This is a genomic window from Paenibacillus sp. R14(2021) (assembly GCF_019431355.1).
In the GTDB taxonomy this organism is placed as follows: Bacteria; Bacillota; Bacilli; order Paenibacillales; family Paenibacillaceae; genus Paenibacillus_Z.
In genome coordinates this window covers 342,442-400,112 of sequence record NZ_CP080269.1, presented here as the reverse complement: position 1 = coordinate 400,112, position 57,671 = coordinate 342,442, and the positions used below count along the sequence as shown (strand labels likewise).

The following is a 57,671-nucleotide window of genomic DNA, read 5'->3' as shown; positions in this document are numbered from 1 at the left end:
TTAACTTTTATTCTTTTTGAGCTCCAGCAGCAGCTGGGTATTAAGTATTCGAATGTATGTCCCTTTCATGCCAAGCGAACGCGTTTCAATGACGCCAGCGCTCTCCAGCTTCCGCAAGGCATTCACGATTACCGAGCGAGTAATGCCCACTCTGTCCGCAATTTTGGAAGCGACGAGCAGCCCTTCTTTACCATCCAGCTCATCGAATATATGTTCGACGGCTTCCAGCTCGCTGAACGATAAGGAGCCGACCGCCACAGCCACCACAGTTCGGCTTCTAGCTTCCTGCTCGATTTCTTCCGCGCGCTCGCGCAGAATCTCCATGCCGACAATCGTGCTTCCGTACTCTGCCAGTATCAATTCGTCATCCCCGAATGAATCCGAACTCCGAAGTAGGATCAAAGTCCCGATTCTCTCTCTGCCGCCAACAATCGGTACGACCGTCATAATCCCTTGCGTCGCCATCATTGGAAAGGATTCCGCGATCCCGGAATCCGGCTTTACGTTGGTGACCGTTTCCTGCATCCCCATGAAACGTTCATTGCTCTCAAGAGAGAACCGCATGTCCCCTGTCGGAAGCGCACGCAACTGCTCATGCTGATAAGGACCTGCTGCTGCACAGCCCAGTACTTTCCCTTTGCGGCTGACGACAAACACATCGGCCCCAATCGTCGTACTGAGCACTTCAGCCATCTCTCGAAAATTGAGCGCCCCGCCTGCCGCACGCTGCAGCAGACGATTGAGCGTTCTTGTTTTTGCCAATAAAATCATTCCTGTTTGCCTCCTACTATCCTGTCCGTTCCCTTACAGTATATATTGACTTAAATCGCGATTTTTCGCAATATTGCCGAGCTTCTCGCGCACATATTCCGGTGTTATGGTCAAATGCTCGAGCGACAGCTCCGGCGCTTCGAACGACAAATCCTCCAGAAGCTTCTCCAAAATCGTATGCAATCGTCTAGCGCCAATGTTCTCCGTATTCTTATTGACCTCCGCCGCAATGGAAGCAAGCTCATGAATGGCATCATCCGAGAAGGTAATTGTAATTCCTTCCGTCTCCAGCAGGGCGGTATACTGCTTCGTTAGCGCGTTCTTTGGCTCCGTCAAAATCTTTACAAAGTCTTCAAGACTCAAGTTTGTTAATTCGACACGAATTGGGAAACGACCTTGCAGCTCCGGTATAAGATCGGACGGCTTCGCCATATGGAAAGCTCCTGCCGCGACGAACAGCACGTAGTCTGTTTTGACCGGACCGTATTTAGTCATGACCGTAGATCCTTCCACAATCGGCAAAATGTCGCGCTGAACGCCTTCCCGCGATACATCAGGACCGGACCCGCGGGAGGAGCTGGCGATCTTGTCGATCTCATCGATGAAAATAATACCTGATTGCTCCGCGCGGCTAACCGACTCCGAAATGACATCGTCCATGTCGATCAGCTTGTTGGCTTCTTCTTGCGTAAGCGCTTTGCGCGCTTCTTTGACAGGGAGTTTGCGCTTCTTCGACTTCTTCGGCATCAGCTGACCGAAGAGCTCTTGCATGTTCGCTCCCATCCCCATGCCTTCGTTGCCTTGGCCAGCAAGCATATCGAGCATATTCGGCGAATTATCTTCGACTTCGATCTCAATCAGTTCATTCTCAAGCTTGCCTGCTGCTAGCTGCTCTTTGACCTGCTTACGGCGCTCGATGACCGATGAGCTCTCTTCCGGTTCTTCGTCAGGCTCTTTCGATCCGTTGTTGCCGCCGAAAAGCATCTCAAGCGGATTCTTCGATGATTTGGCTTTGACGGAAGAAGGAACCAGCAACGCCACGATTCGTTCATTTGCCATTGCTTCCGCTTTATCCTTAACCTTCTCCGTCTTCTCCAGCTTCACCATACGAATGGCCGTTTCCACGAGATCTCTGACCATAGATTCGACATCGCGGCCCACATAACCGACTTCCGTGAACTTGGTCGCCTCTACTTTAACGAACGGAGCATTGACAAGCTTCGCCAGCCTTCTGGCGATTTCTGTTTTTCCTACTCCGGTTGGACCGATCATCAGGATGTTCTTCGGGACGATTTCATCCCGGATCGCCTCATCCAAGCGTCCGCGACGATAACGGTTGCGAAGAGCGACAGCGACAGAGCGTTTGGCTTGCTTCTGACCGACGATATATTTATCGAGTTCCGATACGATTTGCTTCGGTGTCAATGCTTCGTTTGGCATATGAAATCCCTCCATTTTGAACCTCTTACTCGTACTTTATTCGATCTCTTCCACAATAATATTTCGATTCGTAAATACGCAGATATCCGCAGCAATTTCAAGTGCAGATTTGACCATATCTCTCGCTTCCATATGCGGCGCATGCTGACGAACCGCACGAGCAGCAGCCAGAGCGAAGCTGCCGCCGGAGCCGATGGCAAGAATGCCGTCATCGGGCTCAATAATTTCGCCTCCGCCGGAAATCAACAGCAAGCCTGTTGCGTCCATGACGATCATCATCGCTTCGAGCTTTCGCAGAACACGATCAGAGCGCCAATCCTTCGCTAGCTCTACAGCAGCGCGCTGCAGATTGCCGTGGTGCTCCTCCAGCTTGCCTTCGAATTTCTCGAACAGCGAAATCGCATCGGCGACTGACCCTGCAAATCCAGCAATAACTTGACCGCGGTACAAACGGCGCACTTTCTTGGCATGATGCTTCATCACCATGCTATTACCGAAAGTGACCTGCCCGTCGCCGGCTATAGCTCCTTTGCCATTATGGCGAACGGCGCAGATCGTCGTTGCATGAAACTCCATATTCATTATAAAACCTCCTTCAGGTCTGCAATGCGCGATATGTAAACGACAGTGTTCAAATGCATGCTTTCGTCGGAATTGATTGAGTATTGCAAAAACTTTTAAAAAAGTAAACAGCGGCCGCTGTCTTGCCTCTTGCTGCCGCTGCTGTTTTTAACGGTCATCGCACGCAGTTATTCGCTGAGCGCTTCTTGCTTTCTACCAACGGTTAAATGATGCTCTTCTTGAAAGCTGGCCAGATGCGTTAAAGCCCGGTTCGCAATAGCATCATTCTTGTCCTTCTTGCTTCGCATGCGCTGCTCAAGCGGAGGGAATAACCCGAAGTTCGCATTCATCGGCTGGAAATGTTTAAAGTCAGCCGTCGTTATATACTGTGCCATGCTCCCGAGTGTTGTATCAGCCGGGAATACGAGAGGCTCCATTCCCTTAGCAAGACGGCCTGCGTTAAGCCCTGCAATCAGGCCGGAAGCTGCCGATTCCACATAGCCTTCAACGCCTGTCATTTGCCCAGCAAAAAACAAGTTGTCGCGATTAATCGCTTGGTACGTCGAGCGCAGCAGCTTCGGCGAATTAATGAACGTATTGCGGTGCATGACGCCAAACCGTACGAATTCTGCATTCTCAAGCCCTGGAATGAGCGACAAGACCCGCTTCTGTTCGCCCCACTTCAGATGGGTCTGGAAGCCTACCAGGTTGTACAGCGTGCCTGCTGCATTGTCTTGACGCAGCTGAACGACTGCATGCGGCAGCTTCCCTGTATGGGGATTAACAAGACCGACAGGCTTCATCGGTCCAAACAGTACCGTCTGCTTCCCGCGGCTTGCCATGACTTCAATCGGCATGCAGCCTTCGAAATATTGTTCTTTCTCGAACTCTTTCACTTCGGCCGTTTCAGCCGTTAGAAGCGCTTCATGGAAAATTTCGAATTCTTCTTCCGTCATCGGACAATTCAAGTACGCCGCTTCGCCTTTATCGTAACGCGAAGCCAGATATACCTTAGACATATCTATGGAGTCCTTCTCGACGATCGGCGCTGCAGCGTCGTAGAAGTAGAAGTATTCCTGACCGAGCATTTCTTGAATCTGCGCGGATAAGCGCGGTGCCGTAAGCGGACCTGTCGCGATCAGTACGATGCCGTCCTGCGGAATTTCCGTTATTTCCTCCATTCGGACATCAATCAACGGATGCTCGTGCAGAATCCGGGTTACGTCACCGGAAAACCCGTCGCGGTCAACCGCGAGAGCGCCGCCTGCCGGTACAGCATTTCGGTCTGCACAGTCCAAGATGATGGAATTCATTCTGCGCATTTCTTCCTTCAGAACACCGACTGCGTTAGCCAGTCCGTTCGCGCGAAGGCTGTTGCTGCATACCAACTCGGCGAAGTTTTTCGTATGATGCGCCGGCGTCTTCGTTGCCGGCCTCATTTCGTAAAGTGTTACGGGAACTCCCTGTGAAGCAATCTGCCAAGCAGCCTCGCTGCCGGCAAGACCTGCACCGATTACGGTGACGCGTTGTACATCTGACACTGCAATTACCATCCTTTCAATCCAGAGCTTGAATCTACAATTCTGCAGAGTCCTGCTCTTCTACCACTTCTTCGTTGTGTTCGCATTGCGTGCATACCAGCTTCGCGCCGCTGCGGTTTCGTTTCTCAACCATTAAGCTGCCGCATGACGGGCACGGCTTGCTGACCGGTTTATCCCACGACACGTAGTCACAGCCGGGATATTGATCGCAGCCATAGAAATAACGGCCTTTCTTACTGCGGCGTTCGATAATTTTGCCAACCGCACATTTCGGGCAAGCGACGCCGATGTCTTTGACGATCGGCTTCGTATTCCGGCAGTCCGGAAACCCGGAGCAAGCGAGGAACTTACCGAACCGGCCCATTTTGTAAACCAAATGCTTGCCGCATTTTTCGCAGATTTCATCCGAAATCTCATCCTGCAGCTCAACTTCCTTCATCTCATCCTCGGCGACTTCCAGACGCTTCTCGAAAGAAGTATAGAAGTTGCCTAACACGCGAACCCAATCTTCCTTGCCGTCTTCGACGTGGTCAAGATCTTCTTCCATGTGTGCCGTAAATTCGGCATCCAGAATTTCGGGAAAGAATTCTTCCATCATCTGGATGACAAGCTCGCCCAATTCTGTCGGAATAAATTTCTTCTCTTCCATGGCAACGTATCCGCGCTTCTGAATCGTTTCCAGCGTCGGTGCATACGTACTCGGTCTCCCAATGCCAACCTCCTCCATCATTCGGACGAGGCGCGCCTCCGAATAACGCGGCGGCGGCTGTGTGAAATGCTGCTTCGGCTCAATAGATTCAGGCGCTACGACATCGCCTGCAGCCAGCGGCGGAAGGAACTTCTCTTCGTCGGTTGTCCCGTCATCATTGCCCTCGACATAGAGCTTCATAAATCCTTGAAATTTTACTTTCGAACCTACGGCCCGGAAAACAGCACCGCTGCCCACATTAAAGTCGACGGTCATCGTGTCAAGCACGGCAGAAGACATTTGGCTGGCAACGAACCGTTCCCAAACGAGCTTATACAGCCTGAACTGGTCTCGGCTGAGGTACTCCTTCATCGTGTCCGGATCACGGAGTACTGACGTGGGGCGAACAGCTTCGTGCGCATCCTGTGCATTGCTGTTCTTCTTCGTATAGACTCGCGGTTGCTCCGGTGCAAACGCCGGACCGTATTTCTCCTCGATATACGCTTTCGCTTCTTCCTGCGCGATCGGCGATAACCGAGTAGAGTCGGTTCTCATATAAGTGATGAGACCAACCGTGCCTTCTTTGCCAAGATCCACGCCCTCGTACAGCTGTTGGGCGACCGACATCGTCTTCGATGCACGGAAACCGAGCTTCCTCGCAGCTTCCTGCTGCAGTGAGCTTGTAATGAATGGCGCTGCAGGATTGCGAAGACGTTCTTTCTCCTTCACTTCGCCGACCGTGAATGGCGAGGAGCCCATCGCCTTTAGCACTTCCTGCATTTCGCTTTCGTTACCTAGCTCCTTCTTCTCCCCGTTCAAGGAATAGAACTTGGCTTCAAACGAAGACGAGCCTTTCTTCAGCTGAGCTGTAATAGTCCAGTACTCTTCAGGCACGAACGCATCAATTTCATTCTCGCGGTCAATGATGAGCTTAACCGCTACCGACTGCACGCGTCCTGCTGACAACCCCTTCTTCACTTTCTTCCAAAGCAAAGGGCTGATCTTGTAGCCTACAAGACGGTCTAGTATCCGCCGCGCCTGCTGAGCATTGACCAGATCCATATTAATCGGTCTCGGCGTCTTGAACGCATCCTTAACCGCCTGCTTCGTGATTTCATTAAATACAACGCGGCAGGTGTCGCTCTCGTCGATTTCGAGATAATGCGCCAAATGCCAAGCGATAGCTTCACCTTCGCGATCCGGGTCAGCTGCGAGATAGACTTTTTTGACTTTCTTGCTGGCATCCTTCAATTCTTTAAGGACGCTGCCTTTGCCACGAATGGTTATATATTTGGGGTTAAAATCATTTTCTACTTCGACACCGATCTGACTCTTGGGCAGATCGCGGATATGTCCCATCGATGCTTTCACGATGAACTTGCTTCCGAGATATTTGCCGATTGTTTTGGCTTTCGCCGGTGACTCGACGATGACAAGTGAATCCGCCATAAATGCGTCCTCCTCTCCACAACTTTGTTACAATACACTATATATGGAACCTGGGTGCTGTTCAATCTTCCGTTTTACAGTTAAATTTATCAGAACTGAATGCAAAAGTCCAAAAGGGAAGGAAGAAAGCTCGTGCAATTGATCCGTCGTTCGCGCTTCATGGAGCAAAATCCGATAGATTATCGCCTCATTTTCGGTCAAATCCACTTCCCGTTCGACCGCAGCTTGTTCCTGATTCACCGGCGCAGCCGGAGTGTTGTTTAGCAGTCCCTCGTACTCTTCCATGATATCCTCAAATGATGCAATCAGCTTAGCGCCTTGTCTGATCAGTCCATTCGTACCCGCACTCTTCGGCGATGAAATAGGCCCAGGTACCGCAAAGACGTCGCGCGACATCTCCAGTGCCTGATCAGCCGTAATGAGCGATCCGCTTCGTTCCGCTGCTTCCACTACAACGGTTCCGAGCGAAAGACCTGCAATGATTCGGTTTCGAAGCGGAAATAAGCCAGGATGAAAAGGCGTACCGAGCGGCACTTCAGAGATGATCAGCCCGTTTGCCGCAATCTCCTGAAAGAGATGACGATTCTCGGCAGGATATACGCGGTCCACAGGGGTCCCGAGTACGGCGATCGTGCTTCCCGCTCCCTTTAGTGCACCTTCATGCGCCATGGCATCTACACCGCGCGCAAGCCCGCTTACGACGGTTATGCCGTGAAGCGAGAGCTTCTCTCCGAGCTGCGATGCCGTTCTCCTCCCATAGGACGTCGGTCCACGTGTTCCAACGATGGCTATAGATTGCTGGTTAAGCAAGTGCAAGCGCCCGATTGTATACAGTACCCACGGCGGTTGAGGCGATTGCTTGAGCAGTTCGGGGTAGGCTTCGTCAAAATAGCAGATCACCGTTATCCCGAGCTTCATCATTCGCGCTCGGCGCGCTTCAATGTCCATCGATGTAAACGCATTCGATAATGCTTTACCTTGCTCCGGCTTGAGTCCTGCCGAAGACATCCATGCTTCGGGCGTAAATCTTTCATATGCAGACCATTGGCCGCACTCGACAGCCTTCCGTACCGACTGCCAACCGATGCCCGGTGTCTCATGCAGTGTAACTAATGCTTCCTTGCGAATATCGTGTTCCTTCATTAATAATGCGCATCCTCTCTATGGTAGGGCCGCATCCTCCTTATTGTGCTTGAGCAGGAAAGAGAATGCAAGCCGAGTTTAGTAATCACGCAAAAAAAGCAACCTTCCGAGCCCTTAGAGGGCATTCGAAAAGGTTGCTTACCTTTGAATCAAGCTATTCCATTCTAATACTTAGTGCGTTTTGCATTTGTCCAGTATGCCGCGCTCTTCAAGAACGCCGACAAGCGTGGAGCCCATCTCCGATGGTGTTGGAGCAACGCGAATACCGCATGCTTCAAGCGTTGCGATTTTCTCAGCTGCCGTACCTTTACCGCCGGAAATGATTGCGCCTGCGTGACCCATGCGTTTACCTGGAGGTGCAGTTGCGCCGCCGATAAAGCCGACTACCGGTTTCTTCATGTTGGCTTTCACCCACTCAGCAGCTTCTTCTTCTGCCGAACCGCCGATTTCGCCAATCATAATAACCGCATACGTGTCCGGATCTTCATTGAACATATTCAGAATGTCGATGAATTCGGAGCCTTTAACCGGGTCGCCGCCGATACCAACGGCAGACGATTGTCCGATACCGCGCGTAGTCAGCTGGTGAACGGCCTCATAAGTAAGTGTTCCGCTGCGGGATACGACGCCAACATGGCCTTTCGTGTGGATGTAGCCCGGCATGATGCCGATCTTGCATTCGCCCGGTGTTATTACGCCTGGGCAGTTTGGTCCGATCAAGCGTGTTTTACGGCCTTCCATGTAGCGTTTTACGCGGATCATGTCGATAACCGGAATACCTTCCGTGATACAGATGACCAAATCAAGCTCTGCGTCTACCGCTTCCAAGATGGAATCAGCTGCAAATGCAGGCGGTACGTAGATAACCGATGCTGTAGCGCCTGTTTTGGCAACTGCATCTGCTACTGTATTGAATACCGGAAGCGATACAACCGTTCCGTTCTCTAGTGTAATATCAACGTTGCTTCCACCTTTACCTGGTGTTACACCGCCAACCATTTGGGTACCGTATTCCAGGGCGCCCTTCGCATGAAACAACCCTGTGGCACCTGTAATACCCTGGGTTATGACTTTTGTATCTTTGCCTACCAAAATGCTCATCGAAACTCACATCCCCTAAATGAATTCGTATGCCGCTACATAGCGACAATAGTTGTCTTACTTCACAAGCGCGACGATTTTTTGCGCACCGTCGGCCATGGAGTCAGCAGCAACGATGTTTAGTCCGGATTCGTTCAACATTTTCTTGCCGAGTTCAACGTTTGTTCCTTCCAGACGAACGACGAGCGGACGGTCAAGACCAAGCTCCTTCGCTGCGGAAATAACGCCGTCTGCGATAATATCGCATTTCATGATACCGCCGAAGATGTTAACGAAAATGCCCTTAACCTTCTCATCGGAGAGAATGATTTTGAACGCTTCGGTAACTTTCTCCTTCGTCGCACCGCCCCCTACGTCCAGGAAGTTCGCAGGGTCGCCGCCGTAATATTTAATGATGTCCATCGTCGCCATCGCAAGACCGGCCCCGTTAACCATACAGCCGATGTTGCCGTCAAGGGCAATGTAGCTCAGATCAAATTTGGACGCTTGGATTTCTTTCTCGTCCTCTTCAGCCAAGTCGCGCAGCTCAAGGATATCCTTGTGGCGGTACAGCGCATTGGAATCAAAGTTCAATTTGGCATCAAGAGCCATAACGTTGCCGTCGCCTGTTACGACGAGCGGGTTGATCTCCGCGATGGAGCAGTCTTTATCAACAAATGCCGCATAGAGGGAAAGCATGAATTTGGATGCTTTTCCGACCAGCTCATTAGGAATGTTGATGGAGTACGCAAGCTTACGCGCTTGGAATACTTGCAGACCTACAGCAGGATCAATGATTTCTTTGAAAATTTTCTCAGGGGAGTGTTCAGCGACTTCTTCAATCTCTGTTCCGCCCTCTTCAGAAGCCATCATGACGATGCGGCCTGTTACACGGTCAACCACAAGCCCGATGTAGTACTCTTTCTTGATGTCGCAGCCTTGCTCGATGAGCAGGCGTTTAACTTCTTTGCCTTCTGGACCTGTTTGGTGGGTGACAAGCACTTTACCGAGAATTTGGCTGGCGTATTCACGAACCTCGTCCAAATTTTTGGCAACCTTGACACCGCCGGCTTTACCGCGTCCACCAGCGTGAATTTGTGCTTTAACAACGACAACAGGAGTAGCCAGCGCTTTCGCAGCTTCTACCGCTTCATCTACAGTGAATGCCACTTTACCTTCCGGTACGGCAACCCCATATTGTTTTAGCAATTGTTTACCTTGATACTCATGGATATTCATTTACGAAAATCCTCCTATCCGCAGTTAACTCCTACGTAAGTAGCCAAAACCATAAGTATTGTAACACAATTCGTCATGGCTTTTCTTATTTTTTTAGTAATGTAAGCCATCTTTTTTGCTATCAGTTTCATCTCATATCGATATGAAAGCGGGTTACATCGAACCAACATGGAGATGTATTGATGCTTAACCTAGTATTACCAAAGATTAAGAAAATATTGACTACGAACAAATGTTCTGATACAAATGAATTATACCTTCCGATTCATGAGACGTCTACAAAAAGATGGAACTTATTCTATGACCTTGCTGGACCACTATAAGCCTTCTTCTCGTTTGCAAAAATGCCGCTTTGAGTGTGTCGAATGATGCTGCTGCTTAGAAAATGCGTCCTAATTAAGCTTCTTGCACCTCATTGAAGAGCTGTCCCACAATGCCTTGATTAAAGCAATGAAGCTATACTTCCCATCTATTTATTATTGTTCCATATGGTAATTACCCCCAAATTGTATTCGATTGCTAACCGCTTCAATGATGGAATACAGGATCGGTTCGACAATCCCTACGGATATATCGAACTACTGCTGTTAGAAGGACAGTACGTTCATACATTTGCCACAATGTCGACCACATCGATGCCGCCAGCTTTCGTCACTTCAGTGATTTACTCCCATATACTTGCTCGGCTTCGTTAGCGACCTGAGAGCCATCGAACAATTATCAGTACTTTCGATGATGGGCCGTTGACAGCCCTTTCCATTCTGAACTATGATGAGGCCATATACGAGAATTGAAGACGGAACTGTAAGGAAGCACCTTCAGCCGAATACGGCGGAGGTGTGTTTTGTTATGTATACGCATATTAGCAGCGGCAGCGTTTATGGCGTCGAAGGTCGAATTATAGCCGTTGAAGTGGACATTTCCAGCGGCTTGCCGCAGGTCAATGTAGTTGGCTTGCCTGACCCCGCAGTCAGGGAATCCATCGAGCGGGTTCGCGCAGCCGTCAAGAACTGCGGCTTCGCTTTCCCTATGGAGCGAATTACCGTCAACTTAGCTCCAGCCGACTTGAGAAAAGAAGGCACCGCCTTCGATTTGGCCATTGCCGTCGGAATCTTGAGCGCAAGCAACCAGCTCCGCAGCGAGCTGTTTCAACAGGTACTGGTGTTGGGGGAGCTATCGCTTAATGGCGAGCTTCGAGCTATACCCGGCGTACTTGCAATGGTAGAACAAGCGAAGCTGCGCGGCATTGTAAGCGTCCTTCTGCCTCGCGAGAATGCCGCAGAAGCAGCATGCATCGAAGGAATGGCACTGTTCGCCGCATCGCACCTAAAGGAACTTGGTGATCCGGCTAACAGCACACAAAACTGGGATTCTCTGCGATATAACCCCGCCGTCTTTTCTCCACATGCTACAGATAGTGAGCCCGCTTCAAATCTTCATCGTCTGGATTACGGTGACGTACTTGGACAGCACCACGCGAAACGCGCGCTCATGATCGCCGCTGTTGGACGGCATAACGTCCTGCTATCCGGTCCGCCCGGGACGGGCAAAACCATGCTCGCAAAAAGACTACCGGGCATCATGCCGCCGCTTGACGACGAGGAAGCACTCCAGGTTACGAAGATCTACAGCGCTGCGGGCAAGCTGCCCGGCGGAGTCCCATCATTGATGAGGGAAAGGCCGTTTCGCAGCCCCCATCATACGATTTCTGCCGCTGGGCTGGTAGGAGGAGGGTCCATTCCGCGGCCTGGCGAAGTGACGCTTGCCCATCGGGGCGTCTTATTTCTGGATGAATTTCCGGAGTTCTCCCGAACAGCGCTCGAAGTGCTCAGGCAGCCAATGGAGGATCGAGAGGTGACGATTGCAAGGTCGCGTGCGGTGTTCCGTTTCCCTGCACATTTTCTGCTGGCAGCTTCCATGAATCCATGCCCGTGCGGGTTCTATGGCCATGAGTCCGAGGATCAGCGATGCGCATGCAGCGAGATGCAGATATCCCGCTATCGCGCTAAAATCTCAGGACCGCTCCTCGATCGCATCGACATGCATATCGAGGTTCCTCGCCCGCTCACGACCGACGGTCTGAAGAGCAGCTTGAGCTCCGCGCAAATGCGGGAAATCGTCTTGGGCGCAGTCGAACGGAGAGACGCCCGCCGACAAGGAAGTCGCCCCTTAATCGATCTTGCCGGCGCTTCACTTCGCAAGGCGGTCTCGCTCTCAAAGGAAGCTGAGCAGATGCTTCGCTTAGCCTTCGATTCCTTAGGCATCAGCCTGCGCGCGCACGACCGCATTTTGAAGCTGGCACGCACAATCGCTGACATCGAAGATGCCGGGCAAGTCGATGGGCAGCATATCGCTGAGGCAATCGGATACCGAAGCTTGGACCGCAAGCTCCAGTCGTTATAGATCACAACATCAGGATTAATCAGATAGCAAAAAAGCGGTTAGTCTCGCAGTCGTAGACTGTAAGACTAACCGCTTTCGATTAAAATGCAGCTTGAATGTGCTTCAGCTCCGTAATGGTATAGCTTTGCTGCTCACTCGGGAACACCGAAGCCGTAATTGCGATAACATCGAACCGCATTTGCATGCCATGCAGTTTGTTCATAGATAAAAACACTTCCGTCGTCGAGCGTACTTGCAGCTGTTTTCTAACGTCGACCGATTCTAATGCTGTGCCGAATTTACTGTTTGCTCTTCGCGTCCGTACTTCAACGATAACCAGCGTTTTCTCCTGCTTGGCTATGATATCCAGCTCCCCGGAACGACAGCGCCAATTCCGTCCAAGAATCGAATATCCCTGTTCAATCAAGTATTGCTCGGCTGCGTGCTCGCCAAATCTGCCGATGGATTGTCTGGCGTTACCCAAACGACTCGGTTTATTCACTGGCTCTGGCCTCCTGCACGCTGGTCGGATCGATACACGAACGACAGGATTTCAGCCACCAGCGTATATAATTCGGGTGGAATCTCCTGATCCAAGTCGAGCTTTGACAGCACCTCGACCAGCGAGGAATCCTGCTGGATCGGAACGCCGTTCTCCGCCGCTTTCTCCAAGATAGCGTCGGCAAGCTTTCCTTTACCTTTGGCAACTACGATCGGAGCGCTCCCAACGCCGGGCTCGTACTTCAGTGCCACAGCTTTCTTGGATGGCTGATAGGATTCTTCCTTCTCCGGAATCCCCTTCTTCTTCAATGAACTCATACTCGGAAGTCCACTCCTTTATACGGCTTGCTCGACCATTCCTGCGCCTTGACTGCAGTTGTTTCGGATCCGTTTATCCGTTCTGCCAGACGTTCCGGCATCGCTGTAGATCGTAGCGTAAGCAGTTGATAGCCCGCACTCGCAAGAGCCTCTGTCAGTTCACTCCTTGAGGACTCTACAAGCCCCGCGGCAGCAGGATGATCATTCCAGAGGTTCAAATTCACGATTTTATTGACAACCTGTACATCAACCACTGTATCTCCTAACGTTCGCATTCGCAGATCGAACAACAACCGGCAATTATCCGCATCTAATTCGCCCTTGCTGCCGCGTCTCGTTTGAATATGAACGGATGCGGTCTGGCTGCCGTCCGGTCCTTTCATGGGAATAAACATCGTCACATGTGAGAATAGCGAGCTGGTCTTCTCCGGCGAGAGAAGAAGCTGCTGTCCGGTAATATGGGACACGAGCTGCTGGGCCGTATCACGAAGAGAAGGAGGAACATCGCTGCCTGCGGCGATCGTCAGCAGTGCACTCTTCAATGATTCCGCTGTCGGATGCTTGGTTCCCTCGTCGCCTGCCGCGCCGCCCTGAAACACTGCTATCAACTGATTTGCTTGCAGCTGGACGCGATCACCGACTGCTTGTCCGGCAGTCCGTTCTTGACCAGACAGCACAACCGGCTGTTCTTTGACCATTGCAGCGTTCGTTTTATTGCCTTCAACCGCTGCAGATTTTGTATCGGCTGCGGCTGCTTGGCTATCTTGCTGCTTATTTTGAAGGGCTGCCGTCTCTTGTTTATCGTAGACGCTTGCTGAAGCAGCCGCCAACAGACGCTCATGATCGACGCCCAGCCATTTCATCATCTGGCTGACCCAATTGTTTGCAGTCGCCGGTTGGGCAGAAGCTTGCAATGCTGCTGCTTTCGCCGATAATGCAGCTGATTCAGCACTCGGTATGGGTTGCGGCTGACTCTGGACTGAGTTATTGCTCGGTGGTGACGCCAAGGTGTTTCCAAGTGCAGCTGTACTCTTGGCTGCTATTAGCTTATTGGCGATGATCGTTTGTAGTTCAGCTTCTTTCGTTAATGAGGACTCGAGCTTGCTCTGCATTCCGAGTAAGGCACTTGGCGCTGCCTTTCCATCTAGAAGAAGCGAGGTTGTTGAAGTAGATGACAACAAATTACCCCCGCCCATCAAATCCTTGGATGGGGAGGAGGCTTTGCCAACCGTCTGTTGCAAGGACTTGACTCGCTCACTATCGTTAACAGTTTGCTGAGCCAAACTGCCCGTGTTCGCTTCTTTTGCTGCTGCCATTGTCTGCGCCGATGGACCGCTAGCCTTTTGATCTACAACAGCAGCTGCCGGCATGCCGGCAGCCTGCGGCTTCGCGCCGGCTGCGCCGCCTTCGCCCTGTGCGGCAGAGCCCGCCGCAGCTCCCGGCTGCGCCGCTGCATCGCCTCCGGCCGGCTTCGCACCGCCCGGCTGCGCTTCGCGCATCAGCGCTGCGCCTGCAGCCAGCAGCGCCTGCAGCTTCGCTGCGGCCGCTTGCGCCGCGCTCGGCGGCTGCGCGGACCCGCCCGCCGCATCACCGCCGGCGGACGTGCCGCTCCAAGCGGCAAGCCCCCGCTCCAGCGCCTCCAGCAGGGCATGCGCCTGCGCGCCGGAGAGAACCTGCTGCAGCGCGCCGATCGTCGCGCCCGTCATCGGCAGGCCGCGCTTCACGGCAAGCGCAGCCGCCCCCATCCATGACTGCACATCGCCGCCTTTGGGCATGACGGCGAGCGCCTGCTTCAATTGACTCGCAAGCTCTCGAGTCAATGGAACGCCATCTCCGCGTAGATCGCGGACCAGATCCCCCGCCCACTTCGTATCGGGCAGTCCCATCGCTTTCACCCATTCTTTCACGCTGGCCTCCGGCATTGCCGCAGTCTGCGGATCAACCTGCTTTAATACCAGCGCGCCGTCCTGCGATTGCGGCTGTACCTGCAGTAGAGTCGCCTGACCAGGCTGCAATGGGGTTTCCAGCTTAGCTTGTACCGGCGTTCCGTTTATTTGAATGATCGCTTCTCCATCACCCGTTGCCTTAAGCATGACGCCGCGCACGGTTTGACCCACTTTAAGCTCCAGCGCTTTACTGTCTCCCGCCTGCGCATCGCCCAGCAGCCCTTTGACGAGTTGTCCGATCGACATCGACATTTACGTTCACTTCCTTCCTCCATAACACAAGCACACTTATAGTTTATTATCGGCTGAATCCCCCTGCCCATGAACCCCGGTCCAGAAACAGCTTCACCCAAGAGTGAGATTGACTACGCGATCTCCCCAACAACAGTAATCATGCAGCCAAACAAAAAGCCGCTGGCTCAGAATATCCCAAACCAACGGCATCCAACGCTTGCAATCTACGATCGCTATATTCTAAAAAGCATTCACAAATCCTGCACGCGCATTCAAAGTGCTAGAACAACACTTGCTGCTCGGCAAACAGCTTGCCCAAGAAGCTTCTTCGATGCATCGGACTTGGACCGAAGGCCAGCAGCTTCTCCCGGTGGTGCTTCGTTGCATAGCCTTTATGTATTGCGATGCCATACGCAGGATAGAGCTTATCCCATTCATCGCTGCAGAGCCGGTCGCGCGTCACTTTGGCAAGAATGGAGGCTGCCGCAATAGACTGGCTCCGAGCATCCCCTTTAATGATGGCTTGCTGGGGCAATTCAATATCTACTTTCTCCGCGTCCACGAGCAAATAATCGGCTTGCATGCCCAGCGTCTCTACCGCTTGCTTCATAGCCAGTCTCGCAGCCTGTTTAATGTTGATTTCGTCCACCGTAGCAGCATCGACGCTCGCAACAGACCAAGCCTCCGCATGCTCGATGATTTCCCAGTACAGCGCTTCGCGTTTCTTCTCCGTCAGCTTCTTGGAATCGTCGATGCCTTCCAGCACCAACCCTTCAGGCATAATAACAGCTGCCGCCACGACATCGCCAAACAAGCAGCCCCGGCCTACCTCATCAATGCCGGCAATAAAGCGGTACCCCTGCTCCCACAGCGGTTTCTCAAACTCCAACACCGCGATTCCCCCGTTTCCCCTCACATCTTTACCGCGATTAGCAAATTAACAAGAATCGCGATCCATTCGATCGACACAAACCGTCCGGCGCGCAATAGAAAAGGCCGCCTCAACGAACCCGGCAGCCCTTATCTCACCTTCAAACCAAAAATTCCGGCGATTCCAGAGAAATACGTCCCAAGTTGCCCGCACGAAGTTCTCTAAGAATGATGCCTGAAGCTTTCTCCAAATCCACGCGGCCGCCGCTGATCAAGCAACCTCTTTTCCGTCCGATGTCTTCCATGACGCGAACGATCTCGAGGTTGTTTTCCAGATCACTCGGCGGTTCCGTTAAACCGAAGCGTTCCGCCAAAGCATCCCAGTAGTACTGCGCCAATTCCTTCACGGCAAAATACGCAACATCCTCGATGTTGAGCACCTGCTCGCGAATAGCTCCCGTCATCGCCAACTTGAAGCCAACGAGCTGATCCTCGAATTTGGGCCATAAAATACCAGGCGTATCCAGCAGCTCCATCTCTGTGCCGACTTTAATCCACTGCTGGCCCTTCGTTACGCCCGGACGGTCTCCAGTCGCCGCTATATTGCGTCCGGCGAGCCGGTTGATCAACGTGGATTTGCCGACATTCGGAATCCCCACGATCAGACCGCGCACCGGGCGGGGAGTCATTCCTTTTGCCACCTGTCGGGAGATTTTCTCATGCAGCAGCGCTCGAACCTTAATCGGAATTTCATTTACCCGCGTTCCCGTCGACGCATCAATGGACAGGCTTGCATAACCCTGTTCGGCGAAATTAGCCATCCATTTGTCCGTCGTTCGCGCATCCGCCAAATCCGCTTTATTCAGCAGAATAAGCCGTGGCTTGCCATGCAGAATCTCTTCTACCATCGGGTTCCGGCTCGAAAGCGGTACGCGGGCATCAAGCAGCTCGATTGCAATATCGATCAATTTAAGCTTCTCTTGAATTTCCCTTCTCGCTCTTGTCATATGACCGGGAAACCACTGAATCGTCATGCTATTATTCACCTCATCCGTGTTTCACGAAGGCCATCTTGCTCATTGGCCAGAAAATAATATCCGCGCGTCCTACAATTTCTTTATCCGAGACAAATCCGATCATCCGGCTGTCTTTGCTGTTTCTCCGATTGTCGCCGAACGCCAGTACCGTTCCTTCCGGCACAACGTCCGTATCAAAATTAGCATTGGGGAAATTGCGGTCTTCGCCCTCGTTGTTGAAGATTTCGCCGTTCGCTCTAGCCGCTTCAATCGAAGCTTTCAAGTAAGGCTCATCCACAAGCTTGCCGTTGATGTACAAGTTATCGCCTTCATACTTAACCTTGTCGCCCGGAACGCCGATGACGCGTTTAATGAAATCTCTGCCTTCGTCAGGTACGTGGAACACAATGACTTCTCCGCGGTGCGGCTGGCGAATATCATAGATCACTTTATTGACAATCAATCGCTCGCCCGTATAGAAATTGGGTTCCATCGAGGGTCCGTCTACGATAAACGGAGCAAACAGGAAATAGCGGATGACCAATACGAGCAGCGCAGCAATCGCGAGCGCTTTAACCCATTCTATAATTTCTTTCTGTGCTTTTCCACTAGGCGGACGTTGATTCGTGCTTTCAGGGGTGTCATTTCCGTCGCGGGCGGTATGTTCGGCTTGAGATGCTTCATCCTGCTCTGGCTTATGCTCGTCGTTGCGGTGCTGTTGATCCATGATTCCACCCTCTTCTATACTGGAATTTTCTTATGTAAAAAACGAAAAGGGACTTGTTTGCGCAAGTCCCCCTCTTGTCGTTCATTAGCGAATTTCTTTAATTCTCGCAGCTTTACCGCGAAGTTCGCGAAGATAGTACAGTTTCGCACGACGGACTTTACCGCGGCGCGCAACTTCGATCTTCTCGATTTTCGGGGAGTTCAGCGGGAATGTTCTTTCCACGCCAACGCCGTACGAGATTTTACGTACTGTAAAAGTAGAACTAATTCCGCCGCCGCGACGTTTGATAACAACGCCTTCGAACAACTGAATACGTTCGCGAGTTCCCTCGATAACTTTTACGTGCACCTTAAGCGTGTCTCCTGGACGGAAGCTAGGAAGGTCAGTACGAAGATTTTCTTGAGCAATGATTTGTAACAGATTCATTGAGTTTCAACTCCTTCCACCATAGACGTTCTTATTAGCTACTGGAACTATCGTGCATTCCAGGTCTTCGCTATACAGCGGACCGTCCGAGTTAACAAAGCAACATCTGATATCTTAACATATTCCAGCCCAGAACACAATATGGAAGCCTGATTTCTTCCGGCCAAGCCGCCGAAAGCCCTATTCTTGCTTCTTGGATCGAACTTGCTCCGCAAGCCAGGCGCGTTCCTTCTTCGTCAAATCCGCGCTGTCCAGGAGATCTGGCCGACGCTCCAGCGTCCGTAAAATCGATTGCTGACGCCGCCAAACTTCCACGTTGGCATGATGACCGGACATAAGTACTTCAGGTACTTCCCAGCCGCGGAATACAGCGGGACGCGTATAATGAGGATGCTCCAGCAAACCGGTGCTGAATGAATCCGTGACTGCTGAGGTTTCATTGCCGAGCACGCCAGGGAGCAGGCGAACGATGCTATCGATCATCACCATAGCCGGCAGCTCTCCGCCGGTTAGAACATAGTCCCCGAGCGATATTTCATCTGTCACAAGGTGCTCGCGGATCCGTTCGTCATAGCCTTCGTAATGTCCGCATACGAATACAAGATGCTCTTCAGCCGACAAGGCCTCCGCCTTCTTCTGCGTATAGGGCTCTCCTTGCGGGCAGAGCAGAATAACGCGCGGCTTAACACCGCCATCCGGCACAAGATCCTCCACAGCCGCGAACAACGGCTCCGGCTTCAGCACCATTCCGCCGCCGCCGCCGTAAGGATAATCGTCCACTGTATTGTGTTTATTATTCGCATAATCGCGAAAGTTAACCGCATTCAAAGCGACAATTCCTTTGTCTCTGGCTTTGCCGAGAATGCTTGCGCCGAACACCCCATGAAACATTTCTGGAAAGAGCGTTAATACGTCAATACGCATGAGCTAGATCAGCCCTTCCATCAAATGAACCTTCACAATTTTGCTCGTAATGTTCACATCAAGAACAACTTCATCAATAACAGGAATGAGCACCTGCTTGCCTTTCGGCGGCTGAACCACCCAAACATCGTTTGCACCAGGCACGAGAATTTCCGTGATGACGCCAAGCTCGGCGCCCTCGTCCGTAACTACCGAACAACCGATGATTTGATGATGATAATATTCGCCTTCATCCAAATCAACGAGATCTTCTTTGGACACTTTCAACGCCCACCCTTTGTACTTCTCTACCTCATTGATGTTTTCGAAGCCTTTGAGCTTGAGGATAAACATGCCTTTATGTTCTCTTGCGCTTTGAATTTCAACCTCTAGCTGGTTCTTATTGTCGGCATCGAAGAGCGTAAGCACGGAATTTGGAGCAAATCGTTCCTCTGGAAAATCCGTTTGGGACACAACTTTCACTTCGCCTCGAATACCGTGCGTATTGACAACTTTACCGACGGATAACCATTGTTTTTGATCCATGACCTGTCTCCTGACTCTTTCGTATTAGCATCGAAAAAGGGCTAGGATATATCTATCCTAACCCTGTCTCGATGTACGATCGCTACGAAATAATATCGACCATGACACGCTTTTGCGATTTGACGGCAGCCGAAGTGACAACCGTCCGCAGCGCTTTGGCGATCCGACCCTGCTTGCCGATGACTTTCCCGACATCGTCAGGATTCACCGACAGCAGGTAAACGGTGCCGCGATCGTCTTCTTTCACGTCGACACGTACATCCTCCGGGTAATCCACTAAAGCCTTCGCAATGACAAGAATCAATTCTTTCATGACAATAGGCCCCCCGCACCGAGTAGTTATTTTTGAAGCTTAAGCTCGTGAAGCTTCGTCATTACGCCTGCTTTGGAAAGCAAGTTGCGTACAGTGTCGGAAGCTTGTGCGCCGTTTTGAAGCCATTTAAGAGCTTTTTCTTCGTCAATGCTTACTTGAGCCGGTTGAGCAACCGGGTTATAAGTACCGATTTCTTCAATAAAACGGCCGTCACGCGGGGAACGGGAATCGGAAACCACCACACGGTAGAAAGGCGCTTTATGCGCACCGATACGTTTCAAACGAATACGTACTGCCATGAGAATTCACCTCCTTCAATAAATATCATCTATCCGCTCGTTAGAACGGGAATTTCATCCCTTTCGGCAGCATGCCTTTGAGCCCTTTCAGACCGCCTTTGGGGCCTTTCGGACCCATCATGGATGAGAATTGCTTCATCATTTTTTTCATGTCGTCAAACTGCTTGATCAGCCGGTTCACTTCCGCAACGGAAGTCCCGCTTCCTGTCGCGATCCGTTTACGACGGCTATGGTTGAGGATTTCAGGCTTGCGCTTCTCTTCCTTCGTCATCGATTTGACGATTGCCTCGACGCGCCCGATTTGTTTCTCGTCGACCTTGAGGTTCTTCATGTCCTTCATTTTGCCCATGCCGGGCATCATGTCGAGGAGCTGATCGAGCGGTCCAAGCTTGCGTACCTGCTCCATCTGCTCCAGAAAGTCCTCGAACGTAAACTCAGCCGTACGCATCTTGCGTTCCATCTCGGCGGCCTTCTCGGCGTCAATGCTGGACTGCGCCTTCTCGATCAAGGACAGCATATCGCCCATGCCGAGAATACGTGAAGCCATCCGTTCCGGATGGAAAGGCTCAAGCGGCTCGATCTTCTCGCCGGTAGCGGCGAACTTGATCGGACAGCCTGTAACTGCTTTGACGGACAGTGCGGCACCGCCGCGCGTATCTCCGTCAAGCTTCGTGAGCACGACGCCCGTCAGCTCGAGCTGACTGTGGAAGCTCTGTGCGACGTTTACTGCCTCTTGACCCGTCATGGCATCGACAACGAGCAGCACTTCGTCCGGCTTCGTTACTTCATGAATTTGACGAAGCTCCATCATGAGCGCTTCATCGATATGCAGGCGGCCCGCGGTATCGATAATGACATAGTCATGACCATTGTCTTTGGCAAGCTGCAAGCCTTGGCGCGCGATTTCAACCGGCGAGGTTTGATCGCCGAGCGTAAAGACCGGAACGCCGATCTGCTCACCCAGAACCTGCAGCTGTTTGATCGCAGCTGGACGATAAATATCGCCTGCGATAAGCAGCGGCTTGTGCTTGTCTTTGAGCAGCGATTTCGCCAGCTTCGCGGACGAGGTCGTTTTACCTGCCCCTTGCAAACCAGCCATCAGAATAACGGTCGGCGGCTTGTTCGCTTTAGCGAGCTTCGAATGTGTTCCACCCATCAGCTCGGTTAATTCTTTGTTAACGATATCGACGACGACCATGCCCGGCGTAAAGCTCTTCGTTAGTTCAAGGCCGACAGCGCGTTCCTTCACTTTCGCGATGAAATCCTTGACGACCTTGAAGTTAACGTCTGCTTCCAGAAGCGCCAGCCGAACTTCGCGCATGGCTTCGTTAACATCATCCTCCGACACTTTACCCTTGCCGCGCAATTTGCCGAATACGTTCTGCAGCCTGCTGGACAATCCTTCAAATGCCATGATCGTCACCTCCTTAAAGTTTTGTGAGCGAAGCACGAGCCGATTATTCGGCGAGTTAAAACAAAACTACTTCGTAAGCATGGGTATTGTTTTGGCAGTCACTGCTATGTAGCGATCTTGGCATCGTCGCGCAAACCCTGCGCGATGTCCCGCAGTTCCGAGCGAAGATCATCCTGCTGCATGACCCGCTCCGCCAATGCATCCAGCTTGCTAAGCCACTGCTCCGCTAATTGATGCTTCGCGAGCAGGTTAAGCTTGCTTTCGTAACTCTCAAGCACGGCTTCCGCACGTTTCACATGCTCATAAACGGCCTGTCTGCTAATATCAAACTCGGCTGCAATTTCGCCGAGCGAATAATCATCATGAAAATAATATTTTAGAAACGTCTGCTGCTTCTCTGTGAGCAGCGGCTCGTAGAAATCAAACAGCATATTAATCCGGTTTGTTTTCGCCAGGGCGTCATTTTCAGGGACTGTCATATCAGCCGCTCCTTTGCGTCAAGGCAATTGCCTTTACACCGATTCCACGACGATTATCATAACAAAGCCGTCTATATGCTGTCAAGTATATTTACTTGTCACCGTTTCATCGGCTTATTCGGATGCTTCAGTCTCATCCTCGGCTTGCTGCAGCAAGCCGCCGAATAACGCATGCACGAACTGCTCGGAATCGAATTCCTGCAGATCATCCATCTTCTCGCCTAAGCCGACAAGCTTCACCGGCAGATTCAGTTCGTTTCGGATGGCAATGACGATCCCGCCCTTGGCAGTACCGTCAAGCTTCGTCAAGACAAGACCCGTCACGCCGCTTTTCTCGCCGAACAGCTTCGCTTGGCTGAGCGCGTTCTGCCCCGTAGTAGCATCAAGTACCAAAAGCACTTCATGCGGCGCGCTCGGCACTTCACGCTGTATGACCCGGAAAATCTTATTCAGTTCTTCCATGAGATTATGCTTGTTTTGCAGTCGCCCTGCCGTATCGCAGAGCAGCACGTCAACGCCTCTCTGCTTCGCCGCATGGACGGCGTCATACATAACCGCCGCCGGGTCTGCACCAGATTCCTGCTTGATAACATCGACGCCAACGCGCTTCCCCCAAACCTCCAGCTGCTCGATCGCTCCCGCGCGGAACGTATCGCCCGCCGCCAGCAGCACGCTCTTGCCTTCGTTCTTAAACTTATGAGCAAGCTTACCGATCGTCGTCGTTTTGCCTACTCCGTTGACGCCGACGAACAGAATAACGGTCATACCTTGGTCCGCCATGCGAAGCTCTTCTTTCGAGCTTCCCTTAAGCAGTCCGACTAGCTTCTCGGATAGAATTGGCTGCAGCTCCGCAGCATTCTCGATTTTGCGTATCTTCACTTCCGCGCGCAAATCATCGATTAACTGCATGACCGTATTGACGCCAACGTCCGCACCGATCAAAATTTCTTCTAGTTCCTCGTAGAACGCTTCGTCAATTTTTTTGCGGCGGGTAATCAGTTCCTCGATTCGACCGACGAACGCAGTCCTCGTCTTTGTCAAGCCTTCCTTGAAAATCGAGGTAACCGCTTCGGTTTTCTGGGCAATACTTTCTTTCAATCGTTTAAAGAAACTCATCTATGGACCTCCATCCCTTACTTGCAAAAGCCGGGCTTCGCTGCTTTCTACGCTTAGCTCCGGCTTCTTGTATACGTCTTTTATGCGATATTGGATGCAGTTATTATGCAGATACCGCTTCCTCATCCTCCAAACGAACGGAAACGAGCTTGGAAACCCCGCCTTCTTCCATCGTGACCCCGTAGAGCACGTCAGCTTCTTCCATCGTGCCTTTCCGGTGGGTAACGACGATAAACTGGGTCAGCTCCGAGAATTCGCGCAAATACTGCGCAAACCGGGCGACATTCGCTTCATCAAGCGCCGCCTCAACCTCATCGAGCACGCAGAATGGAACCGGCTTAACCTGCAAAATAGCAAACAGCAGCGCGATTGCGGTCAGCGCACGCTCGCCGCCGGAGAGAAGCTGAAGATTTTGAAGCTTCTTGCCCGGGGGCTGAGCCACAATATCAATACCGCTGTCCAGTACGCGATCCGGCTCCACCATAATTAGATCCGCGCGTCCACCGCCAAAAAGCTTGGCAAAGACTACGACGAAATGGCCGCGGATCGCTTCGAACGTTGTTTTGAACCGCTTGCTCATCTCTTCATCCATCTCGCGGATGACTTGATAGAGCGTTGTCTTCGCTTCGATAAGATCGTTCTTCTGATCATTCAGGAACGTATACCGTTCTTTGACGCGCTCATATTCATCAATCGCGCCAAGGTTAACTTCGCCAAGTCCGCTAATTCGGCGCTTCAGGTCACGTACTTCATTCTGGAGCGCAAGCACGTCCTCCGGAACAGGGTAGCGTTCCTTCGCCAGTTCATAGCTGAGCTCGTACTCTTCGCTCAGCTTGCGAAGCAGATTATCAAGCTCAACGTCGAGCCGGTTGACCGCGATCTCGATTTGACGAAGCTGATCTTCAACGCTGCGCAGCTGCGTACGCTGCTCCCTGGTCTCGCTCTCGCCCTGCTCCAGCTCGCGAATTAGATCCGCGCGTTCCGAACGCTTCAAATCCGTCTGTTCGGAGCAGCTTTCTTTCTTCAGCCGCAAGCCATTGAGCAGCTCCGTCTGCTTAACGCTCTCGTCGGCATGCTGACGCATCTCTTCTTCCTGCCGCTGCAGCATATCGCGAACACCGGACAACTCATGCTTCGCGCGTCCAATGTCTGAGCGGACCCTTGCAGCCTGGTCTTCAAATGACATTTTCTCCTGGTCGGTCTTGGCAAGCGCAATCTTCAGATCCGTCAATTGATCCTGCAACTGCTCCTTCGCGGACTCTCCGGCTTTCCGGCGCTCCTCCGCAATGCGGATCGCTTCCTGAAGCTTTGCTTCCTCCTGCGTCAAGATATCCAAACGTTCTTCCGCATCCTTCGCAGACTTGCTGATCTGCTGCTGTTCCGACTTATGACCCGCGCTGTCGGCTAGGAAGAGCTGCGACTGCTCATCCAGATGACGCTTCTCGTTATCGAGCTGCTGCAGCTCGGCACGCAGATGCTGCTCGTCAATACGCTGCTTCTCCCCTTGCGCGCGAAGATCGTCTACATTCTGATTGCGGATGGACTGTTCCTTGCGCAGGTCGCTGATCTTATCGCGAAGCTTCGTAATTTGACTATCCGTCGATTTAATTTCCTCTTCCAGCTGTTCGATCTGCCGCTGACGACCCAGCAGATTCGCGCCTTTCTTCTGCAAGCTTCCTCCGGTCATGGAGCCGCCAGCATTCACGACATCGCCTTCTAGCGTGACGACCCGAAAACGATACTGGATCTTGGCAGCAATCCGGTTCGCCTGCTCCAGCGTCTCCGAAATCAACACATTGCCAAGCAAGCTCTCCACGATATGACCGTACTTCGCCTCGCACGACACCAATTCCGCAGCAACGCCGACGAAGCCATCCATGCCGGCAATCGTTCTGCGATCATGGTCCGGAATATGACGACCGCGAATGACATCCAGCGGCAGGAACGTTGCCCGTCCCAGCTGACGCTGCTTAAGGAAGGCAATTGCCGCCCGCGCGCTCCGCTCATCGCTCATAACGACATGCTGCAAAGCGCCTCCGAGCGCGGTTTCAATTGCCAGTTCGACTTTCTCCGGCACACGCACGAGTTCGGCGACCGCGCCGTGCACGCCCTCAACCCCGCCTGTCGTACGCCTAGAAGCCTTCAGAATTTCCCGTACGCCTTGCATGAAGCCGTCTAGGTCATCCTGCATTTCCTTCATTGTATCTCGGCGAGAGGTGAGCGCCTCCAGCTTCTGCTCCCATTTACGCACGGCAAGCTGCGCTTCTTCCAGCAGCTTCTGCCCGTTTTGCAGTTGTTCGGCTTCACTGATATAACGATTGCGCATATGGTTGATGTCGGCCAGCGTCGTCTCCAGCTTCTGCTGCAGCTCCGTCCGTCTCGCAGTGAGCCGCTCGTGCTGCTCCTGCCATTTGGCATGCTCGTCCCCAAGCCGCTCCATCCGGCGCTGCAAAGCTTCTTCCTGCTGCAATGCGTAGCGAATTTCGTTTCGAAGCTGCGCCATCGTGCTCAGCACGTCAAGGAGCTCGCCTTTCAGCGACTCTTCCGCATCGCCCGAAGCCGATGCATTCGTGCCAAGAAGCTGGGCTTCCTCTTCGGACAGTTTCTTTCTTAGCGACGCAAGCTCGCTGTCAAGAAGCGCCGCTTTGCTTCTGAACTCCGCCTCTTCCTTCGTCAATGCGCCAATGCGCTCATTCTGAGCAGCTAAGGTCGCTTGGAGCTGTGAACGGTTTTGCTCCAGGTTGCGCTTTCGTTCCTTGAGAACCTCGCCATAGCCTTCGCATTTCTCGTATTCCTCGCTAAACTGCAGCATGGATTCATGTAATCGGTCCAAAACTTCCTCCAGCTCGCGAAGCTTCTGACGATCCTTCTCGAGTATTGCGTCATGTTTACTGACTACGGTCGAAAGCGTTAATTGCTCTTCCTGCAGCTTCGACATACGCGTGTTGGACGCCGTCCAATTGGTGTGCACGTTTTCAATATTATGTACATAAAGAGAAATCTCCGCGGATTTCAATTGATCCCTGAACTGCTTGAACTGCCTTGCCTTCTCCGATTGCACGCGAAGCGGCTCAACCTGGTCTTCCAGCTCCGTAACCAAGTCATGAATACGCAGTAGATTGGATTCCGTATCCTCGAGCTTCTTCTGTGCTTCGCGTTTGCGGGATTTGTACTTCACGATCCCCGAAGCCTCTTCGAAAATCCCCCGCCGATCCTCGGAGCGCGTGCTCAAAATCTCTTCAATGCGGCCTTGTCCGATAATGGAATACGCTTCCTTGCCGATCCCCGTATCCATGAACAATTCCGTTATATCCTTCAGACGGCAAGACTGCTTGTTGATCAAATACTCGCTGTCGCCGCTGCGGTGAACACGTCTCGTGACCGTCACTTCGTTATAGTCAAGCGGCAGCGCACCATCGCTGTTGTCCAGCGTCAGGGATACCTCGCCAAAGTTGACCGCTTTGCGCGCGTCGCTTCCCGCGAAGATGATATCCTCCATTTTGCCGCCCCGAAGACTCTTGGCGCTTTGTTCGCCAAGTACCCATCGGATGCTGTCGCTGATATTGCTTTTGCCGCTGCCATTCGGGCCCACGACCGCCGTAATGCCGCGAACGAATTCCAGTTCCGTCTTGTCGGCAAACGATTTAAATCCGGCTAACTCAATCCTTTTCAGGAACATCGCTTACCTTCACCTCAACGCTTATTGTACCATAACTGTTCAAAAAGTTCAGGTCGAAATCCGTCGAAAAAAGTCACTGCACGGCTGATCCAGCGGCTTTACCATGTCCATATCCGACCTTTTTTCCATACGGAAGCATCGCGCAAAGAAATGAAAAAATCCCGGTTACCAGTGGTGACCAGAATTTTATGGTTCATGATTATCCTTTATTTCATTAGTTTGCGCCATGCTTCAGCGGCCGCTTGCTGTTCGGCCTCTTTCTTCGTTCGTCCGCTTCCTGTTCCGTAGGCGATGTCGCCGATAAAAACGGTGACTACGAACTCCCGGTCGTGCGCCGGTCCGCGTTCTTCAGCGATCCGATACTCGATCGGGCCCATGCCGGCCTGCTGTGCTTTCTCTTGCAGCGTCGACTTGAAGTCCTTCCCAAGCATAACCCCGTCGTTGTCGATATGAGGAAACATATGCAACGCAAGAAACTCCCGGACTGCATCCAAACCTTGGTCTAAATAGATCGCTCCCACGAAAGCCTCGAACAAATCGGCAAGCAATGCGGGACGCTGTCTTCCGCCAAGTTGCTCCTCGCCGCGTCCAAGCAGGATATGCGAGCCAAGATCCAGCATTTCCGCAAACCTTGCTAATGACGGCTCGCATACGATCGATGCGCGCATACGGGTCAACTGTCCTTCAGGACGTTCCGGGAACGTACCGTAGAGATACTCGGAAACCGTTAATTGCAAAATCGCGTCGCCGAGAAACTCAAGACGTTCATTATGCTCCGTTGCACTCTGCCGATGCTCATTAACGTAGGAAGTGTGAGTGAATGCCTGCTTCAACAGCTTCGTCGTACGAAAACGGAGCTGCAGACGAAGCTGCAGCTCATCAAACTTATCATGCTTCATACTTTTTCATCACGATCGTCGCGTTATGGCCGCCGAAACCAAACGAATTGGAGAGCGCATAGTTCACATCTGCTTTACGCGGCGTGTTCGGCACATAATCTAAATCACATTCCGGATCCTGGTTATCCAAATTAATCGTTGGCGGAATAATACCGTTCACGAGCGTCAAACCTAAGATAACCGCTTCAACGCCGCCAGCAGCGCCGAGCAGGTGGCCTGTCATCGATTTCGTCGAGCTTACCGCCACCTTGTAGGCGTGCTCGCCAAACGTTTTCTTAATCGCAGTCGTCTCCGATCTGTCACCAACCGGCGTCGACGTTCCATGTGCGTTGATATAGTCGATCTGAGACGGCTCAATCCCGCCGTCGCGAAGCGCCTTCACCATGCAGCGGGCTGCGCCGTCCGGGTCGGGTTCCGTCATGTGATGGGCATCGCCGCTCATGCCGTAGCCGACGACTTCCGCATAAATGCGGGCGCCGCGCTTCTGCGCATGCTCAAGCGATTCCAGCACCACTACGCCGGAGCCTTCTCCCATAATAAATCCGTCGCGCTCGACGTCGAACGGACGCGATGCTTTGCTTGGCTCATCATTGCGCGTAGACATTGCCCGCATGGAGCAGAAGCCTGCCAAGCCCGTCGGTCTAATTGTCGCTTCCGCGCCGCCGCAAATCATCATGTCGGCATCGCCGCGTTGAATGAGCTTGTACGAATCGCCGATGGAGTGTGTGCCGGTTGCACAGGCTGTAACAGCAGTGCTGTTCGGTCCCTTCGCTCCTGTTGTCATCGATACTTGTCCGGATGCCATATTCGCAATCATCATTGGAATGAAGAACGGACTTACGCGTTTCGGACCTTTCTCCAGCAAAATGTTATGCTGGTCTTCCCACGTGCCCAGGCCGCCGATACCGGAACCGATCATAACGCCGACGCGTTCTGCGTCTACATCTTCACCGATGTTAATGCCGGCATCCTTCACGGCCAATTGACTCGCTACGACCGCGAACTGCACGAAGCGATCCATGCGGCGAGCTTCTTTCTTATCAATATTATAATCTTCCGGATTGAAATTTTTAATTTCAGCCGCAATGCGAGTCGGATATTCGGAAACATCAAACGCTTCGATTAAAGAGACGCCTGACTTTCCTTCCATCAAATTACCCCAAAACGTATCCAGTTCGGAACCGAGCGAAGTCATAACCCCCATGCCCGTAACGACAACTCTCTGTTTCATCTCTATTCACCTCTGATGGGAAACTCAAACCCTGGAATCTATTTATGAAAACGCAAAAGCGCTTTATACCCGTACATTAATGAAGCAGCATGTCTCGAAATATGGAGAGAAGTCCCGCTTTAGCCACGGGACTTGTCATTGCTTATTACTTAGCCAGAGAAGATATGTAGTTCACTACTTCTCCCACACTCGTAATTTTCTCTGCATCTTCATCAGAGATTTCCATATCGAATTCATCTTCCAGTTCCATGACCAATTCAACGACATCAAGAGAGTCTGCTCCAAGATCTTCTTTAAACGAAGCCTCTAGCGACACTTCCGACTCGTCAACGCCAAGGCGGTCGACAACGATGCGCTTTACACGATCATATACATCGGACATCCGGTTCACCTCCTCCATGGTATTATACGAGAATTACGGACAAAATGCCATACATCAAACACGTGCTTCCGTCTGCCCGCCGCTTCTTGGAGCGCTACATGTACATACCGCCGTCGACATGAATCGTCTGGCCTGTCATATACACAGCTGCGCTGGATGCCAGGAAACGAACCGCCGAAGCGATATCCTGCGGATCGCCAAGGCGAGCCAGCGGAATATCTGCAGTCAGCTTCTCGCGCATCTCCTGCGGCAGCTTGTCCGTCATATCCGTCTGGATAAAGCCCGGCGCGACACAGTTCACTGTAATTCCGCGGGATGCCAGCTCGCGGGCGGATGCTTTCGTTAAACCGATGACGCCGGCTTTCGCCGCGACATAGTTAGCCTGCCCCGGATTGCCAAGCACGCCTACGACCGAGGAAATATTAATGATTCGCCCCGAACGCTGCTTCATCATTTGGCGAGTGACCGCTTTAATGCCATTGAATACGCCTTTAAGGTTTGTTTCAATGACTTGGTCAAACTCCTCTTCCTTCATACGCATGATTAGATTGTCACGGGTAATACCTGCATTATTCACCAAAATGTCGATGCTGCCAAACGTTTCGACGACTTGCTTCACCATGCCGTCGAATTCGTCGGACTTGCCAACGTTCGCTTGCAGTACCAACGAACGGCGCCCAAGCGCTTGAATGGCTTCCGCCGTCTCCGCTGCAGCTGCTTCGCTGCCGGAATAATTGATGGCTACGTCGGCACCGGCTTCTGCGAGCGCAATGGCGATGGAACGACCGATGCCGCGCGATGCTCCGGTTACGAGCGCGATTTTTCCTGATAGGTCTGCGAACAAGTGGATCGCCTCCATAAAGTTGTAATAACCCCCTAAATCCCCCTGGAAGGGGGACCCCAAGGGCCCCGGCCCTCTGGACACCCTGAATGGGATAACGTATGTGCTGCAGAGTAGCGCTCCCGTGTGGGCGTGTGCTTAGCCCCGCTTTCGTCCCTAACGGGACACGCTGTACGTTTGGCGCTCGCGATCTGCCTGCTGTCCCTTGCGGGACCATGGTAACGTGATCGCCGATGAGACGGAGATAAGCCGATGAGAGCTTGTGCTCACTTTCGTCCCTTTGGGACACGCTTTACCTGGGTGCATAGAGCCGGTCAGCCTGCGCCTTTGGCTGGCTTCTTGGGCCGATGGATGTTTGTTCATCGGCTTTTAAGTGCATGCTGCCTGCGGCAGAAGGTCAAAAGCCGGACAGCCTGCGCCTTTGGCTGGCTTCTTGGGCCGATGGATGTTGCTCATCGGCTTTTAAGTGCATGCTGCCTGCGGCAGAAGGTCAAAAGCCGGACAGCCTGCGCCTTTGGCTGGCTTCTTGGGCGATGATTGTTGGCTCATCGGTCTGCTGCCTGCGGCAGAAGGTCAAAGGATGGGCTAGAGTGCTACGGCTTTCAGTGCTTCAAGGCTGTTGACGGGAATGACCGTGACCGTCTTGTCGATTTTCTTGATTAGGCCGGCGAGTACGGTTCCTGAACCAATTTCGACGAAGGTGTCTACACCTTGATCGATCAGATAACGTACGCTGTCTTCCCATAGAACTGGGGAGTACACCTGTTCTGCCAACAGCTTGCGAATTTCGCCGCTGTTCGTAACCGGCTGTGCCGTTACGTTCGCGATGACCGGAACGGCCGCATCTGCGAATGTGACGGAAGCAAGCACGCTTTCGAGCCGCGCTGCGGCCGGTTTCATCAACGAGGAATGGAACGGTCCGCTGACTTCGAGCGGAATGACCCGCTTCGCGCCGGCTTCCTTGCCCCGTTCGACGACAGCTTGCACACCTGCAGCCGTTCCGGATACGACGATCTGGCCCGGGCAGTTGACGTTAGCCAGCTCTACCGCGCCAGCGTCGGCTGATGCCGAAATACACAGCGCCGCCAGCGCTTCGCGTTCTGCGCCGAGCACGGCTGCCATTGCGCCTTGGCCGCTTGGTACTGCTTGCTCCATAAACTCGCCTCTGGCCCGCACCGTGCGAATCGCATCCTCATAAGAGAGGGCTCCAGCCGCGACTAGTGCGCTGTATTCGCCCAAGGAATGGCCTGCAACGTAATCCGGCTTCAAGCCGTGTTCCTTGAGTGCCTCCAGCAGTGCGATACTAACCGCAAGCAGTGCAGGCTGCGTGTTAGCTGTCTGTTTCAGTTGCTCTTCAGGACCTTGAAAAATAATCTCGCTTAATTTGAAGCCCAGCGCTTCATCTGCAGCGTCAATGATTGCGCGGGATGCAGGGAATGCTTCGTAGACATCCTGGCCCATGCCGACGGCTTGCGCGCCTTGGCCGGGGAAAACAAATGCGATTTTGCCCATATGACTGCACCTCCGACTTGTTAAAAAATTATGCTTCACTGAGTAGCTCAAAAAAATTAAGAATGGATGATTACCATACGAGAACGGATGCGCCCCACGTTAAGCCCCCGCCGAACCCAACAAGCACCAAACAGTCGCCTTCGTTGACGCGGTTTTGCTCGACTGCCTCGGCAAGCGCGATCGGAATAGAGGCCGCCGAGACGTTGCCGTATTTATCCAAGTTGATCATGGCTTTCTCTTCCGGTAAATTCAAGCGGTTCAGCGCCGATTGAATAATGCGGACATTTGCCTGATGCGGGATCAGAAGATCGATTTCGCTCTTCTCCATTCCCGCCTTGCGAAGCGCCTCTTCTGCCGCGCTGCCCATGATACGGACGGCGAATTTGAATACCTCACTGCCGGCCATATAAATGAAATGCTGCTTGGATGCGATACTCTCCGTCGAGGAAGGCAAACGCGAACCGCCGCCGCTGAGGCAAAGCAATTCGCCGCCTGAGCCGTCGGCTCCAAGCTCGAAGGATTTGAAGCCGCGTCCTTCCGGCACTTTACCAAGTACGGCAGCACCTGCTCCGTCGCCGAAGAGAATACAAGTATTCCGGTCGGTATAATCCGTAATCCGGGACAGACATTCAGCCCCGACAACGAGTACATACTTATACATGCCGGTTGCAATCATATTCGACGCCGTGGCCAGCCCGTAAATGAAGCCGGAGCAGGCTGCTGAGAGATCGAATGCCGCCGCTTTCTTAGCGCCAAGCTTCTCTTGCACCAAGCATGCCGTGGAAGGGAAGAAGGTATCCGGCGTGATCGTCGCCACAATGATGAGATCCAGATCCTCGGCCGTAATTCCCGCAGCCGCGATCGCAATCTTCGAGGCTTCGAAAGCCAAATCCGACGTAGCCTGCTCGGCCGCCGCAATGCGGCGCTCCTTAATGCCGGTTCGAGTTACGATCCACTCGTCATTCGTTTCAACCATTTGTTCCAGCTCTTGATTCGTTAATATACGCTCGGGCACGTACTTGCCAGTGCCGATAATGCCTACGGGATGTAGCTTCATGGTCCCACTCACTTCCTGCTGATTTCCGCTGCAATTGAAGAAACTAAATTGCTCTCAATCGCTAATTTGGCTTGCCGCACCGAATTTTTGACGGCTTTGACATCCGAAGAGCCATGACATTTTACCACAAGACCATTAACGCCGAGAAGCGGTGCGCCGCCATGCTCCGTATAATCCATTTTCTTGCGAAGCAGACGTAATTTCGGCTGTACGACGGCCGCAGCCAGCTTAGACAGCAGAGAGCTCGTAAATACGTCGCGAATCGTCTTGAAAAGCGTTCCGGCCGTACCCTCCATTGCCTTTAGCATAATGTTGCCCGCGAATCCGTCGCACACGAGCACATCGCAATTGCGAACCAGCACATCGCGCGCCTCCACGTTCCCGATAAAATGAATCGGCGCCGATTCCAGCAGCTCATAAGCCGCTTTCGTCAGCTCATTGCCTTTCATCGCTTCCGTGCCGACATTAAGCAATCCGACGCGCGGCTTGCTCATGCCGTTCATTTTGGCTCTGTAGATGCTGCCCATAATGGCGTATTGAAGCAAGTGCTCCGGCTTTGCATCCATATTCGCGCCAAGATCAAGCGCCAGAACGCCTTTATCGTCCATCGTTGGGAGCATCGTGACGAGCGCCGGACGCTCAATGCCTTCAAGTCTTCCCACGACGAGCAGACCGGTCGTCATCAGCGCTCCCGTATTGCCTGCAGACAGCATGGCCTCTGCCTGCCCCTCACGAACCAGCTGCCCGGCCATCACCATCGAGGAATTCTTCTTCCGGCGAACCGCTTTTACCGGTTCGTCATCCGGGCCTATTACGTCGTCTGCATGAACGATTTCAATGTTCGACGGCACTTTAGCGCCTAGATGCAGCTTAATTTGTTCCGTATCTCCAACCAGAAGGATGTGAACCTCCGGCCATTCCAATGCCGCTTCCAATGCGCCTTTTACGATTAACGAAGGAGCATGGTCGCCCCCCATCGCATCAATTGCGATCCGCACCATCCATACCTCCTTCGATGACCGACTCGCCTGCGGAACGATAAATGACAAAATTGCCTTGAAACACCATTTCGTCGCCTACATAAGAGATAACCTCAACCTTGGCTTTGCTTCGTCCACCCGAGATGGATCTCACGTAAGCTTTGGCAATGCATTTCTCGCCAAACTGTACAGACCGGACAAATCGAATGTCCGCAGCAGCCGTCAGAGCGATTTCGTCGTTAATAACCGCGACCGCCAGTGAATTCGCTTGGGCGAAGACGTGATGGCCGCGGGCAATGCCCGTTCTAGAGAATACATGCTCTTGTCTGATTTCAAAAATAGAAATGCCGCTTTGGTCCAGCTGCAAATCAACAATATCTCCGATTACCTCGTGAAGCGGCAGGGAACGGACCGGATCATAGGAGCGTTCCGCCATTAATTTCATCCGCTCGCGCAGCTCGGGTATTCCTAGCTCCAACCGGTCAAGACGAACCGTTTGAATGCTGACTTTCAACTGACGCGTCAATTCCTGATCCGTAATAAACGGATTATCTTCAATAAGCGAGGATAACAGCTGGTGCCGTTCTCGTTTCGGAAGCCGTTCGATGATCCGCACCGCCTTTGCCCGTCGTTCTAAGTATTAGTCGCAGTACCGCGCTTATGCGGTAATCCGGTCGCTGCTATGCCTGCGCCGTGCGTTTATGAAGTCTGCTATTATAACCAGGTACTAACAGTATATAGAAGATCGCTGCTCCGCGCAATGTCGAGGACAGCCCCCGGGCAAAAAAATGGCACCTCATCCGTGGATGAGGTGCCATTCCAGCCATTAAAAGAATAGCACCTCATCCTCGATGAAGTGCTATCCGTGTCATTCAAACTATTGTTTGATGATCTCTCGTGATTTGTATGTTCCGCAAACTTTGCATACACGGTGAGCCAATTTCAACTCTCCGCATTGCTCACATTTCACCATACCCGGCACCGCCAGTTTGAAATGCGTGCGGCGTTTGTCACGACGAGTCTTGGATGTTCTACGTTGTGGTACTGCCATGTTTCCCACCTCCTTAACAGAATTGCATGAAGCGGCTCCCTAAGCAGTACGCTTCTAACGCTAGTTATTCCTTGAACAAATCTTTCAAAGCGGCAAGCCTCGGATCAATGCGATCTTTGGAGCATCCGCAATTTTGCTCGTTTAAGTTGCTGCCGCATGTGTGGCAAAGTCCCTTGCAGTCTTCGTCACAAAGCGGTACGAATGGCAGGGCCAGCATCAGCATTTCTTCCAAGAGCGGTTCAAAATCCAGCTTGTCCTCTTCGACCGGCGTGATCTCTTCCTCTTCAGAACCGTCCATCGCCGCAGCGGGCTTGAATCGTTCATGAAAGGGAATGACCACATGTTCGGTTGTCGGGTCCAGGCAGCGTGAGCAAGCCAGTACCACATCGATGGACAGTTCGCCCTCCACATGAGCTATTCCGTCTTCGCCCCAGGCTGTCATTCGAACGGTCATCGGACTTGCGCTGATGAAATCCTTGCGCACTTGCTGCAGCCAGTCTGAATTCAGACTTGACTCATAAGGAACTTTCAAACCTTTGGCTGCTAATTCTCGAACATGAATCTCCATACTATCACTCCAAACAAACAAAGTTTATTATATCTATTATTGAATCATTTTGTCAACAATTTCACGTCGTGATATAGTGACAAATATACATTGCCTGTACGGAGGTCAGCTTATGCGCACGGTTGGGATCATTGTTGAGTATAACCCATTTCATAACGGACATCACTATCATTTGCAGCAATCGCTAAAAATAACGGAAAGCGATGCGGTCGTCGCCGTCATGAGCGGCCATTTCCTGCAGCGCGGAGAGCCTGCGCTGCTGAATAAATGGACGCGCGCCGAGATGGCGCTTCGAGGCGGCTGCGACGTGGTTATCGAGCTGCCCGTCGCCTATTCGACGCAGGCGGCGGAGTGGTTCGCCTACGGCGCTTGCGCGCTGCTGGAGGCGACGGGCGTCGTAGACGCGCTCTGCTTCGGGAGCGAAGCGGGCGATATAGCGCCGCTTCGCCGCGTGGCGCGGCTGCTCGCGCATGAGCCCGAATCGTTCGGGCGGCTCATGGCGGATGAACTGCGGACCGGCGCCAGCTATCCCGCTGCTTACAGCGGCGCGGTCCGCGCGTTCATGGCCGCAGCGGACGATCAAGAAGCGGCGGCATTCGCGTTCGAGCAGCCCAACAATACGCTGGGGCTGCATTATTTGCTGGCGCTGGAGAGGCTCGGCAGCGCCATTGAACCGTTCTCTCTGCGGCGCGAGAAGGCGGGCTACTCGCAGACCAGCATAACCGACGCGCAAATCGCAAGCGCGACGGCCATCCGCAAGCTCGTTGCGGAATCGGCGTCGCCGGAGCATGCGGCCCCGTTCGTGCCGCCCTCCACGATGGAGCTGCTGCTGCGCGACCATGCCGCCGGACGCGGGCAGAACAGCTGGAAACAGTACGCGCCGACGCTGTTCCATAAGCTTGTAAGCGAATCCGTGTCAGACTTGGGCGGATATTACGAGATGAACGAAGGCTTGGAATATCGCGTAAAGCGAATACTGCCGAAGCTTGGCGACATCGCCTTCGAAACGCTGCTCGAGCAGTTGAAGACCAAGCGTTACACGCGAACGAAGCTTCAGCGAGCCATGCTCGCCGTCCTGCTTGGGCACCGCAAGGAACTGCTTGCGCCGGACCGCCTTCGAAGCGGCATCCAGTACATTCGCGTGCTCGGCTACAGCCCCCGCGGACAAGAACTGTTAAAGCGGATGCGTAAATCCGCTAAGCTCCCGATTCTGAGCAGCGCCGCGAGCGCTGACGGGATGCTTCCTTATCTGGAGCTCGATATTCAGGCCACTTCCGCCTATGCGCTCGGCTGGAAGGATGCGGGACCGCGGGATTTATTCCGGGATTACTACGAGAAGCCGATCACCATCTAGAGCTTCGCTGGTCTAACCGGCGAAAGACAAGCGTAAACATGTAGTGGCCCCTGTTTGTCCGGCGCTACTTTGTGCTATGGAGTGAGAACACATGACACGCACGCTGATTCTTGCCTTCTTATCAATCCTGCTCGTCGCTTCTATTATTATAAAGCCCGACGAAGCATTCCAAGCATCCCTGCAAGGCCTGACAGTCTGGTGGAATATCGTATTCCCCGGACTGCTTCCTTTCCTCACGCTGCTGGAGCTCATGCTCGCCTTCGGCGCCGTACATGCCTTCGGCACTTTGCTTCAGCCGCTCATGCAGCGGCTGTTCCATCTTCCAGGCGAAGCCGGAATCGCGCTTGCGCTGGGCTGGACAGGCGGGATCCCCTGCGGTGCGGATGCGGCAGCTGCCTTGAAACGCGACGGAACGCTTACCGCCGCGCAAGGAAATCGCCTGCTCGCGCTTGCTCATATGCCTAATCCGCTATTCATGCTGCTCGTCGTCGGCACGGGCTTCCTGCATCGGCCGGCGCTCGGGGCCGCAATTCTCATTACCGTTTGGTCAAGCGCGCTCTTGGCTGCTCTAGCATCCGCCATTCTTACAAAACGGCATGACCGGCAAATCAAAGGCGATTCCAATAACAGCGCATCAAGCGGGCTGCTCCGCAGAGCAGCTGCCGCCATGCGGGAAGCCCACAACCGCGACGGACGATCCTTCGGGAAGCTGCTAGGAGACGCCGTTACAACTTCCGTCTACAAGTTGATGGCGATCGGCGGGTTCATGATTCTGTGCGCCGTGCTCGTTCGGCTGCTCCAGCCTCTCATTCCCGGCATCGTGCCTGCTTTTCTGCTGCCAGGACTTGTTGAAAGCCATCTCGGCGCATACGCTGCGGCAACAGCCGCATTCAAGGGAGGCGCGCCTTGGAACGCCGCTGCGGCCGCCGCCGTACTCAGCTGGGGAGGCCTAAGCGCCCTCCTGCAAGCCGGGACTTCGGTCGCAGGAAGCGGACTGTCCTTGCGATCGCTCGCCGCTGCCCGCATCTGTCAAGGTTTCCTGTCGTTTCTTCTGACCCTCGCCTTGTGGAAACCACTAACAGCGCTGTTCGCTCGAATTTCCCCTGCCATGCTCCCCGCAATGGGACAGCACGAAAAGACAGGCTCTGCCCCAACCGCAATCGTCCATGCCGGCGATCTGCAGTCATTGTGGCCATTCATGCCTGCCTTGCTGCTTCTGTTCGTCTCCCTGCTGCTGCTGCTCTCATTCCTCTCGGCGGCAGCTTCGAAGCTGCGGTTGCGATGATGCCTCAGTCAGCAAATTTCGCGATTAACGCTGCTCTCACTTCATCTGGAACCAAATCCTGCACGTTGCCTTTAAACATCGCGATTTCTTTGACGATGCTGGAGCTTAAATAGGAATATTTGGGATTCGTCATCATAAAAATCGTCTCGATCTCCTCATCCAGCTGATGATTCGTAGAGGCCATCTGAATCTCGTATTCGAAGTCCGTCACCGAGCGAATGCCGCGCACGATAACATGAGCTTCGCTTGCTCGCATGAAATGAACGAGCAAATCTCTGAAGCTGTCGACCGACACGTTAGGCAAGTCCGACGTGACCTCGGCCAGCAGCGCCTTGCGCTCATCTACAGTAAACAACGGTTTCTTGCTCGTATTATTCAGCACAGCCACGATTAAATGGTCAAACTGCTTTGCCGCCCGTCGGATAATGTCGAGATGCCCGCAGGTGACGGGATCGAAGCTGCCAGGATAGACGGCAACGCGGTGGCCGGGCAAGCGCGGTGTTGCGTTTGGTGCTTTCATGCGTTCTATTCCTCCATCTTACACGTTCTCTTCTGTCTGCTCGGGTTCCGCTTCGAAGCGGTAAATAGTTACGGCCGTATCGCCGTACTGCGAATGACGCACTTGTCTGAACCGCGCAATGGACGCCGGGTATGCATGTTCGGCATCGTGCTCAACTACAATGGCAGCGCCTTCCTCAAGCAGCTCACGATCGGCCAATTCAGCAATCAACACGTCCATATCCCGCATCCGATAAGGCGGATCCAAGAATACGACACCAAACTTTATGCTTCGTTTTGCCAGCGCTTTAACCGCTCTGACCGACTCGGTTCGATAGATCTCGGAACGATCCGTCATGCCAGCTGTCTGCACGTTCTGCTTAATCACTTCAATGCTGGTTCCGTCCAAATCGACGAATACCGCCCGGTCTGCCCCTCTACTGAGCGACTCGATGCCGAGGCCGCCTGTTCCGGCAAACAAATCTAGTGTCCAGCCGCCGTCGAAATAAGGACCGATCATGCTGAAAATCGCTTCTTTCACTTTATCGGTGGTCGGGCGTGTGTTCTTGCCCGGTACCGCTTTTAAAGACCGGCCTTTCGCCGTGCCTGCGATAACTCTCAAAGCCGACTTGCTCCCTTCGCCTTATCCTTCCCAAACCACTTAGTATAGTAACATAATTCGCGCGACAAGTTAATTACTGCTTGTCTCTGCTTCTTCGGAAATGTCAAAAAAGACGCTCTGCCCGAAAGCAAAGCGCCCCTTCCTATTATTAAGCGTAGTGGCAAGCAGCCCAGTGGTTCGGTTCCACTTCGCGGAAAGCCGGAACTTCGGCAGCGCATTTCTCCGTTGCAAACGGACAACGCGTGCGGAAATGACAGCCGCTAGGCGGGTTGATCGGGCTCGGCAAATCGCCTGTGAGTACCATACGATCTTTCTTTTCTTCAACATCGGGATCCGGAACCGGAATGGCCGACATCAATGCTTTCGTGTAAGGATGCTTCGGATTCGCGTAGAGCTCTTCGCTCTCCGCCAGTTCCACCATCTTACCCAAGTACATAACCGCTACGCGGTCACTGATATGTTTAACCATTGCAAGGTCATGCGCGATAAACAAGTACGTCAGGCCAAAATCACGCTGCAGATCCTGAAGCAGGTTGACAACCTGCGCCTGAATCGATACGTCAAGCGCCGAAATCGGCTCGTCGCAGACGATGAATTTCGGATTAACGGCAAGCGCGCGCGCGATACCGATCCGTTGACGCTGGCCGCCAGAGAATTCATGCGGATAACGCGAAGCATGATCCGGACGAAGACCTACGCGGTCAAGCAGGCGCTCGACTTGAAGCTTGCGATCTTTGCTGCTACTTGCCAAACCGTGGATATCCAGCGGCTCGGCGATCAAGTTTTCAACCGTCCAACGCGGGTTGAGCGAAGCGTATGGATCTTGGAATACCATTTGCATCTCACGGCGCAGCGCCTTCAGCTTGGAGCCGCGCGCCGACATAATGTTCTGTCCTTTAAAGTTCACGGCGCCGCCTGTCGGCTCGTATAAACGCAGAATCGTGCGTCCTGCGGTCGATTTACCGCAGCCGGACTCGCCTACCATGCCGAGCGTTTCGCCTTCGCGGATGCCGAAGGATAAATCGTTGACGGCTTTGAGCGTCTGATTGCCGCCCACTTGGAAGAACTTCTTCAGATGATCGACCTCAATCAATACCTCTTGCTTGCTCATGCTCCTACCTCCTCTTTACGAGCCGGATCGTGAAGCCAGCATCTAGCCGTCTGCGAGTCGCTGATGACGTAGTTGATCGGATCGTTGTCCACGCAGATCCGCATCGCTTCGTCGCAGCGTGCACAGAATGCGCAGCCCTTCGGAGGTGCCGACATATCAGGCGGCGTACCGAAGATCGGCACAAGCGGCTCGTCCTTTTTCTGGTCAAGACGCGGCAGCGAACGCAGCAAACCTTTCGTATACGGGTGCTGCGGGTTTTTGAAAATTTCTTGTTTGGTGCCTGTTTCTACGACTTTGCCTGCGTACATGACGACAACTCGGTCACACATCTCAGCAACGATGCCAAGGTCATGCGTGATCAGAATGATCGACGTGCCTGTCTTCTCCTGCAGTTCTTTCATCAGCTGCATGATTTGCGCTTGAATCGTAACGTCCAGTGCCGTAGTCGGCTCATCCGCAATCAGCAGCGACGGATTGCACGCAAGTGCAATTGCGATCATAACCCGCTGGCGCATACCGCCGGAGAACTGATGCGGATATTGGCGAACGCGGTCATCTGCATTCGGAATGCCGACAAGCGTCAACAGCTCAACCGCACGTGCCGTCGCTTTCGCCTGCGTCATCTTCTGGTGCTTGATCAATACCTCGGTAATTTGGCGGCCGACCGTCAGCGTTGGATTCAACGATGTCATCGGATCTTGGAAAATCATTCCAATCTCGTGACCGCGGATGCTCTCCATTTCCTTCTCGGATTTGGCAAGCAAATCCTGGCCCATAAATTCGATGGAGCCTTGCTTAAACACGCCCGGAGGCGTCGGTATCAACCGTAGAATAGATTGCGCGGTAACGCTCTTGCCGCTGCCGGACTCGCCGACGATGGCAACAGATTCCCCGCGATTGACTTCGAGATTCACACCGCGGACGGCTTGTACTTCCCCACCGCGCACGTGAAACGAGATATGCAAATCGTTAATACGAAGAATCGGATCGTTCATAAGCTCACTCCCAGCGCTGTTATTTTTTCATTTTCGGATCGAATGCATCCTGCAAACCGTCCCCGAAAATGTTAAAGGCTAGCATCGTAATACTGAGCAGCGACGCCGGAATGAACATCAGCCACGGATACAGCGTCCACGAAGACAACGCTTCGCCGATCAATGTACCGAGAGAGGATGCCGGCGACTGCACGCCAAGACCCAAGAAGCTGAGGAACGCCTCGGAGAAAATAGCCGAAGGCACCGACAGCGTCACTGTGACGATAATTGGTCCCAGTGTGTTTGGAATCAGGTGTTTAAACAAAATACGGGCACCGCTCGCGCCCATTGATTGTGCGGCAAGGACATACTCTTGGTTTTTCAACTGAAGAATTTGACCGCGAACAATCCACGACATCGTAATCCAGCCCGTAATCGACAACGCAACGATAATGGTCGTCAGGGACGAGCCCATAACGACGCTAAGCAGAATAACGACCAGCAAATGCGGAATCGCATACAGCACCTCGGCGAGCTTGTTCATCGCACCGCCAAGACGCTTGCCGGCATAGCCCATGATGCCGCCGTAAATAATACCGATAATTAGATCGAATAGCGCAGCTGCAACACCAACGGTCAAGGAAATACGTACGCCAAGCCACGTTCTCGTAAACAAATCGCGGCCGAGGTTGTCGGTTCCGAACCAGTGCTTGGAAGAAGGCGCTGCAAACGTATTATCCAGATCGTTCGTATACGACGTATACGGCGAGAGCATCGGACAAACGATGGAAAGCACGGCTATGACAATAACAATATACAAACCGGCCATCGCCCAGCGGTTGCTGCGCAGCTTTGACCAAGTAATTTGCCAAGTTGAGCGGCTTTCGGTTGCGATAACTTCAGCCTCTTGATGCTTTTGTTCCAAACGTTCAAATGGAGACGGGGCAGTTTGACTCATGATTTCACGACACCTCCGCTCATTTTGATACGCGGATCAACGATAATGTAAAGAATATCCGTTACAAAACGCGCTGCCATTAGAATAACGGCATAGAAAATTGTAATCCCCATAATAAGCGTATAATCCCGGTTAATGACGCTGTCAACGAAATAAGCACCGAGTCCAGGCAGACCAAAAATTTGCTCCACAACAACAGAGCCCGTAATAATGTTCGCAGTCATCGGTCCGAGGTATGTGACGACAGGTAAAATACCGTTACGCAGACCGTGCTGCCACAGAATAGCTGAAGGCGTCAAACCTTTGGCTTTAGCTGTACGAATATAGTCGGAAGTCAATACTTCCAGCATAGAGGAACGGGTAAGCCGAGCGATAAATGCGATTGGAAGCGTCGACAACGCGATCGTAGGAAGTACGTAGTCAAGCGGTCCCTCAAGTCCTGCAACGTGAAAAATAGGCACTTTAACCGCCAAAAAATATTGAATCATCGATCCAATAACAAAGTTTGGCACTGAAATTCCGATTACCGCGAGAAACATAGCCGAATTATCGACCAATTTGCGATGGCGAAGCGCAGCCATCATGCCTAGATATATACCTATGATTACAGATATGACGACTGCAATCGCACCGATTTTAAGCGATGTACCGAACGAATCCGTAATGATACTTGTTACAGTTCGGTTCTGGCTTTTCATAGACAAGCCAAGGTCAAACTGGAGCAGCTTTTCCATATAAATCAAATATTGAACGCCAAGCGGTTTATCCAACCCGTAGTGTGCCATGATGTTAGCTTTGATTTCGGGTGGAATTGCCTTCTCCTGCGTGAACGGGTCCCCAGGGACTGCATTCATCAAGAAGAAGGTTGCGGTGGCTAGAATTAGTAGTGAGAACACGATGTTAATGAGTTTACCACCCAAGTACCGAACCATCCTAAACACTCTCCAATCATAGAGAAGGGATATATATGGGTGTACCACATATATCCCTATGTCCCCTGAATTCTTATTGCATATTATTTTTCAATCGAGATACGCGTGTAATCAACGTTACCGCTGAAATCAATCGTGTAGTTTTTCACGTAAGGCTTAATCAGCTGCGCGGAAGAGTAGTAGTAAAGCGGCATGAGCGCCATGTTGTCGCCAACCAGGATTTTCTCCGCTTTCGCCATTGCGTCTACGCGTTTTTGTTGATCGGCCGTGCTGTAAGCTTCTTTAACCAGTGCGTCGTACTCTGGGTTTTTGAAGCCGATATCGTTGTTGCCGCCTTTGGATGTGAACATATCGATGAATGTCATCGGATCGTTATAATCCGCTCCCCAACCTGCGCGTGCAACGTCGTAGTTCAAGCTTTGACGGTTTTTCAAGAATACTTTCCATTCTTGCAATTCAAGCTTCGTGTCAATGCCGAGGTTTTCTTTCCACATGTTTGCAATTGCTTCCGCAACCGTTTTGTGAAGACCTTCGTTGAACGTAAGCGTGAATTCAGGCATTTTCGTCATGCCTTCTTCTTTCAAGCCTGCTGCAAGCAATTCTTTTGCTTTTGCAACGTCTTCTTTGAAGTAGTCGCTGTCTTTCACTTCGGAACGGTATTCGCCCTTCACGCCGTGGATACCAGTCGATACGAAGCCGTAAGCTGGAACTTCGCCTGCTTTTGTTACCTTATCTACGATGTCTTGACGGTTGATCGCCATCGAGAGCGCTTGACGAACCTTTGCATTATCAAACGGTTTCTTCGTGTTGTTGAAGTTGTAGTAGTACGTGCTTGCAATACCTTTAACGGACAATTCTTTATTGTTTTCTTGACGGAATTTAGCAAGTTGTTCAGGTGGAATTGCTCCTGTCGGCTTACCTGCCCAGTCAAGTTGACCCGTTTTGTACATGTTAAGCTCGGTGTTCGGATCTTTAACCATTACGAATTTAACGTTTTTAAGTTTGATGCTATCTTTGTCCCAATAATTTTCGTTTGGTACGAGTTCGATGGAATCGCCGTGTTTCCACGATTTCATTTTGAATGGACCATTGCTGATGTAGCCGTCCGCTTCAGCAAAGTTCGCATCCTTTTTCACAGGGAATGCTGTGAAGAACGCAGCGATGTTCAGGAAGTAAGGCGTTGGATTTTCCAGATCTACTTCCAGCGTGTTGTCGTTAACCGCTTTGACGCCGAGTTTGCCCGGGTCCGTGATATGATTCGGGTTATCCGTCGCAACATTGAAGTTTTGACCATTCTTAATGTAATAGAGCTGGTAAGCATAAGGAGCAGGAGGATTCAGGTTCGGATCGAGCGTACGTTTCCACGAATACTCAAAATCTTGTGCCGTAACCTTATCTCCGTTCGACCATTTTGCATTGTCGCGCAGATGGAACGTGTATTTCTTGCCGTCAGGGGATACGTCCCATTTCTCGGCAACCCCCGGTACGATGTTACCGGATGCATCGGTGCGAGTCAGACCTTCGAATAGGCCTGTAAGCACCGTAAAGGATACTTGGTCTTGCGCTTGCGAGACATCAAGACTTGGCGGCTCGGACGTAAGGTTCATCCGGAACGTTTGATCAGCACCCGATCCTGATCCGCTCTTTCCGCAGGCAGACAATATGCCTGTCACAACCAGCATAAGTGAAACCATGAACAACATTTTCTTCTTCATTCTTAAGAGCCCGCCTCCATACACAATAATATATTTTTTTAAACCTGTAGCCAATAATACAACTTTACTTGCAATTTGTAAAACACATTTTGAACAATTGTAAAGATTTTCTATCCTTTAGTGTTAATATAGTTAACACGGATATAACTGGCAACGCATTCACTCTCAACTCTCTGCTATCTTATAAATTCTCTTTAATATTATAACCACAATAAAAAAAACCACCACAGTCCAAATATTGGAACGTGGTGGTTTTTCGATTCATTATTGACTTGTTACTGCGTTATTTGCGCCAGTGTCGGGCGCTCCTGCAGCTTCTTGGTCATCCTTTTTTAACGTATTCGTAATTTGCGATTTTTTCTTCAAATCTTCCAACCAAGTTGTGGAAAGCTCGGAGATTTTGGATTGTATGATCTGTTCTTTAATCTCTTCTTTCTTCTCCGCTAGCGTTGCTGTCTTCGCTTCTTTGCGGTCCGTAACTTTGATGATGTGGTAGCCGTATTGCGATTGTACCGGCTCCGTCGTCATCTCGCCGACTTTAAGCGCGAAGGCCGCTTTCTCGAATGCCGGATCCATGGCGCCTTTGCCGAAGAACCCAAGATCGCCGCCTTTATCCTTGCTGCCTGGATCCGTGGATTTCTCTTTGGCGATCTGCGCGAAATCCCCGCCGTCCTTCAGCTGCTTGATGACCGCTTCCGCCTCTGCCTTCGTCGCAACGAGGATGTGGGATGCTTTCACTTGTTCCGGTTCATCGTATTGTGCTTTGTTCTGGTTAAAGTAATCTTCAATGTCCTTATCCGTCACTTTCACTTGCGGCTCGAGGATTTTGCGGATGCGAAGCTGCATCGGCGTTTGTTTCTTGAGATCATCCAGCGTCATGCTGGCTTGCTGCAAAGCGGATTGAAAGTCAGCTTCCGTCGGGAATCTCTTCTTGATGTTCGCGATTTCCTTATCTACATCGGCATCTGTGATGGCGATACCGGCTTTATCGGCCTCTTGTTTAACAAGCTCGTCTTGAATGAGGTTGTCCATCGTTTGGGCACCGCCCAATTTCACCATTTCATCGTACAGCCGATCTTTGGTAATGGCCACGCCATTTACAGAGCCAACGGCATCCTTGCTTGCACTGCCTCCAAACGGCGGTTTCACCAGTACAATCAGTAGAATAAGCGCAAGGCCCAAAGAAATGTACATCCATGCTTTGCCGCCGCTGCCCGCTGGCTTCGATGCTGGTTGATGAGCTTCGGTATGTTCACGGGAAGCTTCCTTCTCATCTTCTGTATCTCTCTCGCTGCGATCGTCTTCAGGTTCATCAGGCGTTTCTATTGCACGGACACCCTCTTGATTCTCATTCTCCACTGTCTGAAGTTCGTTTTCTTTCTTCAAATCTTTGTCATTATCTCTTTCGTTCAACTTGAAATCTCCCTTCCGGCATGTGAAATCGACTAACTCTACTGTGCCACTATAGCAGAAATCACTTTGTCAAACCTTAAGAAAAGATAAAAGTTGCAAATTGAATGATTTTGTCGTTATTGCCTCTTTCTTGGGAATTCGCCAGAAGCCGGGCCGACCCGATGCCGTGCGCCATCGTTCCGATCCCTGCCAACGAGTGTGCCCTGCGCAAGGCGAGGAAGTAATTTCATGTACCGCATTGCATGTTTATACAAGGGCACTACTTTAGCAACCGTGGCTGGCCCCAGGAAGAACGTGACGATATCTCCGCCGATTTTGTAAACTGCCGCGGGAATGCCGGCCGTATAACAACCCCTTCATTATTAATCCCATTGCAATCATGATCGTTGCCGTCCCGAACGTGAACCGTCAGCAGCCGCAATCCAAGAAGCGCTAAGCGTCGGCATGATTGCCCCAGCCACTGCAAGAAGCGGCACGAAAAACAGCATCATATGCCTCGTCAGAAACATCGCGCTGCTCTCCACCCATTCCAGCTTCACTACACGCAGAAAAAGAGCTGCCGTTAACAACAGCAGCCCAAGTACATTCGACGGAAGCTAGTACACCTGCAGCTTGATGAAGCAGAAGACCTGCTCGGTCAAAAATCATAATTATACAGAACCACGTATAACTCAGTTGACCCGGTTCACGGCATCGGACCGCAAATACGATTGCAGATTCGATGCCGCTATTGCCATTAGACGTCCGCGGGCTTCAACCGACGCCCACCCAATATGCGGCGTAATTATGCAATTCATTGCATGCAGCAGGGGATTGTCGGCAGCCGGCGGTTCTACGCCAAGCACATCAAGTCCCGCCCCCGCGATGATGCCTTTATTCAAGGCGTCAGCCAAGTCTTGTTCGATAACATGTCCGCCTCTCGCCGTATTAATGAACAGTGCCGTACGTTTCATCAATGCCAGCGATTCTGTATTGATCATGCCGGCCGTGTCAGGCGTCAGTGGGCAATGAAGCGAGATGATATCCGAATTCGCGAATAATTCCCCCAGTGCCGCGAAGCCCACCGCCTCTAGACCAGCGACTGCCTTCTCCGTGCGCGTATGCACAAGAACATGCATGCCAAAGGCCAGTGCAACGCGGGCGACCTGCTGCCCAATCCCGCCAAATCCAACGATGCCGATTGTTTTGCCTGCCAGCTCATGAAGCGGATGAAGCGAGAACGTAAAATCCGGTCCAGCCGCCCATCTTCCGCCTCGCGATGCTTCGCTGTGCGCACTGACGTGATTGACATGCTCGAGCAGCAGTGCGAATACGAGCTGCACAACGGAATTCGTGCTGTAATCCGGCACGTTCGTCACGATAACGCCCTGTTCCGCCGCAGCTGCGGTATCCACAACATTGTAACCCGTCGCCAATACGCCGATATATTTGAGCGCCGGAAGCTCGCTCAACATGGCTGCGGACAGCGGCGTCTTGTTCGTCAGAATTACGTCTGCTCCCGCAGCGCGCTCCAGGATCTCTTCCTTAGCCGTACGGTCATAAACTGTCAAATCGCCAAGCTCTTGAAACGCACGCCAGTCCAAATCGCCGGGATTTAGCGTAAACCCGTCAAGTACTACGATCTTCATCTTCGTCTGCCCCTCTCTGAGTCCATCTGTATGGCCTTTAAGAAGATCATACAGCATGCAAGCGATAATGGTAACCGTTTTCCTCGCATCTTCGATTCGGACATATTCATCCGCGCAATGGCCGTTCGCTTCCTCTAAAGTTCGTGGACCCGCGCAGAACATAACCGTAGGTATGCCAGCTTCAGTAAAATGCCTCGCATCGGCATCCAGCGGCACGTCCGCCACCGTCATCTCAGCTCCCATAACAGCCGATCAATTATCGCTCAGCGCATGCAGCAGCCATTCCTTTCCTGCCACCTCATCGATTGCGCGCTTAGGCTTGCCGTACCGATCAAAAAAGCTCGCGCAGCGCCATCTATTGCGCCGACATGTTTAAGCAAATATCACCCGTGACAAAATTAATTTCAACGTAAGTAGTCACTTCCACGGAAAAGCGAGGGAGGGGGGTTGCTGGCAAATGGATGCTTCATTCGATTTGATGCTGATTGGCGGTCGTCTCGTGCTGCAGCTAACGATAAACGAATCACCGATTCATAAATGATGCATTTCAATGTCATGTAATCTAACTAACCTCGAACCAAATTTGGAATCGAATCGTCCATTTCTACACGGCAGCTATCGCCGACTCGACAAAGTAACAGCTGATCTACAGCATAAGTAAGAATTAAATCCATTCACAGGTATATCTCTCCGCAATATGGGCATTCTTAAGATATCGGCGTCGCGAGATGCCGTAGACAACCGCGGAGAAGACTTACGTTTCCCCATAAGCTCTTCGTCCGGTTTCTCCTCTCCCATGAAAGGGGGCTCCAGTAATGGGGCCCCCGGATTTTTTATATACCCCAGTAATATCAGTTGCCCAAATTTCAATTTAAAACCCCCTTATACGCAGGAGGCCACTAAAGCATTATTGAAATATATAAATGAACAAAACAAAAGACGACTTTCAATCCAGCATTTGGATATAATGTCGTCTTTTTCTTACATTTGTTCCCGATTTGGGTACCCATTTTTAATCTGTTAGTTTCAAGATTCGTTTCAGGTTTACAGCAAATATTGCCATTGCCCCCTGTAACTCCATTCCGAATAGACCCGAGGATGCGGCTACAACATACCCGTGTCGATGTTTAAGCTCGCTGTTCTTCGCCTCGATCTAGTAGCATTCCTTGGCCCGCTCTTTTCGAATCTTCATATGGCCGGCCTTGCAGTCATACAGGGCGGCATCTTTATTGAATTCTAATTCATCTTCTTTCTTCCGCCGCCCCTGCTTTCCCTTGTTATAATCAAAGTAAAAAAGGAGCAAGCTCCTCAAAAAATTGATAACTTGCTCCTTTTTAAGTTTTTCAGTGGCCTCCATACGCAGCGAGGAGTTTTTTACTTAATTCAAATAATACCCTAAAATAAAATGTGGGGTTTCCCGTGAGGTTTGCGAGTTTTTCATAAACTTGTGGGGCGTTCTGTCTACGCATTACGAGTGCGTTACACGAACTACCTATAAGGTTTTGTTAGGTCTCATATGCTCTGCGGTTAGATTAGTCAAATCCGATTAAATCGTAATGTGAAATTAACCCAAGAACGCAATAGAACGTTTTACTTTTCTCGCAAAGGCAATGGGATTATCGATTGACTCCCAGTGGATATACATGAGACGCGGGTTCTCGAACAGCCAGTGATTATGGACCGCCGTTACTTTTATCCCGTTTTTGCGAAGATTGGAAAGCAACCGATTTGCTTGGTTTTGGAAAAGCGCCGTTTCCCCTAAACAGAGTGCGCGCCCTGAACTGTCCAATGACTCGAACGAGAACAATTGATATCGAACTAAAGGAGACTTGGTGCGTCTTCCCAATATTGCGGCATTGATCCTTCTATTTCTAGAGACAAAACAGACTGGACCCTTTGTAATTTCATGCTCCGTAGCACCTAAAATAGATGAGAATTGGTTGCAAATCCTTATAAAACGCGGGCTAGCTTTCACCGCCATACGAATCATCCTCTCCTTGTTTCTTAACCTATAGACATTGCTCAGCCATTAACCCAAGAATGAAATGGAGTCTTTGGTTCTTCTAGCAAAAACAACAGGATTCATGATGGCTTCCCAGTGCATATACATTAAGCGAGGATTTTCTTTGAGCCAATGATTATGAACCGCAGTCACTTTGATCCCCCGTTTACGGAGATTCGTAATCAATCGATTAACCTGATTTTGATGTACGGCAGTTTCGCCCAGACAAAGAGCACGACCCGAACGATCGAGAGATTCAAACGAGAACATCTGCATTTGAACAAGAGGAGATTGCGTTCTCCTGCCCAAGATCGTTTCCCTGAGGTTCGTCATCCGCGTGACAAAACAGACCGGACCTTCCTCAATTTCTGATTCGCCCCCTAGAATTCTTGCGAATTGTGTACATAGCCTTCTGAATTGCGGGCTTACCTTCACTTGTTCAGCCATATAGCTCCTCCTTTAATCGCGTTCTGGATAATCTATGATCAAGAGAGGAAATTGAATTGGGCAGATTACTAGTTTCAAAAAAAAAACGCGTCCGAGTGGACGCGATTATTCCCCGTCAATTTCATGCAGTTCATTTGTCCTGCGTTTTTGATTTATGTTCGGCTTTTTCTTAAGCTGCCGAGCAATCGTATAGCCGATAAGAAATGCCGCTGACGAGGTGTTCCCGTCGACAGTAAACGGAATAATGGAAGCATCTGCAACAATTAAATCCTTTACCCCATGAACCTGGCCTCGTCGATCAACAACTCCTCCTCTGGTTAAAGGGGCCATACGCAGTGATCCTTGTTGATGGTGGTTATGGTCGAAATTTTGCTTAATGAATGCCTCCAACTGGGAATCATCATCAATCACATCCAGCGTCGGCGAAACCAATTGATAGGAAGGATCGATTTCTTCCAGCTTCGCCGCGATATCCTTAATGTACATTTTATAAATATTCTTAACCGATTCTAAATCGTCCGGATTAACCAGAAAAGCTTCATCCGCTAAGCTTATTGTCAACGGGTCATTGTTCTGGATCTTAATACTTCCACGGCTTCTTGGGCGTAACCATAAGATCGCAATATTCAGCGTTCCTTCAGCAGCGATACCGATAAGTTGAACGGCTCTTCTGTCGGGATCTTTTCCGGAAGGGTCCGGCAGGAAAGCTCCCCCTGTATATAAGGCATTCGGATCACCCAGGGGCAATGCTTGATCAACGGGATTCGTTGTGAAAGATGCAAAGTTAAGTGTATGGTTTCTTAACTTCTTTCCTACATTAGGATTATCGAATACGACAGGTATGCCTGCTTGCCGAAGAAGATTAGCGGGTCCGATGCCGGATAGCATTAATAGCTGTGCGCTATTGATTCCGGCCGAAATGATGACCTTCTTCCTGGCGTAAGCGCTTAGATGCTTTCCTTCCTTGAGAAGCTCGACTCCGTTCGCACGTTTATTGGAGAAGAGAACGCGGAGCGCAGTTGTCTTGACGAATACCCGCAGCTTCCGCCCTCTCGCGCCGCTCCCGTTTGGGAGAATTATATCCGATGATAAGAACGCGCTCGACGAGCTTTCTCTCGTTCCATCCGGATTTTGATAGAGCTGCCAACGTGTAAACGGTCCTAGTGGCGTTCGAGGATCATTATAATCGACAATTTCCTGATACCCGGTGGCTCGTTCAATGGCTTCGGTTAATTTTTCGGCCATCGTAGTCGGGTTCCTCGGTGCCTGCCGGATGTTGATTCGCCCTCTAAACCCACGAAACTGCGGATTATCTGATTGACCGTTATACTTCTCTAATTTTTTGAAGCGAAGTATTGCGCGTCTAGGCGACCATAATGGTCCGAGCAACTTTTCCCACTCTCTAAACACAGCCGATGTAGGTCGCACATATTGTTCCCCGTTAATGGATGAACCTCCGCCCAAAAGCCGCCCTGTTGTCCATTCGAATGAACGGTCATCAACCTCTTCTTGAGGGACTCCCTCTCCTTGCCAAAAATATTGAGGGAAAAAGTGCTCTTCCAATTCCAGTGCAAAAGTGGAGTCTCTGATCGGCTTATCCTTATCGTTATTCTCGCCTGCTTCTATAAGAAGAACCGACGTCTTTTTATCATCTGATAACGTTTTGGCAATCACCGCTCCAGCCGGTCCCGTTCCGACAACAATATAGTCGAAAATTAATTTTTTGCCCACCTTAACACCTCCAATAAGCTTCTGTAGACTATTTCAACCCCAATTCAAATGTGCCTGTTTTTAAAAAAATAAAGACCGTCCTGTGCGGATGGTCTTCTCAGCCTTTTAAGTATGCCGTTCCGCGTCCAGTTCAGTGTCTTTACGTGCACGCGGATCAGAGTATCTTCATATGTTATACATGCAAAAAAGCCGCATTTTACGCGGCTTTCAGCGAGACAAAGGATTACTATTTGCTTTTAAAGACACACATCGATTAAGGGTTGTTCGTATGCTGCACGTTAGCTAATTTCTGTGACGGCTTGCCTTTACCCCTCCCCGCATTCTTCCGCTGCTTCTCTTGAGTAGCCTCAAACTTTTTTACGAAGTCACTAGTGGATTCCATCACTCTTCACCTCGATTATCTCATTGAAATTGAAGGACGCTTTGTTCAGCAAACTGAGACGTTTTTTGTTGTGTTTGCTTATACTGAGCAATTTGCTTATCGATCTCTTGTTGCAGGACCGGCGACGAGGCATTATACAAGTTTGCCTGCTTCAAAACCGTGTAAAGCTCACCCTGCATCGTTAGCGTCTCATTTAGCAGGTCCGTGAACATTTTCCTGATTTGAGGACAGACAGATTCCGTTGCAGCCGTCGCATATTCCCTAGTAACGCGTTTTAAATCCGCCAAAATGGTATTGGAAATGTCTTCTTCAGGTAGATTGATTTGATTATTCACTCGGTTAATCCTCCTCTTATTGTTGAGGCTGCGTTGGAGCCATTGTTCGGTGTTGTTCCATCATTGATAACAGCGTCTGATAATGCTGGTTGTGTTTATCCTTAAACTGGTTCACGGTTTGTTTGATTTCCGGATTTTGAACGGTTGCGGCGGCTACCGTACATTGTTTTAGCAGCAAGTCTTCATTGGACATGGAATCTGCAATGTACTCCAATTCCTTTGCAGTCATTGCATCTGCTGATTGATTCATTGGTCGTTCTCCCTTCTTTTCCTTTGCGTATCAATTATCAGTTACGACGTTAAGACCGATATTGATATATCTTGGTTTTCCCTGAACATAATGGAACTATTCTGAATAAGTTTCAAGGTACGCTTACATACTACGTCTGTTAGAAATACAAAATTAGGAGGCACAAAACGTGCAATCGAATTACAATAACTTTACGCAGCCGAATCAGCTCCTCGCACAGTGTGAACAATTAATTCAGCAATTAACCCATCAGACACAGCAAGCATCCATGCAATATGAACAACTAATGAGACAAGAACAAGAAAACGCCATGCAGCTGGAACAACTTGCCCAACGCGAAAAACAAGCCGCCCATATCATTCAAACCGCATTACAAGGCCATCAAACGGCGATTCAACAGCTGCATCAAATTTCGAATGCTTGCAATCAATTGGTAAATACGTCGAACACCTTTGCCACGTCTATGGTATCGCCTCAATATAATCAATCGAATGACGTTCTTAGAACGCAATAGTAAGAACACAACACAAAGAGCCCCTTTCTGCGGGGCTCTTTGCATCATTTGTTCGATAGGAATTGAAAGGAATCACCCTTGTATTCTTGGTTTATCCGCCTGACAGTTTGGATTCGAAACTAGTCCAAGGTTTGCGAGTTTTCCTAAGTAATAGCATTCTTCTCTAAACATGTGGTCAGGCATTAACGGACTGATCCGGTCTAATACCTCAGCGGTTATTTCCAATTCCTCCAATTCATTTAAGAATCCCATAAAGCATTTCATTTCAATGCCGACTTCCTTATGGAGCCTCCCGAAAGCAGGAAACTCCTTTAAATTTGTTCGCATGAAGCCGGCCATTTCAATGCTTTTAAGATAAAGTTGATTAAAGTGTTTCTCGAATTTTTGGCTCCGCTTGATTAAAGCTTTCTCGACTGCATCCAAATCGCTTGCAATCGCAGCCGCATGACCCGCTGCATCAGGCAGCCACAAAAAATCATAATGCAGCGCATCGAATACCGGCACCGGTTTACCAGCGACCAAATCATTTAAAATACGCAGATATTCTTCCAATTCGTTAAGCATATGATTGATAAACGAAGGCGTTAAACTGATGATTACTGTTCCAAGAAGCATTCTGCGCAGTAAATCCAATTTGAACGCTCTGAACTCGATCGTAAGCGCAAGGGCTTTGTTATTGATCGTACTAACCTCTGTTTCCGAACCTCCCCTTCGCGCTTGCTCAAGAAGATTATCGAATGCTTGAATAAAATAGGATGCATGTTGGATATCCTGGTTTTCAATCGGAGACAATGAGTTAACGATAAACCTTCCATGATCCCCCAATATCTGCAGCCAAAAACGATGTTCAAATAATGCGGCTTGCATCAAGCTTGATCCCTCCTGCAGAATAGAGATGATTTTACTGTAGTAAGGGTATGCTTGAAATTGCTGGATTATTAAATTTGCGTGCATAGACATGGCTTCTTGCACTGGTTTTTTGGTTTCTGCCGCTCGCGTTATTCAAACATCATTACGCCCCAGGGCATTCCAAGGGGCGTTTTTTGTTTTCCATTTTTACGGTGATTCCCCTTTACCTAGTGCTCAAAAATCTAAATGACGCACGTGTGTTCTCCGACATAAACTCGGCCGTGAAGGAATAACTTGTACAGGCAGGTACAAGTTCCGCCTGTTTAGTCATTAACGAAGGGAGGCTCAAGCGAAGTGTCCGTTCTTTTCGGTTATTTTTTGCTCGGCCTTTCTCTATCTGCTCCGATCGGCCCGATCAACGCAGCGCAGTTGGACAAGGGCATGAAGCATGGATTTCTGCATGCCTGGCTAATCGGCATTGGTGCAATGATGGCGGATATTTTTTTTATGGTACTCGTCTTTTTTGGGCTGGTTCACTTTATCTCGATCCCGTTTATTCAGACGTTTCTATGGCTGTTCGGCGCTTTCGTGCTCATCTACACCGGAATCGAAAGCGTGAACGGCGCGCGGAAAGTGCCGCTTGCCCGGTCGGATTCTGGAAATTCCGCCTACGGGAAGACACTACTGTCGGGCTTCCTCTTGTCGGTGTCCAATCCGCTGTCTATCTTGTTCTGGCTCGGCATTTACGGCTCCGTTCTCATCGAGATGACGGTCCGGTACGATACTCGCGAGCTAGCGGCGGCCAGTCTGGCTATCATCGCGGGAATAGCCTTTTGGGACATCTCGATGGCGGGTTTGGCCGGATTCTTCCGAAAATGGTTGAACGGCCCGTTGATCCAGTTCATTTCGATCATTTCCGGACTGTCGTTAATCGGATTTGGCGCGTATTTTGGATTTGAGGCGTTCCGAATGCTGTTTGGGTGAGAAACGCTCGGTCCTGCCTTGCTGCGGACCGCTTGGCGCCCCGCCTTTCCAACGTTTCCTCATGACGAGGGTAAGCACGCCGATCACAGCCGCGAAGGCAAGGCTGATGTAGAAACCGGGACGACTCATATGATGGACGACGCAGCCTGCCACTGCCGCCAGCAGCACGGCCATGCCAGCCATGCTCTTGACGCGGCCCCAAACAGTAAGCTTCAACAGCTTGAACGAGCTCGCAAGAATAAACAGCCAATTGTAAAGCAGCATCAATCCGGCGGCAATCGTGAAATATTCATAGATTCGGCCCGGCATCAGCAGCGCGAACACGGTCGACAGTACGAGCCCGCCCGTTGTAAGGCTAATCGCGGCAATCGGCTTTCCTTTCCAGCTCCGGGTGAAAAAGGTCGGAGCATCTTTATCTTTGGCGAGCGTGACGAGAATTTTAGTTACCGCAAACAAGGAGGCGACCATTGTCGAGAATCCCGCGACGATGAGAACGGCGTTGAACACGGTAAGCGCCCATGGCAGCCGGAATAGAGCGAGCGCCAGCATGAACGGGCTTTGTTTGGAATGAAACGTCTGCCAAGGTACAAGCAGAATGGCGAGCAGCAGGGAAGCGATATAGATCACCGCAAGCAGAAGCAGCATCACGCGTCCGGCTTTCGGCGCCTCTTCCGGCTTCTGAAGCCGCATCGCCATGAGTCCCATGACTTCAATGCCGCCGAATGCGTATATCGCCAGCAGTAGCGACGACCACCATCCTATGAAGCCAAAGGGGGCAAACGGCGTTACGGAGTCAGTGAAGGTATGGCGCTCGCCGTGGACGTAGATGACGTTCAGCACGACAAGTAAGGCGATGACGATAAACATGAGAATGGCAGCGATCTTTACGACGGCGAATACATTTTCCACCCGTTCGAACGCTTTCGTCCCAATCACGACCACGCACAGGCCGAGCGCCCCGTAACAGGCGGCGAAGATCCACATCGGGACACCGGCCAACCAGTGGCGTGTAAAGAGCGATAATGCTGTCAGCTGGCTGCCCATAATCAACAACTCGGACGACCAATAGACCCAGCCGCTGCTGAATCCAGCCCACCGCCCGAAGGCCTTCTTGGCATATGCCCTGAAGGAGCCTTCGAGCGGCTCTTCGGCTGTCATTTTCGCCAGGACGTCGAAGACGACCAGCGTGACGAGCGCAGCGATGGCATAAGAAAGCAATGCCGCCGGTCCCCCAGCCTTAATCGATATGGCGGAGCCCAGAAAAAATCCAGTACCGATCGTGCAGCCGACGCCAAGCAGCGAAAGCTGCCACCATTTCAGCTTAGGCGGTTCGTTCTTCTCTTCTTGATTTCCCCCGTTTACCGCTTTCGTTTCAGTAGAAGCCATTTATGCACCCATCCTTGGATTTTGTTGGCTTTATCTTGGTTTAATTGGAGGAAGATTATGTACTATTTCCAGGAATGATTGACCTGTCAGCAGGTGAATTCAAAACCGTTTAAAAGAATAAGAGCGGTTCCCCGCTGTAAGAGATCCGCCCTTACAACCTGCTCCTCTCGATATTGAATAAGATTTGATGCCAGTGGAAATATATCGTTTGTGGTAACTACGATATGGGAGGAAATTAAGATGCATTTGATGCCCTATGATCGGTTTCGTCACTTGGATAACATGAAGCGCGAATTTGACCGCTTCTTTACAAATGACCATTCTCACCTTAGTACCGGGTTTGGTCATAGCATTGGTAATCCGAGCGTAGATGTACATGAAACGAATGATGAGGTTATTGCGTTATGTGATATCCCCGGCCTTGAAAAGAAGGAAGATGTAAGTATTGAAATTGAAAATAACATGCTCTTGATAAGCGGCAGCATTAACAGAAGGCATGAGATTATGGAAGAGAATATACACCGGCAAGAACGCTACATGGGTCGATTCCATCGTTCAATTGGACTTCCAGCCGTTGTGAATCCAGAAGACGTTAGGGCAACTTATAAAAACGGCGTTTTAGTCATTCATATGCCTAAAGCTCAGCCGAACACAAAAAAACGAATCGATGTCGATTTCCACTAAGCCCTAATCCCGGAC

General features: G+C 51.3%; 58 protein-coding genes and 1 pseudogene. 6 read left to right on the top strand and 53 right to left on the bottom strand.

The annotated features are described in order from the left end of the window. The 8 genes from codY to sucC all read right to left on the bottom strand — a co-directional run bounded on the left by codY (position 1) and on the right by sucC (position 9,912). Positions 1–771 carry a GTP-sensing pleiotropic transcriptional regulator CodY gene (codY, locus tag KXU80_RS02105; protein WP_219836654.1) on the bottom strand — a complete coding sequence of 257 codons (771 nt, stop codon included), beginning with the start codon at positions 769–771 and terminating at the stop codon, positions 1–3. Positions 772–804: 33 nt separating this feature from the next. Further along, positions 805–2,211: an ATP-dependent protease ATPase subunit HslU gene (gene hslU, locus KXU80_RS02100; protein ID WP_219836653.1), complete on the bottom strand. Its 1,407-nt coding sequence runs from the start codon at positions 2,209–2,211 to the stop codon at positions 805–807. 36 nt (positions 2,212–2,247) lie between these two features. After that, complete coding sequence (hslV, locus tag KXU80_RS02095; RefSeq protein WP_219836652.1) at positions 2,248–2,793, bottom strand: ATP-dependent protease subunit HslV; 546 nt, start codon at positions 2,791–2,793, stop codon at positions 2,248–2,250. Positions 2,794–2,960: 167 nt separating this feature from the next. Beyond that, positions 2,961–4,313, bottom strand: coding sequence for an FADH(2)-oxidizing methylenetetrahydrofolate--tRNA-(uracil(54)-C(5))-methyltransferase TrmFO (gene trmFO / locus KXU80_RS02090; RefSeq protein WP_219836651.1), 1,353 nt, complete (start codon positions 4,311–4,313; stop codon positions 2,961–2,963). 34 nt (positions 4,314–4,347) lie between these two features. Beyond that, complete coding sequence (gene topA, locus KXU80_RS02085; RefSeq protein WP_219836650.1) at positions 4,348–6,450, bottom strand: type I DNA topoisomerase; 2,103 nt, start codon at positions 6,448–6,450, stop codon at positions 4,348–4,350. A gap of 27 nt (positions 6,451–6,477) precedes the next feature. After that, positions 6,478–7,593 (bottom strand): DNA-processing protein DprA, encoded by a 1,116-nt coding sequence (gene dprA / locus KXU80_RS02080; RefSeq protein ID WP_219836649.1) that lies wholly within the window; start codon positions 7,591–7,593, stop codon positions 6,478–6,480. A 171-nt stretch (positions 7,594–7,764) separates the two neighbouring features. Next, positions 7,765–8,694, bottom strand: a complete 930-nt coding sequence (sucD, locus tag KXU80_RS02075; RefSeq protein WP_219836648.1) for a succinate--CoA ligase subunit alpha — start codon at positions 8,692–8,694, stop codon at positions 7,765–7,767. 57 nt (positions 8,695–8,751) lie between these two features. After that, on the bottom strand, positions 8,752–9,912 hold the full coding sequence (gene sucC, locus KXU80_RS02070) for an ADP-forming succinate--CoA ligase subunit beta (RefSeq protein WP_219836647.1): 1,161 nt from the start codon (positions 9,910–9,912) through the stop codon (positions 8,752–8,754). A gap of 849 nt (positions 9,913–10,761) precedes the next feature. Here sucC and KXU80_RS02065 point away from each other — a divergent pair. Next, positions 10,762–12,315, top strand: a complete 1,554-nt coding sequence (locus KXU80_RS02065; protein WP_219836646.1) for a YifB family Mg chelatase-like AAA ATPase — start codon at positions 10,762–10,764, stop codon at positions 12,313–12,315. A gap of 79 nt (positions 12,316–12,394) precedes the next feature. Here KXU80_RS02065 and KXU80_RS02060 read toward each other — a convergent pair whose 3' ends face one another. The 25 genes from KXU80_RS02060 to KXU80_RS01940 form a co-directional block, all read right to left on the bottom strand. Then, entirely contained in the window at positions 12,395–12,796 is a 402-nt protein-coding gene (locus KXU80_RS02060; protein ID WP_258171205.1) for a YraN family protein, read from the bottom strand. Next, positions 12,793–13,113, bottom strand: a complete 321-nt coding sequence (locus tag KXU80_RS02055) for an EscU/YscU/HrcU family type III secretion system export apparatus switch protein (protein ID WP_219836645.1) — start codon at positions 13,111–13,113, stop codon at positions 12,793–12,795. Before KXU80_RS02055 ends, KXU80_RS02060 begins: the two co-directional genes overlap by 4 nt. Continuing rightward, complete coding sequence (locus KXU80_RS02050) at positions 13,110–15,311, bottom strand: flagellar hook-length control protein FliK (RefSeq protein ID WP_219836644.1); 2,202 nt, start codon at positions 15,309–15,311, stop codon at positions 13,110–13,112. The genes KXU80_RS02055 and KXU80_RS02050 overlap by 4 nt, the downstream gene beginning before the upstream one ends. Positions 15,312–15,573: 262 nt before the next feature. After that, entirely contained in the window at positions 15,574–16,185 is a 612-nt protein-coding gene (locus KXU80_RS02045; RefSeq protein ID WP_219836643.1) for a ribonuclease HII, read from the bottom strand. Positions 16,186–16,324: 139 nt separating this feature from the next. Then, a complete protein-coding gene (gene ylqF, locus KXU80_RS02040; protein WP_219836642.1) occupies positions 16,325–17,197 on the bottom strand; it encodes a ribosome biogenesis GTPase YlqF in 873 nt (290 codons plus the stop codon). Positions 17,198–17,210: 13 nt separating this feature from the next. Next, on the bottom strand, positions 17,211–17,906 hold the full coding sequence (gene lepB, locus KXU80_RS02035) for a signal peptidase I (protein WP_219836641.1): 696 nt from the start codon (positions 17,904–17,906) through the stop codon (positions 17,211–17,213). A gap of 84 nt (positions 17,907–17,990) precedes the next feature. After that, positions 17,991–18,332, bottom strand: coding sequence for a 50S ribosomal protein L19 (rplS, locus tag KXU80_RS02030; protein WP_219836640.1), 342 nt, complete (start codon positions 18,330–18,332; stop codon positions 17,991–17,993). A 180-nt stretch (positions 18,333–18,512) separates the two neighbouring features. Next, the gene (trmD, locus tag KXU80_RS02025) at positions 18,513–19,256 is read right to left on the bottom strand and encodes a tRNA (guanosine(37)-N1)-methyltransferase TrmD (RefSeq protein ID WP_219836639.1); all 744 of its coding nucleotides are present in this window, start codon (positions 19,254–19,256) and stop codon (positions 18,513–18,515) included. Between the two features lie 3 nt (positions 19,257–19,259). Further along, complete coding sequence (gene rimM / locus KXU80_RS02020; protein WP_219836638.1) at positions 19,260–19,781, bottom strand: ribosome maturation factor RimM; 522 nt, start codon at positions 19,779–19,781, stop codon at positions 19,260–19,262. A gap of 82 nt (positions 19,782–19,863) precedes the next feature. After that, complete coding sequence (locus tag KXU80_RS02015; RefSeq protein WP_219836637.1) at positions 19,864–20,094, bottom strand: KH domain-containing protein; 231 nt, start codon at positions 20,092–20,094, stop codon at positions 19,864–19,866. Between the two features lie 26 nt (positions 20,095–20,120). Next, on the bottom strand, positions 20,121–20,393 hold the full coding sequence (gene rpsP, locus KXU80_RS02010) for a 30S ribosomal protein S16 (RefSeq protein WP_208847134.1): 273 nt from the start codon (positions 20,391–20,393) through the stop codon (positions 20,121–20,123). 40 nt (positions 20,394–20,433) lie between these two features. Beyond that, on the bottom strand, positions 20,434–21,807 hold the full coding sequence (ffh, locus tag KXU80_RS02005) for a signal recognition particle protein (protein ID WP_219836636.1): 1,374 nt from the start codon (positions 21,805–21,807) through the stop codon (positions 20,434–20,436). A gap of 104 nt (positions 21,808–21,911) precedes the next feature. Continuing rightward, a complete protein-coding gene (locus KXU80_RS02000) occupies positions 21,912–22,286 on the bottom strand; it encodes a putative DNA-binding protein (protein WP_219836635.1) in 375 nt (124 codons plus the stop codon). A 114-nt stretch (positions 22,287–22,400) separates the two neighbouring features. Further along, positions 22,401–23,402 (bottom strand): signal recognition particle-docking protein FtsY, encoded by a 1,002-nt coding sequence (gene ftsY / locus KXU80_RS01995; protein ID WP_219836634.1) that lies wholly within the window; start codon positions 23,400–23,402, stop codon positions 22,401–22,403. A gap of 103 nt (positions 23,403–23,505) precedes the next feature. Beyond that, positions 23,506–27,081, bottom strand: coding sequence for a chromosome segregation protein SMC (gene smc / locus KXU80_RS01990; RefSeq protein WP_219836633.1), 3,576 nt, complete (start codon positions 27,079–27,081; stop codon positions 23,506–23,508). Between the two features lie 206 nt (positions 27,082–27,287). Further along, entirely contained in the window at positions 27,288–27,980 is a 693-nt protein-coding gene (rnc, locus tag KXU80_RS01985; RefSeq protein ID WP_219836632.1) for a ribonuclease III, read from the bottom strand. Continuing rightward, positions 27,970–29,211, bottom strand: coding sequence for a beta-ketoacyl-ACP synthase II (gene fabF / locus KXU80_RS01980; protein ID WP_219836631.1), 1,242 nt, complete (start codon positions 29,209–29,211; stop codon positions 27,970–27,972). Before fabF ends, rnc begins: the two co-directional genes overlap by 11 nt. 145 nt (positions 29,212–29,356) lie before the next feature. Beyond that, positions 29,357–29,593 carry an acyl carrier protein gene (acpP, locus tag KXU80_RS01975; protein ID WP_090574087.1) on the bottom strand — a complete coding sequence of 79 codons (237 nt, stop codon included), beginning with the start codon at positions 29,591–29,593 and terminating at the stop codon, positions 29,357–29,359. Between the two features lie 94 nt (positions 29,594–29,687). Further along, positions 29,688–30,452 (bottom strand): 3-oxoacyl-[acyl-carrier-protein] reductase, encoded by a 765-nt coding sequence (gene fabG / locus KXU80_RS01970; RefSeq protein WP_219836630.1) that lies wholly within the window; start codon positions 30,450–30,452, stop codon positions 29,688–29,690. Between the two features lie 567 nt (positions 30,453–31,019). Further along, the gene (fabD, locus tag KXU80_RS01965) at positions 31,020–31,946 is read right to left on the bottom strand and encodes an ACP S-malonyltransferase (RefSeq protein WP_219836629.1); all 927 of its coding nucleotides are present in this window, start codon (positions 31,944–31,946) and stop codon (positions 31,020–31,022) included. A 70-nt stretch (positions 31,947–32,016) separates the two neighbouring features. Beyond that, positions 32,017–33,003 carry a beta-ketoacyl-ACP synthase III gene (locus tag KXU80_RS01960; protein ID WP_219836628.1) on the bottom strand — a complete coding sequence of 329 codons (987 nt, stop codon included), beginning with the start codon at positions 33,001–33,003 and terminating at the stop codon, positions 32,017–32,019. A gap of 8 nt (positions 33,004–33,011) precedes the next feature. Further along, the gene (gene plsX / locus KXU80_RS01955; RefSeq protein ID WP_219838822.1) at positions 33,012–34,001 is read right to left on the bottom strand and encodes a phosphate acyltransferase PlsX; all 990 of its coding nucleotides are present in this window, start codon (positions 33,999–34,001) and stop codon (positions 33,012–33,014) included. Next, positions 33,985–34,590 carry a transcription factor FapR gene (gene fapR / locus KXU80_RS01950; RefSeq protein ID WP_219838823.1) on the bottom strand — a complete coding sequence of 202 codons (606 nt, stop codon included), beginning with the start codon at positions 34,588–34,590 and terminating at the stop codon, positions 33,985–33,987. Before fapR ends, plsX begins: the two co-directional genes overlap by 17 nt. A gap of 270 nt (positions 34,591–34,860) precedes the next feature. Beyond that, positions 34,861–35,034 carry a 50S ribosomal protein L32 gene (rpmF, locus tag KXU80_RS01945; RefSeq protein ID WP_219836627.1) on the bottom strand — a complete coding sequence of 58 codons (174 nt, stop codon included), beginning with the start codon at positions 35,032–35,034 and terminating at the stop codon, positions 34,861–34,863. A 64-nt stretch (positions 35,035–35,098) separates the two neighbouring features. Beyond that, positions 35,099–35,602, bottom strand: coding sequence for a YceD family protein (locus KXU80_RS01940; RefSeq protein WP_219836626.1), 504 nt, complete (start codon positions 35,600–35,602; stop codon positions 35,099–35,101). 112 nt (positions 35,603–35,714) lie between these two features. On the opposite strand from KXU80_RS01940, the gene KXU80_RS01935 reads away from it, so the two are divergent. Together KXU80_RS01935 and KXU80_RS01930 are read left to right on the top strand one after the other, a co-directional pair. Further along, positions 35,715–36,956, top strand: a complete 1,242-nt coding sequence (locus tag KXU80_RS01935; protein WP_219836625.1) for a nucleotidyltransferase — start codon at positions 35,715–35,717, stop codon at positions 36,954–36,956. A 91-nt stretch (positions 36,957–37,047) separates the two neighbouring features. Continuing rightward, the gene (locus tag KXU80_RS01930; protein WP_219836624.1) at positions 37,048–38,241 is read left to right on the top strand and encodes a nucleoside recognition domain-containing protein; all 1,194 of its coding nucleotides are present in this window, start codon (positions 37,048–37,050) and stop codon (positions 38,239–38,241) included. Positions 38,242–38,245: 4 nt separating this feature from the next. Here KXU80_RS01930 and coaD read toward each other — a convergent pair whose 3' ends face one another. The 18 genes and pseudogenes from coaD to KXU80_RS01840 all read right to left on the bottom strand — a co-directional run bounded on the left by coaD (position 38,246) and on the right by KXU80_RS01840 (position 53,239). Next, positions 38,246–38,761 carry a pantetheine-phosphate adenylyltransferase gene (gene coaD / locus KXU80_RS01925; protein WP_219836623.1) on the bottom strand — a complete coding sequence of 172 codons (516 nt, stop codon included), beginning with the start codon at positions 38,759–38,761 and terminating at the stop codon, positions 38,246–38,248. 18 nt (positions 38,762–38,779) lie between these two features. Then, the gene (gene rsmD, locus KXU80_RS01920; protein ID WP_219836622.1) at positions 38,780–39,361 is read right to left on the bottom strand and encodes a 16S rRNA (guanine(966)-N(2))-methyltransferase RsmD; all 582 of its coding nucleotides are present in this window, start codon (positions 39,359–39,361) and stop codon (positions 38,780–38,782) included. A 148-nt stretch (positions 39,362–39,509) separates the two neighbouring features. Next, positions 39,510–40,472 carry an ABC transporter ATP-binding protein gene (locus KXU80_RS01915; RefSeq protein ID WP_219836621.1) on the bottom strand — a complete coding sequence of 321 codons (963 nt, stop codon included), beginning with the start codon at positions 40,470–40,472 and terminating at the stop codon, positions 39,510–39,512. Beyond that, positions 40,469–41,467 carry an ABC transporter ATP-binding protein gene (locus KXU80_RS01910; RefSeq protein ID WP_219836620.1) on the bottom strand — a complete coding sequence of 333 codons (999 nt, stop codon included), beginning with the start codon at positions 41,465–41,467 and terminating at the stop codon, positions 40,469–40,471. The genes KXU80_RS01915 and KXU80_RS01910 overlap by 4 nt, the downstream gene beginning before the upstream one ends. 19 nt (positions 41,468–41,486) lie before the next feature. Further along, positions 41,487–42,404 carry an ABC transporter permease gene (locus KXU80_RS01905; protein ID WP_219836619.1) on the bottom strand — a complete coding sequence of 306 codons (918 nt, stop codon included), beginning with the start codon at positions 42,402–42,404 and terminating at the stop codon, positions 41,487–41,489. Further along, positions 42,401–43,336: an ABC transporter permease gene (locus tag KXU80_RS01900; protein ID WP_219836618.1), complete on the bottom strand. Its 936-nt coding sequence runs from the start codon at positions 43,334–43,336 to the stop codon at positions 42,401–42,403. The genes KXU80_RS01905 and KXU80_RS01900 overlap by 4 nt, the downstream gene beginning before the upstream one ends. Positions 43,337–43,419: 83 nt before the next feature. Then, positions 43,420–45,051 (bottom strand): peptide ABC transporter substrate-binding protein, encoded by a 1,632-nt coding sequence (locus KXU80_RS01895; RefSeq protein WP_219836617.1) that lies wholly within the window; start codon positions 45,049–45,051, stop codon positions 43,420–43,422. Positions 45,052–45,315: 264 nt separating this feature from the next. Beyond that, a complete protein-coding gene (locus tag KXU80_RS01890) occupies positions 45,316–46,464 on the bottom strand; it encodes a peptidylprolyl isomerase (RefSeq protein ID WP_258171204.1) in 1,149 nt (382 codons plus the stop codon). A 116-nt stretch (positions 46,465–46,580) separates the two neighbouring features. Beyond that, entirely contained in the window at positions 46,581–46,751 is a 171-nt protein-coding gene (locus KXU80_RS28335; protein ID WP_374987770.1) for a hypothetical protein, read from the bottom strand. A gap of 90 nt (positions 46,752–46,841) precedes the next feature. Beyond that, on the bottom strand, positions 46,842–47,003 hold the full coding sequence (locus tag KXU80_RS01880; protein WP_258171398.1) for a CidA/LrgA family protein: 162 nt from the start codon (positions 47,001–47,003) through the stop codon (positions 46,842–46,844). Positions 47,004–47,135: 132 nt separating this feature from the next. Continuing rightward, positions 47,136–48,092, bottom strand: coding sequence for a D-2-hydroxyacid dehydrogenase (locus KXU80_RS01875; RefSeq protein WP_219838818.1), 957 nt, complete (start codon positions 48,090–48,092; stop codon positions 47,136–47,138). A 1,012-nt stretch (positions 48,093–49,104) separates the two neighbouring features. Beyond that, positions 49,105–49,359, bottom strand: a pseudogene (locus tag KXU80_RS01870) (IS5/IS1182 family transposase); the annotation flags it as partial. Between the two features lie 297 nt (positions 49,360–49,656). Further along, a complete protein-coding gene (locus KXU80_RS01865) occupies positions 49,657–50,073 on the bottom strand; it encodes a DUF1259 domain-containing protein (RefSeq protein WP_219836616.1) in 417 nt (138 codons plus the stop codon). Between the two features lie 48 nt (positions 50,074–50,121). Continuing rightward, positions 50,122–50,541, bottom strand: a complete 420-nt coding sequence (locus KXU80_RS01860) for a DUF1259 domain-containing protein (RefSeq protein ID WP_219836615.1) — start codon at positions 50,539–50,541, stop codon at positions 50,122–50,124. A 105-nt stretch (positions 50,542–50,646) separates the two neighbouring features. Further along, positions 50,647–52,272 (bottom strand): GMC family oxidoreductase, encoded by a 1,626-nt coding sequence (locus KXU80_RS01855; RefSeq protein ID WP_219836614.1) that lies wholly within the window; start codon positions 52,270–52,272, stop codon positions 50,647–50,649. A gap of 253 nt (positions 52,273–52,525) precedes the next feature. Beyond that, positions 52,526–52,654 carry a DUF4023 family protein gene (locus tag KXU80_RS01850; RefSeq protein WP_219836613.1) on the bottom strand — a complete coding sequence of 43 codons (129 nt, stop codon included), beginning with the start codon at positions 52,652–52,654 and terminating at the stop codon, positions 52,526–52,528. Positions 52,655–52,674: 20 nt separating this feature from the next. Further along, positions 52,675–52,989: a spore coat protein gene (locus KXU80_RS01845; protein WP_219836612.1), complete on the bottom strand. Its 315-nt coding sequence runs from the start codon at positions 52,987–52,989 to the stop codon at positions 52,675–52,677. A 16-nt stretch (positions 52,990–53,005) separates the two neighbouring features. Continuing rightward, the gene (locus KXU80_RS01840; protein ID WP_219836611.1) at positions 53,006–53,239 is read right to left on the bottom strand and encodes a hypothetical protein; all 234 of its coding nucleotides are present in this window, start codon (positions 53,237–53,239) and stop codon (positions 53,006–53,008) included. 169 nt (positions 53,240–53,408) lie between these two features. Here KXU80_RS01840 and KXU80_RS01835 point away from each other — a divergent pair, with 169 nt between their 5' ends. Next, positions 53,409–53,753 (top strand): AMP-dependent synthetase and ligase, encoded by a 345-nt coding sequence (locus KXU80_RS01835; protein WP_219836610.1) that lies wholly within the window; start codon positions 53,409–53,411, stop codon positions 53,751–53,753. 72 nt (positions 53,754–53,825) lie between these two features. On the opposite strand, the gene KXU80_RS01830 is transcribed toward KXU80_RS01835, so the two are convergent. Then, positions 53,826–54,620 carry a DUF2935 domain-containing protein gene (locus KXU80_RS01830; RefSeq protein WP_219838817.1) on the bottom strand — a complete coding sequence of 265 codons (795 nt, stop codon included), beginning with the start codon at positions 54,618–54,620 and terminating at the stop codon, positions 53,826–53,828. 336 nt (positions 54,621–54,956) lie between these two features. On the opposite strand from KXU80_RS01830, the gene KXU80_RS01825 reads away from it, so the two are divergent. Next, a complete protein-coding gene (locus KXU80_RS01825; protein WP_219836609.1) occupies positions 54,957–55,586 on the top strand; it encodes a LysE family transporter in 630 nt (209 codons plus the stop codon). On the opposite strand, the gene KXU80_RS01820 is transcribed toward KXU80_RS01825, so the two are convergent. Continuing rightward, positions 55,530–56,972: an amino acid permease gene (locus tag KXU80_RS01820; RefSeq protein ID WP_219836608.1), complete on the bottom strand. Its 1,443-nt coding sequence runs from the start codon at positions 56,970–56,972 to the stop codon at positions 55,530–55,532. The two genes, KXU80_RS01825 and KXU80_RS01820, sit on opposite strands and share 57 nt — an antisense overlap. A gap of 240 nt (positions 56,973–57,212) precedes the next feature. Here KXU80_RS01820 and KXU80_RS01815 point away from each other — a divergent pair, with 240 nt between their 5' ends. After that, positions 57,213–57,656 (top strand): Hsp20/alpha crystallin family protein, encoded by a 444-nt coding sequence (locus KXU80_RS01815; RefSeq protein ID WP_219836607.1) that lies wholly within the window; start codon positions 57,213–57,215, stop codon positions 57,654–57,656. Positions 57,657–57,671: the final 15 nt, after the last annotated feature.

Bases quoted from the DNA above. Each gene is read 5' to 3' on its own strand.
- codY (WP_219836654.1), bottom strand. From the start codon at position 771: ATGATTTTATTGGCAAAAACAAGAACGCTCAATCGTCTGCTGCAGCGT.
- hslU (WP_219836653.1), bottom strand. From the start codon at position 2,211: ATGCCAAACGAAGCATTGACACCGAAGCAAATCGTATCGGAACTCGAT.
- hslV (WP_219836652.1), bottom strand. From the start codon at position 2,793: ATGAATATGGAGTTTCATGCAACGACGATCTGCGCCGTTCGCCATAAT.
- topA (WP_219836650.1), bottom strand. From the start codon at position 6,450: ATGGCGGATTCACTTGTCATCGTCGAGTCACCGGCGAAAGCCAAAACA.
- dprA (WP_219836649.1), bottom strand. From the start codon at position 7,593: ATGAAGGAACACGATATTCGCAAGGAAGCATTAGTTACACTGCATGAG.
- sucD (WP_219836648.1), bottom strand. From the start codon at position 8,694: ATGAGCATTTTGGTAGGCAAAGATACAAAAGTCATAACCCAGGGTATT.
- sucC (WP_219836647.1), bottom strand. From the start codon at position 9,912: ATGAATATCCATGAGTATCAAGGTAAACAATTGCTAAAACAATATGGG.
- KXU80_RS02065 (WP_219836646.1), top strand. From the start codon at position 10,762: ATGTATACGCATATTAGCAGCGGCAGCGTTTATGGCGTCGAAGGTCGA.
- KXU80_RS02055 (WP_219836645.1), bottom strand. From the start codon at position 13,113: ATGAGTTCATTGAAGAAGAAGGGGATTCCGGAGAAGGAAGAATCCTAT.
- KXU80_RS02050 (WP_219836644.1), bottom strand. From the start codon at position 15,311: ATGTCGATGTCGATCGGACAACTCGTCAAAGGGCTGCTGGGCGATGCG.
- ylqF (WP_219836642.1), bottom strand. From the start codon at position 17,197: ATGACGATTCAGTGGTTTCCCGGTCATATGACAAGAGCGAGAAGGGAA.
- lepB (WP_219836641.1), bottom strand. From the start codon at position 17,906: ATGGATCAACAGCACCGCAACGACGAGCATAAGCCAGAGCAGGATGAA.
- rplS (WP_219836640.1), bottom strand. From the start codon at position 18,332: ATGAATCTGTTACAAATCATTGCTCAAGAAAATCTTCGTACTGACCTT.
- trmD (WP_219836639.1), bottom strand. From the start codon at position 19,256: ATGCGTATTGACGTATTAACGCTCTTTCCAGAAATGTTTCATGGGGTG.
- rimM (WP_219836638.1), bottom strand. From the start codon at position 19,781: ATGGATCAAAAACAATGGTTATCCGTCGGTAAAGTTGTCAATACGCAC.
- KXU80_RS02015 (WP_219836637.1), bottom strand. From the start codon at position 20,094: ATGAAAGAATTGATTCTTGTCATTGCGAAGGCTTTAGTGGATTACCCG.
- rpsP (WP_208847134.1), bottom strand. From the start codon at position 20,393: ATGGCAGTACGTATTCGTTTGAAACGTATCGGTGCGCATAAAGCGCCT.
- ffh (WP_219836636.1), bottom strand. From the start codon at position 21,807: ATGGCATTTGAAGGATTGTCCAGCAGGCTGCAGAACGTATTCGGCAAA.
- KXU80_RS02000 (WP_219836635.1), bottom strand. From the start codon at position 22,286: ATGACAGTCCCTGAAAATGACGCCCTGGCGAAAACAAACCGGATTAAT.
- ftsY (WP_219836634.1), bottom strand. From the start codon at position 23,402: ATGAGTTTCTTTAAACGATTGAAAGAAAGTATTGCCCAGAAAACCGAA.
- smc (WP_219836633.1), bottom strand. From the start codon at position 27,081: ATGTTCCTGAAAAGGATTGAGTTAGCCGGATTTAAATCGTTTGCCGAC.
- rnc (WP_219836632.1), bottom strand. From the start codon at position 27,980: ATGAAGCATGATAAGTTTGATGAGCTGCAGCTTCGTCTGCAGCTCCGT.
- fabF (WP_219836631.1), bottom strand. From the start codon at position 29,211: ATGAAACAGAGAGTTGTCGTTACGGGCATGGGGGTTATGACTTCGCTC.
- acpP (WP_090574087.1), bottom strand. From the start codon at position 29,593: ATGTCCGATGTATATGATCGTGTAAAGCGCATCGTTGTCGACCGCCTT.
- fabG (WP_219836630.1), bottom strand. From the start codon at position 30,452: ATGGAGGCGATCCACTTGTTCGCAGACCTATCAGGAAAAATCGCGCTC.
- fabD (WP_219836629.1), bottom strand. From the start codon at position 31,946: ATGGGCAAAATCGCATTTGTTTTCCCCGGCCAAGGCGCGCAAGCCGTC.
- KXU80_RS01960 (WP_219836628.1), bottom strand. From the start codon at position 33,003: ATGAAGCTACATCCCGTAGGCATTATCGGCACTGGCAAGTACGTGCCC.
- rpmF (WP_219836627.1), bottom strand. From the start codon at position 35,034: ATGGCAGTACCACAACGTAGAACATCCAAGACTCGTCGTGACAAACGC.
- KXU80_RS01940 (WP_219836626.1), bottom strand. From the start codon at position 35,602: ATGGAGATTCATGTTCGAGAATTAGCAGCCAAAGGTTTGAAAGTTCCT.
- KXU80_RS01935 (WP_219836625.1), top strand. From the start codon at position 35,715: ATGCGCACGGTTGGGATCATTGTTGAGTATAACCCATTTCATAACGGA.
- KXU80_RS01930 (WP_219836624.1), top strand. From the start codon at position 37,048: ATGACACGCACGCTGATTCTTGCCTTCTTATCAATCCTGCTCGTCGCT.
- coaD (WP_219836623.1), bottom strand. From the start codon at position 38,761: ATGAAAGCACCAAACGCAACACCGCGCTTGCCCGGCCACCGCGTTGCC.
- KXU80_RS01915 (WP_219836621.1), bottom strand. From the start codon at position 40,472: ATGAGCAAGCAAGAGGTATTGATTGAGGTCGATCATCTGAAGAAGTTC.
- KXU80_RS01910 (WP_219836620.1), bottom strand. From the start codon at position 41,467: ATGAACGATCCGATTCTTCGTATTAACGATTTGCATATCTCGTTTCAC.
- KXU80_RS01905 (WP_219836619.1), bottom strand. From the start codon at position 42,404: ATGAGTCAAACTGCCCCGTCTCCATTTGAACGTTTGGAACAAAAGCAT.
- KXU80_RS01900 (WP_219836618.1), bottom strand. From the start codon at position 43,336: ATGGTTCGGTACTTGGGTGGTAAACTCATTAACATCGTGTTCTCACTA.
- KXU80_RS01895 (WP_219836617.1), bottom strand. From the start codon at position 45,051: ATGAAGAAGAAAATGTTGTTCATGGTTTCACTTATGCTGGTTGTGACA.
- KXU80_RS01875 (WP_219838818.1), bottom strand. From the start codon at position 48,092: ATGAAGATCGTAGTACTTGACGGGTTTACGCTAAATCCCGGCGATTTG.
- KXU80_RS01865 (WP_219836616.1), bottom strand. From the start codon at position 50,073: ATGGCGGTGAAAGCTAGCCCGCGTTTTATAAGGATTTGCAACCAATTC.
- KXU80_RS01860 (WP_219836615.1), bottom strand. From the start codon at position 50,541: ATGGCTGAACAAGTGAAGGTAAGCCCGCAATTCAGAAGGCTATGTACA.
- KXU80_RS01850 (WP_219836613.1), bottom strand. From the start codon at position 52,654: ATGGAATCCACTAGTGACTTCGTAAAAAAGTTTGAGGCTACTCAAGAG.
- KXU80_RS01840 (WP_219836611.1), bottom strand. From the start codon at position 53,239: ATGAATCAATCAGCAGATGCAATGACTGCAAAGGAATTGGAGTACATT.
- KXU80_RS01830 (WP_219838817.1), bottom strand. From the start codon at position 54,620: ATGCAAGCCGCATTATTTGAACATCGTTTTTGGCTGCAGATATTGGGG.
- KXU80_RS01820 (WP_219836608.1), bottom strand. From the start codon at position 56,972: ATGGCTTCTACTGAAACGAAAGCGGTAAACGGGGGAAATCAAGAAGAG.
- KXU80_RS01815 (WP_219836607.1), top strand. From the start codon at position 57,213: ATGCATTTGATGCCCTATGATCGGTTTCGTCACTTGGATAACATGAAG.